This is a genomic window from Alcaligenes sp. WGS1538 (assembly GCF_043187505.1).
Lineage (GTDB): Bacteria > Pseudomonadota > Gammaproteobacteria > Burkholderiales > Burkholderiaceae_B > Alcaligenes.
Genome location: NZ_CP171109.1, coordinates 2,926,825 through 2,980,847, shown reverse-complemented (window position 1 = coordinate 2,980,847; position 54,023 = coordinate 2,926,825). Strand labels below are relative to the sequence as shown.

The following is a 54,023-nucleotide window of genomic DNA, read 5'->3' as shown; positions in this document are numbered from 1 at the left end:
GACGCCAAGCTGCGCGAGGAAACCCGCAAGGAGCTGCGCGAATTCCTGAGCAAGCTGGACATCACGGCGGTCTACGTCACCCACGACCGCGTCGAGGCGCTGGCCTTGTCCGACTCCATTGCCGTCATGCGCAGCGGCCACATCATCGAGATCGGTTCGCCGCAGAAAATCTATTTCAATGCCGACCACCGCTTCGTGGCCGATTTCATCGGCCGCGCCAACCAGATCAGCGCCACGGTGCTGGAGCAGGGCGGCGAAGCCACGGTCATCCAGTGCGAACTGGGCCGACTGCATTGCAAGAAGCGCGATCTGCCCGTGGGGGCGGACGTGACCCTGTGCATCCGTCCTGAATTCATACGCGTCAGCGGCCAGGCGCCCGCCGCCGGGCAGAACCTGTTCGAAGGGCGGGTGCGCGCCCTGGAATTCGTGGGCGAAGTCTACGAAGCGGAAGTCGAGGTGGGCAAGGAGCGCCTGCTGGTCTGCATCAATCCGGATGTACAGGTCAAGGAAGGCGACACCGTCCGCTTCAATCTGGATCCCGCCCACTGCATGCTGCTGTCGGCGTAAAGGATTGCCAGAAATGAATCAGACTCGAACTCCCCTGACCTGGTCGCTGATCGTCGTCGTCGGGTTTCTGACCCTGTGCCCCGTGCTGATGCTGCTGCTGGGCAGTTTTTCGCAGGGGCTGACGGCCTTCGGAAACTTCACGACGGCCAAGTACGTGGCCGCCTACACCGATCCCTTCCTGCTGGAAGTCACCGTCAACACGGTGATCTTCGTGCTGGGCTCATCGCTGTTCTCGACGGTCCTGGCCGTGTTCCTGGCCTATCTGAACACCCGCACGAACATGCCCATGAAAGGCCTGTTCACCGTGCTGTCCATCGTGCCGATGATGATCCCGCACCTGCTGTTCTCCGTCAGCTGGGCCTTGCTGCTGAATCCGTCCAACGGCCTGCTCAACATGATGCTGCAGAACACCTTCGGCCTGCAGGAGGCGCCGCTGGACATCTATTCGCTGTGGGGCATGATTCTCGTCGAGGGCTTGCTGAACATGCCCATCGCCTATCTGATCATCGCGCCCGCCATGGCGTCCTTCGACGTCTCGCTGGAAGAGTCGTCGCGCGTGTTCGGCGGCGGCGTCTGGCGCACCCTGGTGCGGGTGACCCTGCCGGTCCTGCGTCCGGCCATCCTCGCGGCCTTCATCCTGGCCATCGTGCGCAGTCTGGCTTCCTACGCGGTGCCTCGCGTGCTGGGCACGCCCGGCCGGGTCGACGTGCTGGCGACCTATCTGTTCGAGATGATCTCCACCGGCTTCGCCCCGGACTACGGCAAGGCCGCCGCCCTGGGCATGAGCGTGCTGTCCGCTTCCATCGGACTGATCGTGCTGTATCGCTACCTGACGGCCGAGAGCAGCAAGTACGTGACCATCTCCAGCCGGGGCTTCAAGCCTACCCTGATCGAATTGCGCCGCGCCAAGGCACCCTTGTTCATCGTGGTCGGCATCATCAGCATCCTGATGATCGTGCTGCCCGTGGCCGTGCTGCTGTACACGTCCATGATCCCTTATTCCATGGTCCCGAGCGCCAAGGCGTTCTCCATGATGAGCTGGGCCAACTGGATCGACGTGCTGCAGGATCCGCTGTCCAAGGTGGCCATGAAGAACAGCCTGTTCCTGGCCGTGGTGGGCGCTACCCTGGGCGTGCTGCTGTCCCTGTTCGTCGCCTACGTGGTCGTCAAGCTGCGCACGCGCGCCGCGGGCCTGCTGGACACCCTGAGCTTCCTGTCCTTCTCCTTCCCCGGGATCGTGATAGGCATAGGCTTCATGTGGTTCTTCGTCCAGACGCCGCTCTACGCGACCCTGACCGCCTTGCTGCTGGCCTACATCGCGGCCTACCTGCCTTACGGCATCCGACCGCTGTCGGCCGCCTTCGTGCAGGTCCACGCCCACCTGGAGGAATCCTCGCTGGTGTCGGGGGCCAGTTCGCTGACCACCATGCGCCGCATCATCGTCCCCTTGCTGATTCCGGGCGTGGTGTCGGCCTGGATCCTGATGGCGACCATGTACATCCGCGAACTGACGGTCTCCGTGGTCCTGTCCCGTCCGGGCACCGAAGTGCTGGCCGTGCAGATCCTGAGCTACGCCGAAGACGGCCTGTGGGGCAAGCTGTCCGCCCTGGGGATCATCATGATCCTGATCTCCACCGCGCTGGTGCTGCTGGCCATGTACATAGGCAATTTCTATAAGCGGCGGCAGGGGACGATCTAGCGTCCGTGTTCCGCCTGTATCTGCCCAGGCCTTCGTGCCTGGGCGGGCGCACCCGTGGTTTCGGGCAGCATGCTCTCGTGGGCTTGCGTCCGCAGCGATGACAGGGTTGGTCCTCTGAACGGCTCACAATTCGTTCGGGTTCGGAGAGGGACCAGGGAAAACCATGTAAGGTGAAGCCACAAAAATAAAGCCCCCGCATGTGCGGGGGCTTTTTGCTCCATTGCCGGAAAGACGCTGGATCAGTCCTCTTCCACGAAGGTCTCTTCGCGTTTCTTCTTCACGGCCGGCAGGGCCACGATCACCACCAGCAGGGCGGCCAGCACCAGCAGCGACAGCGACAGCGGACGCGTGACGAAGGTGGTGTAGTCGCCGCGGGACAGCAGCAGGGCGCGGCGGAAGTTCTCTTCCATCATCGGTCCCAGCACCAGGCCGAGCAGCAGGGGGGCGCCTTCGCAGCGCAGCTTGGACCAGATGTAGCCGATCAGACCGAAGGCGGCGGTCACCCAGATATCGAACACGTTGTAGTTCAGCGAATACACGCCGACCGTGCAGAACACCAGGATGGCGGGGAACAGCAGGCGGTAAGGCACTTTCAGCAGCTTCACCCACAGACCCACCAGCGGCAGGTTCAGGATCACCAGCATCAGGTTGCCGATCCACATGGAGGCGATCAGACCCCAGAACAGTTCGGGGTGGCTGGTCATCACCTGCGGACCAGGCTGGATGTTGTGGATGGTCATGGCGCCGATCATCAGGGCGGTCACGGCGTTGCCGGGAATGCCCAGGGTCAGCAGCGGAATGAAGGAGGTCTGGGCGGCCGCGTTGTTGGCGGACTCCGGACCGGCCAGGCCGGCGGGATGGCCCTTGCCGAAGCGTTCGGGGTTCTTGGAGATCTTCTTCTCCAGCGTATAGGACGCAAAGGAGGAGAGCACAGCGCCGCCGCCGGGCAGGATGCCCAGGCACGAGCCCATGGCGGTGCCACGCACCACGGCAGGCCAGGCTTCCTTGAACTCCTGCTTGTTGGGGTACAGCGAGCCGACCTTGTCGGTGATTTCCACGCGCTGATCGCGCAGCTCCAGGTTGTTCATGATCTCGGAGAAACCGAACACGCCCATGGCGACCACGGCGAAATCGATGCCGTCCTGCAGCTCGGGAATGCCGAAGTCGTAGCGGGCCACGCCGGAGTTCACGTCCGTGCCCACCATGCCCAGCAGCAGGCCCAGCAGGATCATGCAGATGGCCTTGGGCAGCGAGCCGGAGGCCAGCACCACGGCGCCCACCAGGCCCAGCACCATCAGGGAGAAGTATTCCGCGGGGCCGAACTTGAAGGCGACTTCGGCCAGCGGCGGCGCAAAGCCCGCCAGCAGCACGGTGGCGAAGCAGCCTGCGAAGAAGGAGCCCAGGGCCGCGATGGCCAGCGCCGCGCCGGCGCGCCCATTGCGCGCCATCTGGTGACCGTCCAGCACCGTCACCACCGCGGAGGTCTCGCCCGGCAAGGCCACCAGGATGGCGGTGGTCGATCCGCCGTACTGGGCGCCGTAGTAGATGCCCGCCAGCATGATCAGGCCGGCCACGGGCGGCAGCACGTAGGTGATGGGCAGCAGCATGGCGATGGTGGGTACCGGGCCGATGCCGGGCAGCACGCCGATCAGGGTGCCCAGCAGGCAGCCCAGCAGTGCATAGGCCAGGTTCTCGGGCGTGACCGCCACGGAGAAGCCCAGCATGAGATTGTCAAATAATTCCATGTCCGTTCACTCCGCGCTCATGCCAGAAAGGTCGGCCACAGAGGGAACACCAGTCCCAGGCCCTTGATGAATGCCAGCCAGACGAACAGCACCAGGAAGATGGCGGCGCCCAGCGCGACAGGCCAGCTGAATTCATGGCTGGCAAAGCTGCTCAGCACCACCAGCAGGAAGATGGAGATGTACACGCCCAGGTAGTTCAGGGCGGCGCCGCAGATCACGACGGCCCCGATGATCACGATGGCGATCTTCCAGTCGAATTTCTCGACTTCGGTTTCCTCGGCCTTGGGCGACATGGCGCCCAGCGCGACGATGGCCCCCAGCACGCTCAGGCATACGCCCAGCCAGAAGGGAAAGTAGCCTGGGCCCATGCGGGCGGCCGTTCCCATGGAATAACTGGTTGCCCCCAAGGCAAAGCCGGCGCCCAGCACCACGAACATGATGCCGGACCAGAAGTCCTGTTTATTTCTGAGTTGCATAGGGTGGATTCTCCTTGTCTGCTTTGAGCATGTTGTTCCTCATTTCCTGTGTCTGTCTCTTTATGTTGGAGCCCGGCTTCACCCCCCTGGCAATGCCGGTTCCATTCTGCAGGGGTGACGCATGGTAATGGAGGGCTCGGGGGCTGAAAACCCCAGCTAGCGCTTAGTTTTTAGGGGTTTTCCCGTAAAATTTTCAAATCTAGGGGTTTTCCGGAGCGCTGGACGCCGATAATCAGGCGCCTTGAAAGAAGTTTGAAAGGTAATGGAAAGAAGGGTGAAAGGTTATGATTGGTATGAAATTCCCTCTACCCACTAACGCCGCCTATGGTTTACGATAACGCCCATGTTGCAAGATCTCGATTTTCTCGCTGACCGCATCGGTCAACTGGTTGAGCAGTCGCGCCAGCTACAGGCTGAGCGCTCTGCCTTGTTGGCTCGCCTGAAGAATCAGGAGGCGGAGCTGGAAGCGCTGCGCCAGCAGAATCAGCGCCAGAAGGACGAATTCGAATCCCTGTCCAGCGGCGTGGCTTCGCATCAGCGTCAGCTGGATCTGGTGCAGCAGCAGGCGCAAGCCGAGCAGCGCGAACTCAAAAGCCTGCTGGAGCAGGAACAGGCCCGCGTGCAGGCGCTGCGCCGGGAGCTGGACAGCGCCCAGGCGGGACTGGGCGTCCTGCGCGAAGTGGCCGAGCAGGCCCGCAACCAGGTCGGCTCCATCCTCATGCGACTGCCCGGCGCCGTACAGGAGTAAGTCATGGAACGAGTCGATATCTCCATCCTGGGCCGGGATTATTCCCTGGCATGCCCGCCTTCGGAAAAAGCCAAGCTGCTCGATGCGGTCAAGCTGGTGGATCAGCGCATGCAATCCATCAAGGGATCCGGCCGCATTTCCGGCAACGAACGCATTGCCGTCATGGCCGCCATCCAGATCGCCAGCGAGCTTTTGTCCGCCAAGGCGCCTGATGGTCCGCTCGCCAATGTTGCTTTTGGCGATTTCAAGCGTAAAATTGAAGACATGCACGGCATGATAGACCAGTTGCTCGGTCCATCCGCTACGCCGCGCTAGCCCGAATTTGAAGGCGGCTTGCTCGCAGTTTCCGGCAAGCCGCTTTTCATACCAGTAAGTCCCTGCCGTGTTCGTGACACGACCATACATTCCTTGAACCAATGCTTATGGCACTCAGGTTGTTGGATTGGCCAGTAGGAGCGATCGTCCTCGTCGATGAACCCGAAGCTGGCCTGATGACAGCCGATCTTGGACCTCCGGTTCCAGGATGCCGGTCTAGACGGCAATGGCGGGGCACCTACCACGAAAAAGCCACCCCTGCGGGTGGCTTTTTCGTATCTTTCAGGACCTCTAGGTATGCTGGATCCGACGGCGCCCGGCCACTGCGAACAGGATCAGGCCCGCGACGATCATGGGTACCGACAGCCATTGTCCCATGGACAAGCCTGCGCTCAGCAGCCCCAGGAAGCCGTCGGGTTCGCGGGTGAATTCCACGCCGAAGCGGAACACGCCGTAGCCGATCAGGAACAGGGCGCTGGCCTGCCCGACCGGACGGGGCCGGCGCGAGAACCACCACAGCAGCAGAAACAGGACGATGCCTTCCAGCGCCATTTCGTAGAGCTGGGAGGGATGACGCGGCGTTGCATCCACCTGGGGGAACACCATGGCCCAGGGTACGTCGCTGGGACGACCCCACAATTCGCCATTGATGAAATTGCCCAGCCGGCCCACAGCCAGGCCCAGCGGGATCAGGGGGGCCAGGAAATCGCTGACTTCCAGGAAACGGCGCTGGCGCAAGCGCGCAAACAGGGCAATGGCCAGCAGCACGCCGATCAGTCCGCCGTGAAAGGACATGCCGCCGTTCCAGACATACAGGATCTCCAGCGGATGGGACAGATAATACGAAGGCTGATAGAACAGGGTATAGCCCAGCCGCCCGCCGGCCACCACGCCAAAGACGCAATAGAAGATCAGGTCTTCCAGGTCCTTGCGGCTGAGCGCGGTCTGGCCGGCGTGGATGCGAGCCGTTCCCACCAGCCACACCAGGCCGAAACCGATCAGGTACATCAGGCCATACCAATGGATCGCCACGGGGCCGATCTGTATGGCGATAGGATCAAACTGCGGGTGTATCAACATGCTTGCCCACTACAGAGGTGAATGTCAGATAATAGCTCGAATGCGGCCCACTGCCGGGCCTCGGTAAATTGTAAGGGAAGGATGATGACGCGCTCCGCTTCTTGGGCATCCTGTTTACCATTGGTAGTGCTTTGTTCACTGGCCGGCTTTAATCCTAGCGTAAAGGCTGATACGGTATCAGTTACAGCCCTGTTGCAGACGCAATGCCTGTCCTGTCACCAGGTGGACAGGAAACGGGTCGGACCCCCATTCCAGGAAATCGCCCAGCGCTATGCGCAGGGCGACCGGCAGGCCGCCGCGGCGTATCTGGAAAGACAGATCCGCCAGGGTAGCCGGGGCAACTGGGGAGCCATACCCATGCCTGCGCAGAACAGGGTCAGCGTCGAACAGGCGCGGGCCATCGCGGCCTGGTTGCTGGAACTGGCCGACACGTCAACGAAGGAGTCTCCATGAAAGAAACAGCCGTTTTAGGTGGTGGATGTTTTTGGTGCACGGAAGGGGTCTTTCAGGCGCTGCGAGGCGTCGAGTCCGTCGTTCCGGGGTACTGTGGCGGTCATGTGGACGAGCCCACGTACGAGCAGGTTTGCAGCAAGCAGACGGGGCATATCGAAGTGGTGCGCGTGGAGTTCGATCCCGAGGTCATTTCTTTCCGGGATTTGCTGAACGTCTTTTTCCTGACGCACGACCCCACCACGCCCGACCGTCAGGGCGCCGATGTCGGTCCGCAGTATGCTTCGGCCATATTCTGCCAGAACGAGGAGCAGCGTCGGCTGGCCTTCGAGGTCATCGAGGAACTGCAGGCCGAATTCGACCAGCCCATCGTCACGCATGTCCTGGACAGTTCCACATTCTGGCCGGCGGAAAGCTACCACCATAATTATTTCGCGCGCAATCCCAACCAGGGCTACTGCCAGATGGTCATCGCGCCCAAGCTGCACAAATTCCGCCAGCGCTTTCAGGCGCTGCTCGAATGAACGGCTCGACAGGAGCCGCCTGCGCTCAACTGCCGGCGCCGGCCAGGTAGCGCCGGTACAGGGGCGTGCCCGGCAGGGTCAGGCGCGCCATCAGGCCCACGACCAGCAGCGTCAGCACGATGCGGCCGGCCACGACGATCCAGATATTGGCGCCCAGCGCCATGATCAGCAGCGTGTCCTCGATCAGGGAGTGGCACAAGGACAACCATGACAGGGCCAGCAAGCGCGTGCGCGGGCTGTAGTTCTGCTGTCGCGATTCGTCGATGATCAGTGCGCCGCCGTAACTTAGACCCAGCAGTACGCCTACCGTGGTGGTGGGGGCGACGCGCTCCTCCAGTCCCGAGAAGCGCAGCAGCGGCAACAGCAGGCGGGTCAGCACCCGCGTGAAGCCGATCTTCTCCAGTACGGAGAGCGCGATCAACAGGCCTAGTATGATCAGCCAGGTCATCAGCAAGGAGCCGGCCGTGCCCAGCAGCCAATCTTTCCACCCTTCCCAGCCGCCCTGGCTGGCGCTGGCCTGGCCGTACAGCCAGCTCAGGGAAACGGGTTCCTGAAGCAGCCCGGCGGCGGGCAGAAGCCAGGCCAGCAGCGCGGCGTAGAGAACGGCGCACCCCAGGCGCAGGCCGGCGGTGAGCCAGAAGCTGGCGCCCGCCTTGCGTACGATGGCCTGTTCCATCGGCATGTTGTGAGCCAGCAGCATCATGCTGCCCAATATGCTGATCTGGGCGGCGTTCAGGCTCAGGCTGTCGCCCAGGGCGGCCAGAGAGCCTATGCCTGCGTAAATGCCAGCCAACGCCGTGGTCGCCCAGACGATGCCCGCCTCGGGCGGCAGGCCCACCAGGGCCATCAAGGGGCCGATGAATCGGCCGACCATGTCTACCAGCCCCAGTTGAGCGGCGACCCGCACGATTATCATGACGGGCAGCATGATGCGGGCGACCGTGTAGAACATGCGCATGCTGCGCAGCAGGGTGGTATGTAGGTAATTGAGCATGGAGGCGGACTGCAGAGGGGGCTTTTCGCAGATGCTAGCACAGAGCGCCGGGCCACCGTGCGCGCGCCGCGGACGGCCTTTCGGAATGTGTGGTTCTTGCAATGAAAAACCGCCCCGGGCGGGGCGGTGATCCTGTGTTCATCGACCGGAGCAATGGCCGCCGCTGGCGGCCTGGCCGCTGCCCAGGGCGATGGGCGGCGGTTCGGGGCGATAAGGGCGCGGCTGCAGGCTGTCCAGGGCGACCAGCAGGACGACGAGCAGCCAGAACACGCTGGTGATCAGGCGGAAGGAGGTTTTGCTCATGGGGTGCCTCTCAGGGATTGACGCGGCGTCGGATGCGCACGCCCAGGATGGAACCGGCGAAGGCCAGGGCGAACCAGACCCAGCCATGCAGGCTGGCCGAGGCGATGCCGCCCAGGAAGGCGCCGACGTTGCAGCCGAAAGCCATGCGCGCGCTGTAGCCCATGACCAGGCCGGCCGCGGCGCCAACCCACAGGGTGCGTGCGGCCGGAGCCTTGAATTCGGCTGGGTGGTTCCAGCGGGAGGCCGCCATGGCGCCCAGGATCAGACCGAAGTTGGTCACCGAGGTCACGTCGGCAAGTACGGGCTCGGCCAGGCGCTGGGCATGTGGGGCCACGCCCCAGAAGGCGTCGCCGGCCGGCGACCAGCCCAATGCGGAAAATACCTTGGCGCCCCATAGCCCGATGCCGTAGACGATGCCCCAGGGCTGCCCGGCGACCACCATGTGGATCAGGTAGAGCACGGCCAGCAGCAAGGCGCCCATCCACCAGCGCATGGCCCACTTGGCGGGCGTGACGCCATTTTTCTGCTGGTGGCGGCGTGCGCCGCGGCCGACCAGCCAAGCCACGGCGGCGCAGCCGGCCACCGTCAGCAGCAGGGCGGTGGGCCAGCCCAGGGTCTGGTTCAGGTCCACTGCGGGCAGCCCCCCCAGCGCGATCCAGGCGGGCTGGTGCGAAGCGCCGAAAAAGCTGCCTATGGCGAAGGCGGGCAGCACGGCAAAGGAAATGGGAGCCCCGGCGCCGGCTTTGTACAGTGTGCCCGAGCCGCAGCCGTCGGCCAGCTGCATGGCGGCGCCGAACAGGAAGGCGCCCAGCACCAGGCTCAAGGTCAGCGGCGCGACAGCGCCGACCAGCTCGCCGCCGCTGTCCGCGATCAATGGCAGCGTGAATGCCGCCGCCAGAACCAGCAGCAGCATCTGGGCCCAGATGCCTTGCGGGTCGCGCCGTTCTATATAGTTGCGCCACCCCGTGGTGAAGCCGAAGCGCGCGCCTTGGAGCACGGCGCCAAAACCGATGCCCAGCAGGGCCAGCAGTCCCTGGCGCAGCCCGCCGACCAGGGTCACGCCCAGGATCAATGCGAGGCCGGCCAGGACGAAGCCCGATCGTGTCAGAAAAAGCATGATGAAAATACGTAAAGAGTGCAGTGGGCCGGGATCAGTTGAAGGCGCGCTGGGCGTCCAGCTTCAGGACCTGGAAACGCGAGGGCTGATTGTCCATGGGCAGCTCTCTGCGGCTCCATTCGACTACGGATTCGGGATACAACTGCACGTTGGGATTGCCGGCCAGTTCGGACAACACGAACCAGTTGGTGGAGGCCCAATGTCCCGTGTTGCAGAACGAGACCGTGGGTTTGTCGTCCAGGCCCTGTTCCTTGACCAGCTTCAGGATTTCGCTCTTGTCCTTCAGGGTTGGCTTGTCGCTGTTGAAGAAGGTGTTGAAGTCCAGTTCGCGCGCGCCGGGCAGGGTGCCGTAGCGAGCGGCGGCATCGACGCGTTTTTCGCCTTTGAAGAAAGGCGTTGGACGGGCGTCCAGCAGGACGGGAGCCTGGCCGGACTTGATGTAGTCGGCGACTTCCTGCGTGCTGGCCACCATGTCCTGGTTATAGGTGTAGGTGAACTGGGTCGGCGCGACCTCGGGGGCTTCCGTGCTGAGAGCCTGCCCTTCGGATTGCCAGGCTTGCAGGCCGCCGTCCAGGATGGACAGCTGCGTCAGGCCGCCGGCCTTGAGCGTCCAGTAGACGCGCGCCGCGGCGCCAAAATCGGTGGGATTGGCGCCGGCGTAGGTGACGACGACATAACTATCCTTGCTGATGCCCGCCTTGCTGAACAAGGCGGACAGATCGGCCTCGGGCCGCAGCGCGCCGGCATTGTCGGCCGGCCCTCGGTAGGCGCCATAAGGAGTGTTGACGGCGCCGGGCACGTGGCCGGCCTGATACTCCTGCGGGGAGCGTATGTCCAGGATGCGCAGATCTGCTTTGTCCAGATGCGCGGCCAGGTCCTTGGCCGAGATCAAGGGTTGGCCCACCGTGCTGGGTGAGGCTTGCGAGGGGCTGGCCGCCTGGGCGGACACCGGCGCGACGGCCAATGGACTGAACGCCAGGGCCAGGGAGATGATGATGGGCTTGATCATTATTACTCTCGATAGTAAGCGGGGTGCTAAGCATGGTTTTAATTACATAAGACGATGGTAATAAAGACGGCCAGAGAGAATAACGATGTTTTCGGGATTAGCTTATTTCCTTAAGGATTAAACAAAGGCGGCCGCTGCATCTACTCGGCCGCCATCCCCGTTCGCGGTCCATTGTCGACTTAGCTCTTCTATATATAGAGCAGGCATGGGAGTAAGTTATGCATCTGTACCCGCCGGTCTTGTCGCACTCACTCTATATATAGAAGGTAGGTAGGTAGGTAGGTAGGTAGGTAGGTAGGTAGGTAGGTAGGTAGGTAGGTAGGTAGCGGATCAGTTGCCGCAAGGAAAGCGCCGTCTTAGTTACATATATTTATGTTCTTGAAGTTTCAATAGAATCAGCGGCTTGCGTTTGAATGGTCATGTCGAGGCCGGAAACTACGTGGAAAACGTGAACTAAGGCTTGCCATTCGAGAAAACACCGTGCTATAGTTTCTTTCTTGCTGCAGCGAACGGGGGTTTCCCTAAGCGAAGCGGCAAGCGGTTCAGTCTGTTTTCACCGCCTTGGCCCAGAGGCCCGCACCGAAAGCGTTCGAGCTGAAGCAGAAAAGAAAACTTGCACGGATTTAAATTCTTGTGTTATAGTTTGAAGTTCTGCAAACGAGACGGCAATGTTAAGTGCTCAGGATTGAGGATTTACCATTGCGGCTTGTGAAGCGGTTCAGGCAGTAGCGGGGCGGTTCGCTCCGGTCGGGCAGGAAGCGGTTTGAAGGAAATGGACTTCAAACGAACTTCAAAAAAATGCTTGACACGCTGCACGAAGCACTTCATAATCTCGTTTCTCTGCTGCTCCAACAGCAACGCTGATTCAGCGACGCCAAGGCAGCCGGGACGACAGGCAACTGTCACTGCTCTTTAACAATTAACAGCCGATAAGTGTGGGCGCTTGGCATGAGCGGGCCGAATCCCTTAATGGGAATCGCCACAAGTTTGTATCAAGTGCTCACAGACGAAAAATGAAGATTTACCTTGTGTAAACTCTGAATTTTTCTTTGAGACACAATCGGTCTCGTCGCAAGACGGGACAACCACAGAGATTAAACTGAAGAGTTTGATCCTGGCTCAGATTGAACGCTAGCGGGATGCTTTACACATGCAAGTCGAACGGCAGCGCGAGAGAGCTTGCTCTCTTGGCGGCGAGTGGCGGACGGGTGAGTAATGTATCGGAACGTGCCCAGTAGCGGGGGATAACTACTCGAAAGAGTAGCTAATACCGCATACGCCCTACGGGGGAAAGGGGGGGATCGCAAGACCTCTCACTATTGGAGCGGCCGATATCGGATTAGCTAGTTGGTGGGGTAAAGGCCTACCAAGGCGACGATCCGTAGCTGGTTTGAGAGGACGACCAGCCACACTGGGACTGAGACACGGCCCAGACTCCTACGGGAGGCAGCAGTGGGGAATTTTGGACAATGGGGGAAACCCTGATCCAGCCATCCCGCGTGTATGATGAAGGCCTTCGGGTTGTAAAGTACTTTTGGCAGAGAAGAAAAGGCGCCCTCTAATACAGGGCGCTGCTGACGGTATCTGCAGAATAAGCACCGGCTAACTACGTGCCAGCAGCCGCGGTAATACGTAGGGTGCAAGCGTTAATCGGAATTACTGGGCGTAAAGCGTGTGTAGGCGGTTCGGAAAGAAAGATGTGAAATCCCAGGGCTCAACCTTGGAACTGCATTTTTAACTGCCGAGCTAGAGTATGTCAGAGGGGGGTAGAATTCCACGTGTAGCAGTGAAATGCGTAGAGATGTGGAGGAATACCGATGGCGAAGGCAGCCCCCTGGGATAATACTGACGCTCAGACACGAAAGCGTGGGGAGCAAACAGGATTAGATACCCTGGTAGTCCACGCCCTAAACGATGTCAACTAGCTGTTGGGGCCGTTAGGCTTCAGTAGCGCAGCTAACGCGTGAAGTTGACCGCCTGGGGAGTACGGTCGCAAGATTAAAACTCAAAGGAATTGACGGGGACCCGCACAAGCGGTGGATGATGTGGATTAATTCGATGCAACGCGAAAAACCTTACCTACCCTTGACATGTCTGGAAAGCCGAAGAGATTTGGCCGTGCTCGCAAGAGAACCGGAACACAGGTGCTGCATGGCTGTCGTCAGCTCGTGTCGTGAGATGTTGGGTTAAGTCCCGCAACGAGCGCAACCCTTGTCATTAGTTGCTACGCAAGAGCACTCTAATGAGACTGCCGGTGACAAACCGGAGGAAGGTGGGGATGACGTCAAGTCCTCATGGCCCTTATGGGTAGGGCTTCACACGTCATACAATGGTCGGGACAGAGGGTCGCCAACCCGCGAGGGGGAGCTAATCTCAGAAACCCGATCGTAGTCCGGATCGCAGTCTGCAACTCGACTGCGTGAAGTCGGAATCGCTAGTAATCGCGGATCAGAATGTCGCGGTGAATACGTTCCCGGGTCTTGTACACACCGCCCGTCACACCATGGGAGTGGGTTTCACCAGAAGTAGGTAGCCTAACCGCAAGGAGGGCGCTTACCACGGTGGGATTCATGACTGGGGTGAAGTCGTAACAAGGTAGCCGTATCGGAAGGTGCGGCTGGATCACCTCCTTTCAGAGCGAAGGGCTCGCAAAGCGAAAGCGTCCACACTTATTGGCTGTTAGTTAGGTCATGACCATAGGGTATCGCCCACTGGTGACAGATGGGTCAGTAGCTCAGTCGGTTAGAGCACCGTCTTGATAAGGCGGGGGTCGTTGGTTCGATTCCAACTTGACCCACCACGATTACCTCGGGGGATTAGCTCAGCTGGGAGAGCACCTGCTTTGCAAGCAGGGGGTCGTCGGTTCGATCCCGTCATCCTCCACCACCGCCTGCTGCAGGCGGTGCGGCGACACAGTACTGGACGTCATGACATGAGCGGGGCAGGCCCGGATGTACTCCGGGCGCAGCGCGAGATTCAACGAAGAGCGTTCTTTTGCAAGAGCGCTGCTCGTTGGGTTAGCCAACCCACGATCTGCTCTTTAACAATCTGGAAGAAGCACAACGAAGGTGTGTTGTCTGATACGCATCGACTCTTTGGAGGCGGTGTAGACAATGCACGGGTTGTGATTGCAACACGAACAATTTATGTTCAACAAGTTCTCAAAAATATAGACGTTGTCCCTTCCTCGGATGGGATGACAGCTAAGGATTGATGAACGGCAACAACGTATACTCATCGGTTCTATAGCCGTAAGCGTTATAGGATCAAGCGAATAAGTGCATATGATGGATGCCTTGGCGATCACAGGCGATGAAGGACGCGGTAGCCTGCGAAAAGCTACGGGGAGCTGGCAAACAAGCTTTGAGCCGTAGATGTCCGAATGGGGAAACCCACCGCAGCAATGCGGTATCCCACACTGAATACATAGGTGTGTGGAGGCGAACCGAGTGAACTGAACCATCTCAGTAACTCGAGGAAAAGAAATCAACCGAGATTCCGGAAGTAGTGGCGAGCGAAACCGGAGCAGCCTGGACGTTTTAGCGTCTTGGATAGTCGAATGGAATGGAAAGTCCAGCCGTAGCAGGTGATAGCCCTGTAGACGAAATCCAGGACGTGGAACTCAGCGTCGAACAAGTAGGGCGGGACACGTGAAATCCTGTCTGAATATGGGGGGACCATCCTCCAAGGCTAAATACTCGTGATCGACCGATAGTGAACCAGTACCGTGAGGGAAAGGCGAAAAGAACCCCGGAAGGGGAGTGAAATAGATCCTGAAATCATATGCATACAAACAGTAGGAGCCCTTTCGGGGGTGACTGCGTACCTTTTGTATAATGGGTCAGCGACTTACATTCAGTGGCAAGCTTAACCGAATAGGGGAGGCGTAGCGAAAGCGAGTCCGAATAGGGCGATTCAGTCGCTGGGTGTAGACCCGAAACCAGGCGATCTATCCATGGCCAGGTTGAAGGCACGGTAACACGTGCTGGAGGACCGAACCCACTAATGTTGAAAAATTAGGGGATGAGCTGTGGATCGGAGTGAAAGGCTAAACAAGCCTGGAGATAGCTGGTTCTCTCCGAAAACTATTTAGGTAGTGCCTCACGTATTACTGTCGGGGGTAGAGCACTGTTATGGCTAGGGGGTCACAGCGACTTACCAAACCATGGCAAACTCCGAATACCGACAAGTACAGCGTGGGAGACAGAGCACCGGGTGCTAACGTCCGGACTCAAGAGGGAAACAACCCAGACCGCCAGCTAAGGTCCCTAACTATGGCTAAGTGGGAAACGAAGTGGGAAGGCATAGACAGTCAGGAGGTTGGCTTAGAAGCAGCCATCCTTTAAAGAAAGCGTAATAGCTCACTGATCGAGTCGTCCTGCGCGGAAGATGTAACGGGGCTAAGCCATAGACCGAAGCTGCGGATGTGTACTATGTACACATGGTAGGAGAGCGTTCCGTAAGCCTGTGAAGGTGTCCTGTGAGGGATGCTGGAGGTATCGGAAGTGAGAATGCTGACATGAGTAGCGATAAAGGGGGTGAAAAGCCCCCTCGCCGTAAGTCCAAGGTTTCCTGCGCAACGTTCATCGGCGCAGGGTGAGTCGGCCCCTAAGGCGAGGCAGAGATGCGTAGCTGATGGGAAGCGGGTTAATATTCCCGCACCGTCGTAGAGTGCGATGGGGGGACGGATTGCAGAAGGTCATCGGGGTGTTGGATGTCCCCGTTGGCGCATCGTAGAAGGCACTTAGGCAAATCCGGGTGCGTAATTCAAGGGTGTGACTGAATAGAGCTTCGGCTCTAAACTGACTGGAAGCAGTTCCAAGAAAAGCCTCTAAGCTTCAGCTCTACGAGACCGTACCGCAAACCGACACAGGTGGACGGGATGAATATTCCAAGGCGCTTGAGAGAACTCAGGAGAAGGAACTCGGCAAATTGATACCGTAACTTCGGGAGAAGGTATGCCTCTGTAGTGTGAAGTGCCTGCGCACGGAGCATGACGAGGCCGCAGTGAATCGGTGGCTGCGACTGTTTACTAAAAACACAGCACTCTGCAAACACGAAAGTGGACGTATAGGGTGTGACGCCTGCCCGGTGCCGGAAGGTTAAGTGATGGGGTGCAAGCTCTTGATCGAAGCCCCGGTAAACGGCGGCCGTAACTATAACGGTCCTAAGGTAGCGAAATTCCTTGTCGGGTAAGTTCCGACCTGCACGAATGGCGTAACGATGGCCACACTGTCTCCTCCTGAGACTCAGCGAAGTTGACATGGTTGTGATGATGCAATCTCCCCGCGGCTAGACGGAAAGACCCCATGAACCTTTACTGTAGCTTTGCATTGGACTGTGAACCGGCCTGTGTAGGATAGGTGGGAGACGTTGAAGCGTGGTCGCCAGATCGCGTGGAGTCATCCTTGAAATACCACCCTGGTCTGTTTGCGGTTCTAACCTAGGTCCCTTATCGGGATCGGGGACCGTGCATGGTGGGCAGTTTGACTGGGGCGGTCTCCTCCCAAAGTGTAACGGAGGAGTTCGAAGGTACGCTAGGAACGGTCGGAAATCGTTCTGATAGTGCAATGGCATAAGCGTGCTTGACTGTGAGACTGACAAGTCGAACAGGTACGAAAGTAGGACATAGTGATCCGGTGGTTCTGTATGGAAGGGCCATCGCTCAACGGATAAAAGGTACTCTGGGGATAACAGGCTGATACCGCCCAAGAGTTCATATCGACGGCGGTGTTTGGCACCTCGATGTCGGCTCATCTCATCCTGGGGCTGTAGCCGGTCCCAAGGGTATGGCTGTTCGCCATTTAAAGAGGTACGTGAGCTGGGTTTAAAACGTCGTGAGACAGTTTGGTCCCTATCTGCCGTGGGCGTTGGATACTTGACGGAGCCTGCTCCTAGTACGAGAGGACCGGAGTGGACGTACCACTGGTGTATCGGTTGTCATGCCAATGGCATTGCCGAGTAGCTACGTACGGAAGAGATAACCGCTGAAGGCATCTAAGCGGGAAACTCGTCTGAAGATTAGGTATCCCGGGGGCTTGACCCCCCTGTAGGGTCGTCCGAGACCAGGACGTTGATAGGCTGGGTGTGGAAGTGCAGTAATGCATGTAGCTAACCAGTACTAATTGCCCGTGTGGCTTGATCCTATAACCCTTGTGGTTGTAGCGAGTCCAAGTTGTTGACCACAGAACGTAAATATTGAATGTGCAGCGCAGCCCGCGCTCCAACCCTTCGAGACACGTGTTCGCGATCCGTACTGATCCCGAACGCGGTGCTTCTTCCATATTGGCCAGGCCGCCTCGCAAGGCGACCCGGCAACCAGTTACGCTTGACGACCATAGCAAGGTGGTCCCACGCCTTCCCATCCCGAACAGGACTGTGAAACGCCTTCGCGCCGATGATAGTGGACGGACGTCTGTGAAAGTAGGTCATCGTCAAGCTCTTATCCGCCAAAACCCCCGCAAGCTACCCTTGCGGGGGTTTTGCTTTTTACGCGCGCCCGCAACAAGGGCGGCGCATGCCCGCGGCCTGAACCCTAGCCGCGCCTGCCCCCCTGCAGGGCGGGCGACTGCGCCCGACACATCCGGCCTCCCGTCGCGCTCGCCCGGGCGCGGCTGGCAGCCGCCAGCGTCTCGGCGCGGCTCGGAACCCGCGCCGTACCCAATCCTCGTGCAGGCCGCTGCACCAGGCGCTCGGAGGCGGCCCGGCTTCCAGTCATTGAATGTCCCGAACCCGTCCCGTTGACCTGCATCAAGCAGGGCATGGTCCTGCCCGTCCAGGGAGGCTGAGCTTGCAGGTTGTTACAGACGATGCCAGCTCAGCAAGAACGGGTAAAATGGTTTGGTACTGTTGTCGTCAATGCTTGATTCAGGAGAACCGAATGAACCAGCCCGTCAACCCCGAACTCGAACCTGGCCTGCCGCTGCGCAAGATAGCGCATATCTGTTATGCCCTGTTTTCCCTGGCCATGATCAGTGCGGGCCTTTTCGGAGCGGCGGCGGTGGCCGCAGTCATCCTGGCTTACGTCAAGCGGGGTGACGCCTCCGGAACCATTTACGCCAGCCATCTGGATTGGATCATCAAGACCTTTTGGTGGGGGCTGCTCTGGGTGGTGCTCAGCGCCTTGCTCACGGCGGTTTTCATTGGCTGGGTGACAGGCTTGGTCGCCCTGGTGTGGATCATCCACCGCTTGATCAAGGGCTGGCTGGCCTTGGCGGGCGGCCAGGCATTGGGACAGGATTACTGATCGCACGCGCTGGCTCTCACAGGGCAGTCGTCCTGACAAAAAAAGGTGTTCGCTAGAACACCTTTTTTCTTGTCCGGAAGAGGCTGCCTGCCGTGTCCGGAGAGCTCAGTCGCAGAGCAACTGGATTTGCGAGACGTGCAGGTGGTGCAGGCATTCGCGCAGCAACAGAAGATAAGCGCCGAGCGATTTGTCGTCCAGCGGGGACGGCCCCGAAGCTGACCCAGCGGCTTTGGCCGTGGACGAGGCGCCCACGGTGGCGTCCGCATAGATGTTGAAAACGGTTTCCAGATTCTCGATGCTCAAGGCGTGGTTGTCATTGCCCGTCACGTCCTTGATCCATTGCATGAGCCGGCCGGCTTGCGGTCCGGAGGCGAATACCTGGAACTGGCGCAAGTCCAGCCGCGCCGGCATGAGGGCGTCTTCCACCACTTCGATGGCTTGTTCCAACTGGAGCGCCGTGGTGCCGGGACCGGCGAAGCAGGTGGCCAGGAGCTGCGTCAAGGTCAGTTCGGGGAATGGCTCGATGTGCACGGGAACCCCTTTGCGGGCCAGGCCGATGGCGGCTTCGTCATCCGTGAAGTGCAGCACGGCGATCTGGGCATGGGGTTGAGCAAGCTGCAGATGTTGAAGCAGGGCCAGGATAGTGTGGGGTGGGTTCAGGGTTGTCGCGTTGTCCGACATGATGATCCTCATTGACTGTCCGTATCTGTCTTGTCTTGCGGGGACGCTACCTGGAACAAGGCCAGGGCCAGGGGCCGCTGGACATCGTGATCCACGACAGGGAAGGGATAATCCCGGCCGAGCGCGAAATCAAGCGGCAGTTGCCTGGCCTGCCAGGGGGCATGAATGGCCTTGGCATCGAGCCGGGCCAGTTCAGGCACGTAGCGCCGGATAAAGTCTCCGTCGGGGTCGAACTTGCGGGACTGGGTGACGGGATTGAAGATGCGGAAATAGGGCTGCGCATCGCACCCCGTTGACGCCGCCCACTGCCAGCCGCCCACATTGGACGCCATGTCGTAATCGAGCAGCTTGCGCGAAAAGTATTGTTCGCCCCACCTCCAGTCTATCAGCAAATCCTTCACCAGAAAGGATGCGGTGATCATGCGCAGGCGGTTGTGCATATAGCCTGTCTGATTCAGCTGACGCATGGCGGCATCCACGATGGGATAGCCTGTGCGGCCCTCGCACCAGGTCTGGAACCAGTCTTCCCGGTTTGGATAGGGCAGGTCGCGGTAGGCAGGCTTGAAGCTTCGGGTGGCGCTGTCCGGATGATGCCAGAGAAACTGCTGATAGAACTCGCGCCAGATCAGTTCGCTCAGCCACGTCGCGGCGCCCTGGGAGTCGCTTGGCCAAGCCAGCGCCACGGCCTGGCGCACGGACAGCGTGCCGAAGCGCAGATGCGGCGACAGGTAGGATACGCCGCGCTTGGCGGGAAAGTCGCGCTGGCTGGCATAGGCGTGCAGCCGGGGCTCGAACTGCTTGAACATCTGCTGTGCGCCGGCCATGCCGGGCGGGTTGAGCAGTTTCTTTTCCAGTCCCGGCTCAAACCCCAGCTCGGCAAGGCTGGGCAGATCCTGCGCCGGCAGGCGCGCCCAGGCGCCCTGCTGCGTATCGTGGGGCTGCACGTCGTGTGCGCCCATACGCTCCAGCCAGGCCCGTTTGTAGGGCGTGAAGACGGTATAGGGGCCGCCCTGTCGGGTCAGAAGCTCGTCGCGTGCGAAGATGACCTGATCCTTGTACAGGTGCAGCGTCCGGCCTTGGGCGGCCAGCGCCTGGGCCACGGCGGCGTCTCGTTCCCGGGCAGCCGGTTCGTAATCTTCATTTGCGTAGACGGCCCGGGCCTGCAGGTCCTGTGCCAACTTGGGCAAGATGCGCCGGGGATCGCCCTGGGCCGTGACCAGGTCGCTGCCCAGGCGGCGCAGCTCCTGTTGTACCTGCAGCAGGCTCTCGCGTATGAAGGCGACCCGCAGATCATCGGCGGGCAGCGGTTCCAGGATGCTCGTGTCGAAGACGAACACACAGGCAACCGGACGGCCGCTGCGCAGGGCGTGGTGCAGGGCGGCATTGTCTTGCAGGCGCAGGTCGCGGCGCAGCCAGCAGATGGAAAGGGAATGGCTCATGGCATAGATGTGGGCCTGCTGGCCGCGCGGGCTCGAAGAACGGCGTGCGGGCGCGGGCAAGAAAAAAGGCCGCGGCTGGTCCCAGCGGCGCGGCCTGATACTGTGCGAGGTGCCGACGCACCCGCCGGCTCACTTGAGATGGGCGCTGACCAGCTTGGTCAGTTCGAACATGGACACCTGGTCCTTGCCGAACAGCGGACGCAGCTTGGCATCGGCATTGATGTTGCGGCGGTTCGCGGGATCCTGGAGATTGTGCTTTTTGATGTAGTCCCAGATCTTCTTGGTGACTTCGGTACGAGGCAGCGCGCCGGGACCGATCACGGCAGCCAGGGTGGGGCTAGGAGTGAGGGGCTTCATGAAGGCTGCATTGGGTTTGCGAGCAGCAGGCTTTTTTTCAGTGCTGGCCATGAACAGAACTCCTGAGGAATGAGTTGAAAGGACAGGATATGCGACTGGGCACGACTCCGCTGTCAGCATACCGTGATCCTTCCAGGAAATCCAAGCCATTTGTTTCCTAAGGCAACCGGGGCTGCGAGGGGATTTTCCCCGGCTGGACAGGCGCGGCGGATTTTGCTGGCGGCGCCGAGCGCCGGCCGGGCCTCGGCGTGAAGGGACAAGGCATGCGTATGGCGGATGCCTGTAGCATAATGATGGATTCGATACCCAAAAGGCGAGTCCCGGCGGTGCGCCAGCGCCGCCCGCCCTGTTTGGCGCTGCCGGCAGGACGGGATCGCCCGTTTTTGAGCCTAGTTATGAGCCCTACCGTGGATACCCTTGTAATTCGCCGTCCCGACGACTGGCATCTGCATCTGCGCGATGGCGCGGTGCTGGAATCCGTCGTAGGCCACACTGCCGCGCAGTTTGGCCGCGCCATCATCATGCCGAACCTGACCCCGCCGGTCACCACCACGGCGCTGGCCTTGGCCTATCGCGAACGTATCCTGGCCGCCTTGCAAAAGACGGGCGTGCATTCAGGGTTCGAGCCCCTGATGACGCTGTACCTGACCGACAACACCGACCCCGACGAGATGCGCCGCGCCCGCGACAGCGGCAAGGTGCACGGGGTCAAGCTGTATCCGGCCGGCGCCACCACCAATTCGGATGCCGGCGTGACCGACCTGCTGGGCAAGTGCAGCAAGGTCCTGGAAGTCATGCAGGAAGTGGGCATGCCCTTGCTGATGCACGGCGAGGTCACCGATCCCGCCGTGGACCTGTTCGATCGCGAAGCCGTGTTCATCGAGCGCGTCATGATCCCGATGCGCAAGGCCTTCCCCGAATTGAAAGTGGTGTTCGAGCATCTGACCACGGCCGATGGCGCAGCCTATGTCAGCCAGGCCGAAGGCCCGGTCGCCGCCACCATTACCGCGCACCACCTGCTGTACAACCGCAACGCCTTGTTCCAGGGCGGCCTGCAGCCGCATTGGTACTGCCTGCCCGTATTGAAGCGGGAAACCCATCGTCAGGCCTTGCTGAAAGCCGCGACCAGCGACAGCGGCCGCTTCTTCCTGGGTACGGACAGCGCCCCTCATGCACGCAGCCGCAAGGAACAGGCCTGTGGCTGCGCCGGCTGCTACACGGCCCTGCACGCCATGGAGCTGTACGCCACCGCCTTTGATCAGGTGGGCCGCCTGGACAAGCTGGAGGCGTTCTCCAGCCTGAATGGACCGGCTTTCTATGGCTTGCCTGTAAACGAAGGCAGCCTGACCCTCAAGCGCGGCCAGTTCGCCATTCCCGATTCCGTCGATATGGCCGGTGATCCGCTGGTGCCGCTGGCCGCCGGTCAATCGCTGGATTGGAGCGTGGTGGCCTGATCGTTTCCGTGCAGCGGAAATTGCAGGCGCGCGGCATGCCGCGCGCCTTCTTTTTCCGTATCACGGAGCGGTTTCTCCTACGGATACAGCATGCTGGATACCTTATTTGCGGATATTTCGTGGCCCGCGCTGCTCATCAGAATGACGGCCACGGCCTTGGTGGTGGTGATGGTGTCTTGGTCGGTGGGCGCCTTCGGCCCCTTGATCGGCGGAGCGCTGGCCGGCTTGCCCATGGTGCTGGGGCCCGGGTTCTATTTTCTGGCGGCGCAGTTTCCGGCGGCCTTCGTGCATCAGGCCGCATCCTATGCGCTGTATTCATTGTGCGCCACGCAACTATTCGTGCTGGCCTACATCCTGGCGGCGCGTACCTTGACGCCCTGGCGCACGCTGGCTTGCGCCGTGCTGGTCTGGCTGGCTTCGGCGGCGCTGCTGGCCTTCCTGCCTGCGCAACCCTGGCTGGGCCTGGCGGTGTTTGTGCTGGTTACGGCGGGCTGCGTGCGCCTGGGGCGCGGGGCCGCGTCGGCGGCCACCGCGGCCAAAGGCAAGGCGGGTTGGGGCTTGTTGCTGTTGCGCGGGGCACTGGCAGGCGTGCTGGTGGCGTTCGTAACCACAGCCAGCCAGTGGCTGGGCGCCAGCGGTTCGGGCCTGCTGCTGGCTTTTCCCATCGGTTATACCGTGGTGGCGGTGACGATACACCAGAAGATGGGAGCGGGCAGCGTGATCGCCACCTTGCGCTCGGCCCTGCTGGGCACGACCAGCCTGGCGGGTTTCTGCACCGTGCTGGCGCTGTCAGTGGAGCAGATGGCCTGGCCCCTGGCCTTGCTGCTGGCGGCGGGCGTGTCCATGTCGATCACCCTGGGCCTGGTATTTCGGCCCTGGGCTCGTCGTTGAAGGATCAGGCGGGGTCGAACAGATCCTGAGGGCCGCTGTTGCGCGGCGGCGTCAGGCCCAGGTGCCGCCAGGTGTTCAGCGTGGCGGTGCGGCCGCGCGGCGTGCGCTGCAGGAATCCGTGCTGGATCAGGTAGGGCTCGATGACGTCTTCGATGGTGTCGCGTTCTTCGCCGATGGCGGCCGCCAGGCTGTCCACGCCGACAGGGCCGCCGTCGAACTTGTGCACGATGGCCTCCAGCAGCTTGCGGTCCATCAGGTCCAGGCCTTGGGGATCGACTTCCAGCATGGCCAGCGCCGCCTGCGCGCATTCAGTGTGGATGACGCCGCCGGTCTTGACTTCGGCGTAGTCGCGCACGCGCCGCAGCAGGCGATTGGCGATGCGCGGCGTGCCGCGCGAGCGGCGGGCGATCTCGTAGGTGCCGTCGTCGGTGGTGGACACATTGAGCAGGCCGGCGCTGCGCGCCACGATGCGGGCCAGATCGTCCACGCCGTAGAATTCCAGTCGCGACACGATGCCGAAGCGGTCGCGCAAGGGATTGGTGAGCATGCCGGCGCGCGTGGTGGCGCCCACCAGGGTGAAAGGCTGCAGGTCCAGCTTGACGCTGCGCGCGGCCGGCCCTTCGCCGATCAGGATGTCGATCTGGAAATCCTCCAGCGCCGGGTAGAGGATTTCTTCCACCACGGGCGATAGCCGGTGGATTTCGTCGATGAACAGAACGTCGTTGGGTTCCAGGTTGGTGAGCAGGGCGGCGAGGTCGCCTGGACGCTCCAGCACGGGACCGGAGGTCTGGCGCAGGTTCACGCCCATTTCGTGGGCGATGATGTGCGCCAGCGTGGTCTTGCCCAGTCCGGGCGGGCCGAACAGCAGCACATGGTCCAGGGCCTCGCGGCGCTGGCGGGCGGCGGCGATGAAGATTTCCAGCTGCTCGCGTGCGCGGGCCTGGCCCACGTAGTCGTCCAGCATCTTGGGGCGCAGGGCGCGTTCGATGGATTCCTCGTTGGGCGACAGGGCCTTGGGCGTGATGATGCGCTGCTCGGACGGCAGACTGGAGAGCGAATCGGAGTGAATGGCCATGGTGTTCAGGCTGATTGAATATACAGTATGGTACACCATGCGGACCCTGGCCGGACATAGGCCGGGACGAATGAATGCCCGCGCGCTCCCGCCGCGGTTCCCTGGCCGGCAAGGCTAGGCGCGAGCCGTGCTGTTCCCGCATAATGAAGGGTCGATGTCCCCAGAAGAGATTTTACCCATGTCCTCTACCATGCCGACCTTTGACGATGTCCTGGCGGCGGCGCAGCGCCTCAAGCCCGTGGCCCACCGCACGCCGGTGCTGACGTCCTCCACCTTGAACCAGCGCCTGAACGGCGAAGTCTATTTCAAGTGCGAGAATTTCCAGCGCATCGGCGCCTTCAAGTTCCGCGGCGGCTATAACGCGCTGGCCAGTCTCTCGCCCGAGCAGCGCCGCGCCGGCGTGGTGGCCTTTTCTTCCGGAAACCATGCCCAGGCCGTGGCGCTGGCCGCTCGCTTGCTGGGCATGCCGGCCACCATCATCATGAATTCCGATGCGCCCGCCGCCAAGCTGGCGGCCACGCGCGGCTATGGCGCCAACGTGGTGGAGTACGACCGCCTGACGCAGGACCGGGCGCAGATCGCCCAGGAGCTGGTGGAGCGTGAGGGTTTGACGCTGATTCCGCCTTTCGGCCATGCCGACGTCATCGCCGGGCAGGGCACGGCGGCGCGCGAACTCCTGGAGGACGTGCCCGACCTGCAGGAACTGTACGTGCCGCTGGGCGGCGGCGGCCTGTTGTCGGGCTGCCTGCTGGCCGCGCATGCGATGGCTCCGGACTGCAAGGTGTATGGCGTCGAGCCCCAGGCCGGCAATGACGCCCAGCAGTCCTTGCGCCGCGGGGAGATCGTCAAGATCGCGCCGCCGTCCTCGATCGCGGACGGGGCCCTGACCCAGGCCCTGGCGCCCATCACGTTTGACATCATCCGCCGGCACGTGGCCGACATCGTCACCGCCACCGATCCGGAACTGGTGGACGCGTTGCGTTTCTTTGCCGAGCGCATGAAGATCGTGGCGGAGCCGACCGGCTGTCTGGGAGCGGCTGCCGTGATGCGGCAGGCCAATCTGCAGGGGCGGCGGGTAGGTGTGGTGATCAGCGGCGGCAACGTGGACGTGGGCGCACTGGGCCGCCTGCTGGCTTGAGCGCCCGGGCAGGAGAGCTGTTGCGGCCCGCCTGCGTCGGGCCGATTCGCTTCAGCCGCGCGAGAGCGATTTGAGCGCCTGCCTGATGCCTTCGGACACGTCGATGCCTTCGGGCAAAGCCTTGACCGCGACGGCGGCTTCCTTGCTGGAATAGCCCAGCGCTTCCAGGGCATGCTGCACATCGTCGCGGCTGCTGGGGGCGGCGCCGCTCACGGCGCTGCCGCCCAGGTCCGCGCCCAGCTTGCCGCGCAGCTCCAGCAGCAATCGTTCGGCGGTCTTCTTGCCTATGCCCGGAATCTTGACCAGGCGGCCGCTTTCCTGGCGGGTGACGGCGTCGGCCAGCTCGTCCGCGCTCATGCCCGAGAGCAGGGCCAGGGCCGTGCGCGCGCCGATGCCCGTGACCTTGATCAGGGCGCGGAAGGTGCTGCGTTCGGACAGGCTGGAAAAGCCGAACAGCACGTGGGCGTCCTCGCGGATGGCCAGGTGCGTGAACAGGCTGACCTGCGCGCCCAGCTCGGGCATCTGGTAGAGCGTGCTCATGGGCACGTCGATCTCGTAGCCCACGCCGCCCACATCCACGCAGATGGTGGGCGGTTGTTTTTCGATCAGGGTTCCGCGGATGCGTCCTATCATGGAAATACCTCTGGTTCAGGGGGTGACGGCGGGCCCTAGCCCAATACCCTGCCGGCGCGGATGCGGCGGCGCGGACCGGCGGCCAGCACGCCGCTCTTCTGCAGGCCCGCCAGCACGCTGGCATGGTGTGCATGGCTGATGGCGCAGGCCAGGGCGTCGGCCGAGTCCGGCGCCGGCAGGCCGTTGAGCTGCAGCAGACGCTGCACCATGAGCTGGATCTGCTCCTTGGCGGCATGGCCGTTGCCCGCCACGGTTTTCTTGATCTGCAGGGCCGTGTATTCGTGCACGTCCAGGCCGCCCACGGCCAGGGCGCACAAAGCCGCGCCGCGGGCCTGGCCCAGCAGCAGGGTGGAGGCGGGATTGCTGTTGACGAAGACTTTCTCGATGGCGGAGGTGTCCGGCCTGCTCTGTTCGATGACTTCCGCGATGTGGGTCAGGATGAGCTTGAGCCGCTGCGCCAGGGGGAGGTCGGCCGGGACCACGATGGTCCCGCTCGAGACGTAGTTCAACCTGGGCCCCTGGGCGTCGATCACGCCGAAACCGGTGCGTCGCAGGCCAGGGTCTATGCCCAGGATGCGCATGTCAGTGACGGAAGTGGCGCGTGCCGGTCAGGACCATGGCGATGCCGCGCTCGTTGGCGGCGGCGATGACTTCATCGTCGCGCACGCTGCCGCCGGGCTGGATCACGCAGGTCGCGCCGGCTTCGGCCACCACGTCCAGGCCGTCGCGGAACGGAAAGAAGGCGTCCGAGGCCACGGCGGAGCCCGTCAGGGACAGGCCGGCGTTCTCGGCCTTGATGGAGGCGATGCGGGCGGAATCCACGCGGCTCATCTGGCCGGCGCCCACGCCCAGCGTCATGCCCTGGCCGCAGAAAACGATGGCGTTGGACTTGACGTACTTGGCCACGTTCCAGGCGAACAGCAGGTCCTGCATCTGCTGGGCGGTGGGCTGCACCTGGGTCACGACCTTGAAGGCCTGGACATTGTCGCGGAAGGTGTCGGGCGTCTGGACCAGCCAGCCGCCGCCCACGCGCTTGACGTCGAAGGCGTTGTGGGCGTCGCCCGCGTCCACGGTCAGCACGCGCACGTTCTTCTTGGCGGCGAACACGTCCAGGGCGCCCTGGGTGTAGGAGGGCGCCAGCAGCACTTCCACGAACTGGCTGCTGATGGCCTGGGCCGCGGCTTCGTCCACTTCACGGTTGAAGGCGATGATGCCGCCGAAGGCGGAGGTGGGATCGGTCTGGAATGCCTTGCGGTAGGCCTGCTCGGCGGTTTCGCCCAGGGCCACGCCGCAGGGATTGGCGTGCTTGACGATCACGCAGGCGCCGGCATCGAAGCTGCGCACGCATTCCCAGGCGGCGTCCGCGTCGGCGATGTTGTTGTAGGACAGCTCCTTGCCCTGCAGCTGGCGGTAGCGGCCCAGCAGGCCGGCGCCGATCTGCGCATCCGCGTAGAAGGCGGCGGACTGGTGCGGGTTCTCGCCGTAGCGCAGGGTTTGCTGCTGCTGGACCTGGATGGTCAGCACGCGCGGCCATTCGGCGCGCTCGGGGGCGCTTTCCTGGGCGGGCTCGGCCTGCGCCAGGCTGGTGAGGTAGGCGGCGATGGCGCCGTCGTAGGAAGCCGTGTGGGCGTAGACTTTGGCGGCCAGCTCCAGGCGCAGGCCGTAGGAGGGGTGGCCGGCGGGGCCGTCGATGTCGGCCAGCACGCGCTCGTAGTCGGCCGGGTCTATGACCACGCACACGCCGCCTTCCGGCGTGCCGTGATTCTTGGCGGCGGCGCGCAGCATGGCGGGACCGCCGATGTCGATGTTCTCGACGGCGTCGGCAAAGGTGCAGCCGGGCTTGGCGATGGTCTCGCGGAACGGATAGAGGTTGACGACCAGCAGATCGATGCGATCGATGCCGTGCTCTTCAATGGTCTTCAGGTGTTCGGCGCTGTCGCGGCGGGCCAGCAGGCCGCCGTGGATCTTGGGATGCAGCGTCTTGACGCGGCCGTCCAGGATCTCGGGCGAGCCGGTGTGCTGGGCCACTTCGGTGACGTTCAGGCCGGCTTGCGCCAGCAGCTTGGCGGTGCCGCCGGTGGACAAGAGGCGCACGCCGCGCTGGGCCAGCGCCTGGGCGAATTCGACAATACCGGTTTTGTCGGAGACAGAAAGAAGAGCTGTCTGGATTTTCATGGAAGGTGAGGCTTGAGGGTTAGGAATCAGGGTTGCAGGTTGTGGGCGCTGAGCTTCTTGCGCAGCGTGCTGCGCGTGATGCCCAGCATTTCCGCGGCCTTGGACTGGTTGCCGGCGGATTTTTCCAGGGCAACCTGCAAAACGGGCCGTTCCACGCAGGAGATGACCATCGACAGCATGTCGCGTGGCTCGGAGTCGCCCAGGTCGGCGAAATAGCGTTCCAGGCGCTCACGTACGGACTGTTCGAGTGGGTTGGTCGTAGACATTTTTTTCTGAAGGTATACGTTGCTTAAATACAAAAGAGCTGCTTGCGACGCCCTATCCCTGGTAAGGCTGGTCGAGGTCGCATTCGTCGAACCATAGTTTTATGGTCTGCAGTTGTTCGGTGCAGCATTCAATGCGGTTGATGCGTCCCAGCCAGCGTTCGGCATCGGGCATGCCGGACAGATACCAGCCAATATGCTTGCGGGCAGTACGTACACCAGTGTGCTGCCCATAGAAGGCGTAATGATCTTCCAGGTGCTCGACCATGCAGTCGCGCAGTTCCCCGAACGTGGGGGCAGCGCGGTGCGTGCCGTGTTCGAGGTAATGCAGGATTTCCCGGAAGATCCAGGGTCGTCCCTGGGCCGCCCGACCTACCATGACGGCATCCGCTCCGGTGTACTCTAGTACGAATTTGGCCTTTTCGGGACTATCGATATCCCCATTGGCAATGACCGGAATAGAGATGCTGTTCTTGACTTCGCGTATGGTGTCGTATTCGGCCTGGCCCTGGTAGAAGTCGCAGCGAGTGCGGCCGTGCAGGGTGAGAGCGGCGATGCCGATGTCTTCGGCCAGCCGGGCGATACGCACAGCATTGCGCGATTGCGCGTCCCAGCCGGTGCGGGTCTTGAGTGTAACCGGAACCTGGTGGGGAGTACATGCCTTGACAACGTGTTCCAGGATGTCGACCACCCTGGCTTCGTCGCGCAGCAGGGCCGAGCCGGAGGCGACATTGCACACCTTCTTGGCGGGGCAGCCCATGTTGATGTCGATGATGCGGGCGCCCTTGCCTATGTTGAAGACGGCGGCCTCGGCCATCATTTCGGGGTCGGAGCCGGCGATCTGGACCGCCACAGGGTCGATTTCGCCGTCGTGGTTCAGGCGGCGCGAGGTCTTGACGCTGTCCCACAGGCGCTTGTTGCTGGCGGCCATTTCGGATACCGCGTAGCCCGCACCCAGAGCCTTGCACAGCCGACGGTAGGGTCGATCCGTGACGCCAGCCATGGGGGCGATGAAGATGGGATTGGGAAGGGTCCAGGAACCAATGCGCATTTAGGGGATTTTAACCTTCCCGCCCTGCTCTGTGGGAGAAGACTTTGCATGAGCTTGGTCAGCAGGCGGCGCTCCTGGCCCGGGCGCCTTCCCGCGGGGCGGGCTAGGCTCGCAGGCCCTGCAGGAGCTGGCGCGCGAAGGGTTTGCGCGCCAGGGGCAGGGTGTCCATGGCCAGCAGCCCCAGTCCGCAGGCGTGTTGGACCAGCGGATTGCGAGTGGCGAACAGGCGCGGCAGGGTATCGGTGATGGCGGCGGTCAGCCAGCGGTCGGGGCGCCGCAGCCGGGCGTAGCGGGCCAGAAAGGGATCGGGATTCTGGCGGCAGTCGGCCTGCCAGGCGGCCAGGCTTTGTGCCAATTGCGCCACATCGCGCAGCCCCAGGTTCAGGCCCTGGCCGGCCACCGGATGCAGGGTCTGGGCGGCGTTGCCCACTGCCAGCAGGCGTTCGGCCAGCCGGCTGGGGCCGGCATGGAAGGCCAGGGGGAACATATGGCGCGCCGAGACCGGTTCCAGCACGCCCAGGCGTTCTCCAAAGGCCTGCATCAGCGCGGACTGGAAATCGGCGGCCGGCAATTCGGCCAGCATCTGGCTGCGTTCGGGCGAATTGCACCAGACGATGCCGTACAGGTCGGGAGCGTCGGGATGGGGCAGGGCGGCCAGGGGGCCATTGGCGGTGAAGCGTTCGTAGGCCCAGCCTTCCTGCGGCCGGCCGGCGCGCACGGTGGTCAGCAGGGCGTGCTGGCCGTATTCCCGGCGTACGCCGGCGGGGCGGGCGCCGTCGCACTGGACGGCCAGCAGGGCGGAGGACTGGCCGGCGTCGTGCTGCACCAGCATGCGCCCGGGAGCCGGGCGCGCCTGGGCGGCCTGGGCCGGCACCAGCGTCACGCCGCTGTCGCGCAGGCGGGCGTGCAGGCTCCAGAGCAGATCGTCGTAGTGCACCACGGCGCCCAGGTCGGGCACCCCGAGCTCGTCGGCCTGGATCAGGCAGCGCCCCAGCCGGCCCTGCTGGGATACATGCACGGTGCGCATGAGGGCGGCCCGGCTGGGCCAGGCCCTGAGCTGGTTAAGGATGAGGCGGCGACTGCCGTGGTTCAGCGCCAGGGTGCGCGGGTCGCCCTGCGCATGGTCCGTGGCCGCGAGATTGAAGTTCTTGCCCAGGACGGCGATCCGGGAGGGATCGGAGTGCTGGCTGGCCAGCAGCAGCGCCAGGGCGGCTCCGACGGGGCCGGCGCCGCAGATGGCGATATCAAAGTCGGTGGCGTTCATGGGGACCTCGTGACGACGGTGGAGCAATTCGAGTATTGTACGGGAAGGCGACCGCCGCGACGGCCCGCAGGGAAAGGCCCCGCGGGACACGGCGGTCTTGCGCAACGGCCGCCCAGGCCCCGGCTCGGATTTTGCCCATGTCCCCACAGACACTGCGTCTCGAACAGGCTTCGCGTTTTCGCAACAAGACCCTGGCCGCCTTGCTGGCCCTGTTTTTCGGCTCCCTGGGAGCGCACGGGCTGTACCTGGGGCGGCGGCTGTGGTGGCTGCCGCTGGCCTACACGATGCTGATGGCGGCCGGAGTCCTGGTCGCCGATACCTGGTGGGACAATATCTTCGTGCATCTGCTCATCGTGCCGGTGACGGCCGGCATCCTGGAAGCGGTGATCCTGGCCTTGCGCGATCCGGCGCGCTTTGACGCCGTCTACAACCCGCAGGGCGGGGGGCGGAACAGCCATGGCTGGCCCAGCGTCCTCACCGCCATCGCCGGGGCCGTCGCCTTCGTCAACATCAGCCTGTATTGGCTGGCCATCATCGTCCTGGCCCTGTATCGCCACCTGGGCTGGCTGGACTCCTGGGTCTACTAGAATCTGTTCACGAAAAAAACGCGAATGGCGCCACCGGCAAGGCTGTTGTAAAACAAAGGCTTACAAACTTTCCGCCTGGGGTTTTCCCTTGTGGAGAAGTCTTGCCTACGCTACAATATGGGTTCTTTCATTTCATAGGAGCTGTGTGGTGAATTCCGACCCCGGCGACAGTCCCAGTCGAATGGTTTTCGACATGTTGACGTCCAGGCGCGTCCAGGCCCGCTGATTCATGCACAGCTTGCCGCGTCCTGGAAAATTCAGGGCGTGGCTTTTCTCCGGCGGCTTTTCTGCGCCGCCCGAAATCCCGCCATTCCGTCCTTAGGAGGCCTTCAGGCTTCCGCATCCTGATATGCCGCATGTCTCATGCGCAAGAGGAGGAATGCATGCGTATTTTTGATCTCTTTCTGCGTCGCGCCGGAATCCAGGCCTCCACGGCCCGTGCGCGCAACAACCTTTCCGTGTCCCGCCTGACGGTGGTCTGCCCGCGCGGCGACCTTGCCCAGGTGCGGCGCCGTATCTACTCCGACCTGAACACCGCCGGCATACGGGTGGCCAATCTGGAAGTCGATCATTCCGACACCCACGATACCGCCCAGGCCTGTGTCACCCTGACCTGCCCGCCTGAGCTGCGGGCCGAGCTGATGCAGCGCGCACGGCTCATCCGTGATTACCCGGGCGTGCTGAACGTCAGGTGGGCAGGCCGCGAGCGTATTGCTATAAACTAAGTCGCAACTGGTTTTCCGGATTGCGCATTCATGACCCTGATAGACTGGCTGACCCCCTGGGAGTTCTCTCCCGTACTGCTGGCGACCTTTCTGCTGGTCATCGTGCTGTACGTCAGGGGGCTGCGCGTGCACCGGCCCAACCGGCTGCGCCAATGTTTTTTCTGGGTCGGCCTGATCCTGCTGTACCTGTCCCTGCACACCCGGCTGGATTACTACGCCGAGCGCATGTTCTTCATCCATCGGGCCCAGCACCTGATCCTGCATCACCTGGGCCCGCTGTTCCTGATGGGAGCCTATCCGGGCCAGACCTTGCGCGCGGGCCTGCCCCTGGCCTGGCGCCGCCGCCTGGCGGACTGGCTGCGCCGTCCATCCGGTCGTCGGGTGCAGGCCGTGCTGACCAATCCCGTGCTGGTGGCCTTCCTGTTCGTGTTCCTGGTGCTGGTGTGGATGCTGCCCGTGGTGCAGTTCTATTCCATGCTGGACTGGCGCCTGTATCGGCTCATGAACTGGTCGGTGGTCATCAGCGGCATTCTGTACTGGAACCTCATCCTGGATCGCCGGCCTTCTCCGCCGGCCCGGCTGTCCGTGGGCGGGCGCATCCTGTCGCCCGTCATCACCATGGTGCCGCAAATGGTCGTGGGCGCCATCATCACCTTCACCGAATACGACCTTTACCCCATATTTGACCTCTGCGGCCGGGCCATCCCGGGCATGGACGCCGTGGCCGACCAGGTCATGGGCGGCCTGATCATGTGGGTGCTGGCGGGATTGGTCGAAGTCTTCGGCCTGCTCTATGCTCTGGGCACGCTGATGCGCCTGTCCGCACGCCACCGCCTGCCCGAACCTCGTCGCCGCGCCCCGACCGCGTCGGCGGCCGCCAGTTGACCCTGTTGGGAGTTCGAATGTTGTTCAAACCTGTTTTACCTCTGGCGCGCACGGGTCTGGCGCTGCTGCTGGCCGCCTGCCTGGCCGCGCCCGCGCAGTCCCAGCCCATGGGCATCCCCTCGATGGGGGCCGCTTCCGGCGCGGAACTGTCGCCCTCCCTGGAACGGACGCTGGGCAATGCCATCATGGAGCAGGGGCGCCGCTCGCCGGACTACGTGGCCGATTCCGACATCAACCAGTACCTGACGGACATGGGGCGCAAGCTGGCGCGCCATGGGCCGGCCATGGCGCAGCCGGTCACCGTCTTCGCCTTGCGCGACAGCAGCATCAACGCATTCGCCCTGCCGGGCGGCTACATCGGCATCCACAGCGGGCTGATCACCGCGTCGCAGTCCGAGTCGGAGCTGGCCTCCGTGCTGGCGCACGAAATCGCGCACGTCGCCCAGCGTCATGTGGCGCGCGGCATCACCCAGAGCGCCCAGAGCAATCACCTGATGATCGCCGCCCTGGCCGGCGCCTTGCTGGGCGCGCTGGCGGGCAGCGGGGACCTGGCCATGGGGGCGGCCGCCTTCGGGCAGGCCGCCGCCGTGGATCGGCAACTGGGGTTCTCGCGCCAGGCCGAGCAGGAAGCCGATCGGGTCGGTTTTGAGATGCTGACCAAGGCCGGCTACGAACCGCAGGGCATGGTGCGCATGTTCCAGCGCCTGGCCTCGGCCTCGCGCCTGAACGAGAGCGCCAGCGCGAACGAGTACGCCAGCACCCACCCACTGTCCCAGCAGCGCGAGTCCGACATCCAGAACCGGGTCCGCGGCGTGCCCGCCTCGGGGTATCAGGACTCGCCATCGTTCTGGTATGTGCGCGCCAAGCTGATGATCATGCAGGCCGGCGCGGGCCAGGCCCTGCGCGAGGTGGAGCAGAGCCTGCAGAGCAGCGCGCGGCAGGAGCAGGACAGCATCGAGCGGTCCGCCGCCCTGTATGGCCTGGCCTACATCGCCATGGGGCGGCAGGATTACGATCAGGCCCGGGCCTTGCTGGCCCAGGCAGGCGGGCAGGGGCGCTACCAGGCCCCGGAGCTGGACACCCTGGCGGTCAGCGTGGAGATCGCGGCGGGCGATCGCCAGGCCGCCCAGGCCCGGGCCCAGCAAGCATGGAAGCGCTGGCCGCAAAGCCAGGGTGCGGCCCTGGCCTATGTGCAGGTGTTGCAGCAGGCGGGCCAGAACGAGCAGGCGCAGCGTTTCCTGCTGCAGCTCATCGAGCAATGGCCCGACGTGCCGCGCCTGCACCAGCTGCTGGCGCAGACCTACGATCGCCTGGGCGACGGGGTCAAGGCGCGCCGCGCCATGGCGGAGTACTACCAGCTGGTGGGCGCGCTGCCTACCGCGGTGGAACAGTTGCAGCAGGCGCGCAACCTGACCACGGACTTCTACCAGCAATCGGAGCTGGATACGCAGATCCGGCAATTGCGTGAACGGGTCGAGAATGAAAGGGCGCTGCTGGAGCGTTTCCGCTCCTGATCGGACCTAGCCGCGCGTTTCGAAGAAACGGGCCAGCCGGGCGGGCAGCCAGCCCATATTGCCGGGAAAACGGCCCGTGGTGAAACCCACATGCCCGCCTTCGGCGGGCTGATGCAGCAGGATGGAGTCCGAGCAGTCCTGCACGCCGGGCAGGCAGGACTGCGGCACGAAAGGGTCATTGCGGGCGTTGAGCACCAGCGTGGGCACCCGGATGTCGGGCAGCAGCGGCTTGCTGGAAGCGCGGGTCCAGTAGTCCAGCGCATTGCGAAAGCCGTGCATGGGGGCGGTGTAGATGTCGTCGAATTCGCGCAGCGTGCGCGCCTGGGCCAGGCGCACGGTATCGATCAGGCCCGGAAAGCGGCGCGCCTTGTCCTGCAGCTTGGTGCGCATGGTCTTCAGGAAGTAGGGCGAATAGAACCAGCGCCCCATGCGCGATTCGGACAGGTAACGGCCGCAGGTCACCAGGTCCAGCGGCACGGAAATGGACGCGCAGGCCTGCAGCCAGCCCGCCTTGTCGCCCGCCTCTCCCAGGAACTTGAGCATGGCGTTGCCGCCCAGCGACGTGCCGGCCGCGTGCCAGCGCGCATTAGGCAGGTGGCTGCGCACCGAGTCCAGAATGAAGCTGACCTCCTCCGAGTCCCCCGAATAGTAGGCGCGAGCCATGCGATTGGGAAAACCCGAGCAGCCCCGGAAGTGGGCGACCACCACGACCCAGCCGCGCGCCCGGAAATACTGGGCGATGGCCTGGATGTAGTGGCTGCGGCTGCTGCCTTCCAGGCCGTGGAACAGGACGAGGGCGTGGGTATCCGCGCTGGAGGGCAGGCTGGCCCAGTCTTCGGGCTGCAGCCAGCGCCGCGCGGCGGTGCGCGACAGATGGGCGTCGGCATGGGCCGTGGCGCCGCTGGCCAGCTTGTCGGCGAACAGTCCGGGTCCGGTCCAGTCCAGGTCCAGGAAGTCGCCGTCCGGCGTATCCAGGCGCTGGCGCACGAAGGCGATATGGTGATGGCGGGCGAAGAACGCGCCGTGTATGGTCTGCAGATGTCCGCCCGGCAGCCAGGCGGGCAGGGGGCAGGTGCTGGTATCCAGGCGAGCGCTCATGTTCAGGCGCCGCCGCAGGTGCGCGCGCCCGACGACGGGCGCCTGGCCCGTGCCGTCAGGGGCGGAGTGAAGGAGGGGGCGGGGTCCAACGATGCAACCGGATGGATCAGTGGCCGTGGACTTTCTCGCCTTCTTTCAGGCGGTAGCGGGCGCCGCAGTAGGGGCAGGCGGCTTCGCCGGTCTTGCTGATATCGATGTACACGCGCGGATGCATGCTCCAAAGCGGTGCCTTGGGACCAGGGCAGTGCACGGGCAGGTCGGCGGCTCCGACCATGATCAGTTCGTGCTCTGCTTTTTTGGGTTCGATAGCGGCGCTCATAGGGTTCCTGAAAAACGATAGACCAACGGATAGACAAGGTAGGGGCACGGCGGACGGCAGGCGCGCCTGGCGCCGCCGTTTCCCGGGTGCACAATCTGAAGATTGTACCAAGACGGCGCGTGTTTTTCGTGAACACGTGCCAAAGGACGACACAGGCCGATGTGCAGCAGCCGTGGCCTGCGCCCGCCATGGAGCGGCCGGGGGACAATTTGGGGTCCCGGGCGCCGCCAGCGGCGGTTTTACTCCTAAAATAACGAACCATAAGCAAAATAGCCGCAGCGGCCCGGGCCGCGCGGACATCCCGCATCAGGAGGGGGCGTGCAGGCCTTCACGAAAATATCCCGCCTGTTGCCCGGTCCCCAGGACCGCGTCAACATGCGCGAAGGATTCATCGATTTCATTCCGGCCCTGATCGCCACGGTGGTCTGGGGCTTCGTGACCGGCGTGGCCATGGTCAAGTCGGGCCTGAGCGGCCTGGAAGCCACCTTGATGACCTTGCTGGTCTATGCTGGCTCCGCCCAGCTGACGGCCCTGCCGCTGATCGAGTCGCACGCGCCCCTGTGGCTGATCTTCGCGGCGGGCTTCATCGTCAACATCCGCTTCATCATCTTCGGCGCCGCGCTGCAGCCGTTTTTCCGCCACCTGGACTGGAAGCGGCGCCTGGGGCTGGGCTACATCACCAGCGACATGGTGTTCGTGCTGTTCATGTCGCGCTACGGCGACGCCAAGGAACGAGGTTCGCGCGAGCATCTGTGGTATTACCTGGGCATCATCCTGCCGGGGTGGGTGAGCTGGCAGCTCGCCTCGCTGGCGGGCATCGTGCTCAGCGCCTATGTGCCTACCTCGTGGTCGCTGGAGTTCGCGGCCATCCTGGCCCTTCTTGCGCTGCTGATCCCGCTGGTCAACAACCGGCCCATGTGGGCCTGCCTGCTGACGGCCGGAGCCATTGCCTGGGTCGGCCAGCTGCTGCCCCTGCGCCTGGGGCTGGTGGCCGCGGTGCTCGGCGGAGTGCTCGCGGGCGTGGCGGCAGAACAACTGCAACGGCACAGGGACGCACGGCGATGAGCGATTGGCAGTATGATTGGTACGTTTTGGGTGCGATCGCCCTGCTGGTGTTGTGCAGCCTGCTGACCCGTACCGGCTATTTCATGTTCGGCGACCTGCTGCCCCTGACCGAGCGTATGCGGCGCGCCTTGCGCTATGCTCCGGTGGCCGCCCTGGTGGCGATCATCGTGCCGGAGCTTCTGCCCTGGGCGCCCGGCGACACTCCCCGATTGGATATCAAAGCGCTGGCCAGCCTGGTCGCCGTGCTGGTGTTCATCCGTACCCGCAATGCCGTATGGGTCATCGTGGCCGGCATGCTGGCTTTCTGGCTGATTCGCGCCGTCGTGGCCTGACGCCACAAATCCGATGGTTCATGCCCGCTTTCCTCTGTTGGACCGGCGGGCATAAGCTAAAATAGGGCTGTTACAAATGCTTGCCAATCATGAGCAAGCCGAATTTTTGCGTACATGACAGATAAAACTTCTTCGACCTCCGATACCGTTACTTTTGCTGATTTCGGTCTGCACCCTGGAATCCTGAGCGCCGTGCTGGACGCGGGATACTCCAAGCCCACGCCGATCCAGGCGGAAGCCATTCCCGTGGTGTTGGCCGGACGTGATGTCATGGGCGCCGCCCAGACCGGCACCGGCAAGACCGCGGCATTCTCGCTGCCCATCCTGAACCGGCTGATGGCTCATGCCAACACCAGCGCCTCGCCGGCGCGCCACCCCGTGCGCGCCCTGGTGCTGACGCCGACCCGCGAACTGGCCGACCAGGTCGCCGAAAGCATTGCGCTCTACAGCAAGTCCGTGCCGCTGCGTTCCGCGGTGGTGTTCGGCGGCGTGGACATCGGTCCCCAGAAGGAAGCGCTGCGCCGGGGCGTGGAAATCGTGATCGCCACGCCGGGCCGCCTGCTCGACCACATCGAGCAGCGCACCGTCAACCTGAGCCAGGTGGGCATCCTGGTGCTGGACGAGGCCGACCGCATGCTGGACATGGGCTTTCTGCCCGACCTGGATCGCATCGTCAGCCTGCTGCCCAAGAATCGCCAGGGCCTGCTGTTCTCGGCCACGTTCAGCAAGGAAATCCGCAAGCTGGCGCGCTCCTTCCTGAACGAGCCCGTGGAGATCGAGGTGGCCGCCCGCAACGCGACCGCCTCCACGGTCACGCAACTGATCTACCCCATGCCCGCGGACGACAAGCGTCGCGCCGTGGTGCACCTGGTCAAGACCAAGAAGCTGACGCAGACCATCGTCTTTTCCAACACCAAGATCGGCGCCGGCCAGCTGGCCCGCTACCTGGAGCGCGAAGGCATACGCGCCGAATCCATCCACGGCAACAAGAGCCAGCTGGAGCGCATGAAGGTGCTGGACGCCTTCAAGGGCGGCAAGGTGGACGTGCTGGTGGCCACCGACGTGGCCGCCCGCGGCCTGGACGTGGCCGGCGTGCCCTGCGTGATCAATTTCGACCTGCCCTACAATGCGGAAGACTATGTGCACCGCATCGGCCGCACCGGCCGCGCCGGCGCCTCGGGCGAAGCCATCGCCCTGATGTCGCCCGACGAGGAGAACCTGCTGCAGGATATCGAGAAGCTGATCGGCTCGGCCGTGCCGCGCGGCCGCCTGGAACTGCCTTCGGCTTCGGCGGGCAGCCGCAATGGCCGCCACGAGCGCGGCGAGCGCCGTTCCTACCAGCCCAGCACGCCGCCGGTGGACGAGTTCTTCCTGAAGCCTTACGAACCTTCCACCGCCGCGCCGGCCAAGCCCGCCGCCGCCGTGCGCAGCAATGCACCGCGCAAGCGTTCGGTGGGCGTGCTGCTAGGTGGCGGCCGCTACTAGGGCGCGCAGATCGCCGGGGCCGCCCGGCACAGTGGCGCTTTGCGCCGACACGCTGCGCAGCAGCCGCTCCAGATGCTCGATGTGGGGCAGCATGGGACCGTAGAACACGGTCCCATTTTCATTCTGGACCTGCAGGGTGGGGAAGTCCTCGATGTCCTCATCGCCCAGCAGCTCGGGCTGTTCCTCGATGTCGATCCAGACCAGGCAGGCCTGGGGCCATTGCGCGGCCAGGGCCTCGAAGGCGGGCTGGTACTGCTTGCAGGTCTTGCACCAGTCGGCGCAGAAACAGGCGACCAGCAGGGCGTCGGGGTGCTCTTGCAAATGCCGGGCCAGCGCCGGCAGTTCGAGGTGGGCGTTGAACAGGGCCATAATTTCATACAGACAAAGCGAAGTGACTATGTCTATGATAACCGGGTAATCGGCTGCACGCCTTCGCGCCAGCCTCGCCGCTCGCGGCGGGGTCGAGCGGGCCTGCACCGATGCGGCGCCCTGAGCGCCCCCATATCGTGGCGAAGAAGCTCCGGCCGCAAGGCCGGCGTTCTTCATCTTGCCCAGCAGGAGCCTTATGTCCGATTCTTCTTCCTTTTCGACCGCGCCGGCCATTTCGGGAGGCTGGTTCAGCGTGTCCACCGCCTTCAAGCGAGCATTGGTATCGCAACTGCAGCCGCGCATGCTGCTGGCCCTGGTCATGCCGTTCGCCATCATGCTGCTGGGCCTGGTCCTGCTGACCTGGCTGCTCTGGACGCCTATACAGGGCTGGCTGACACAGGTCCTGAGCGATTGGAATGCCTTCGAAAGCGTGGACCAGTGGCTGATCGGCCTGGGCCTGTTCTCCATCAAGCTGTATCTGGTGCCGCTGCTGGCCATCGGCATTCTCCTGCCCCTGGCCGGCGCCGTCGGGCTGGTGATCGCGGCGGTGCTGGTCATGCCGCTGGTGCTGGGGCACCTGCAGCAGAAGGATTATCCGGACGTGCTCAAGCACGGCCACAACGCCACGGTCTACAGCGTCTGGAACAGCGTGTGGGTGGGCGTGCTGTTCGTGGTCGGCTGGCTGGTGACGCTGCCTTTGTGGATCTTTCCGCCCTTTGCCCTGATCCTGCCCGTGCTCTGGTGGGTGTTCGCCCTGACCCGCATCCTGAAGGTGGACTCGCTGGTCGAACACGCGGACGTGCGTGAACGCCGCCTGTTGTGGAGCGGCCTGAATCGGCAATACTGGCTGATCGGCCTGATCTTCGCCCTGCTGAATCTGCTGCCGCCCGCCTGGCTGGTGCTGCCGGTGTTCTCGGCGCTGGTATTCGCCCATTTTTCCCTGGAGAACCTGCGGCGCCTGCGCCGCCAGGCCGTGTCAACCGCTTCGCATCCCGTCATCGACCATGAGCAATAAAGGCCAACAGAAAATCCGCTTGATCATCATAGGCGACGAAATCCTGTCGGGTCGTCGCCAGGACAAGCATTTTTCCAAGCTGATCGAATTGCTGTCGCAGCGCGGCCTGCAACTGAACGGCGCCGAGATCGTTTCCGACGACCTGGACGATATTGCCGCCGTGCTCAAGCGCAGCTTCGCCACCCCGGACATCGTCTTTTGCTGCGGCGGCATAGGCGCCACTCCGGATGACCAGACCCGCCAGGCGGCGGCAAAGGCGCTGGGCGTGGAGTTGCGCTTGCATCCCGAGGCGGCGCTGCTGATCGCCGAGCGCTGCGCCGACAATGAGCGCAATGGGCAAGGCAGCGCCGACATGACGCTGCCCGAGAACCAGCAGCGCCTGCAAATGGGCGTGTTCCCCGTGGGCGCGGACATCGTCCCCAATCCGTACAACAAGATCCCGGGGTTTTTCATCAACAATCACACCTTCATGCCCGGTTTCCCGGTCATGGCCTGGCCCATGATGGAATGGACGCTGGACACGCGCTACCAGTCGCTGCACCACCAGGTACAGCGCGTGGAACACTCCTTTCTGGCCTTCAACCTGCCCGAGTCGCGCATCACGCCGGCCCTGGAGCATCTGGAGCTGCAATGGCCGGGCGTCAAGGCCTTCAGCCTGCCCAGCGTGGGCGAGACGGGCGGCCAGCCGTACATCGACCTGGGCGTCAAGGGCGATCCGGACCAGGCGACCCAGGCGCTGGACTACCTCAGGCAGCAGGTTCTGGATCTAGGCGGAAGTCTGACGCCCATGCAAAAATAGGGCTTGCCAAGTCGGACTCCGTTCCATATTATGGGAATTGTTGCGCTGCATCAAAGATCCCTACCAACAATGACAACAAGCTCTTCTACGACCCAAAGCGCTTCCGCCGCCAACGGAAACCAGATGTCCATCCAGGTGCTGGAGCGCGCCATGATTCTTCTGGACGAGCTGGCCAAGCAGTCCGAGCCCGTCGCACTGAAGAACCTGGCTGCGGCCACCGGCCTGCACACATCCACCACCCACCGCATCCTGAATGATCTGGTGGTGGGCCGCTACGTGGAACGCGTGGACAGCGGCCTGTACAGGCTGGGCATGCGCCTGCTGGAACTGGGCTCGCTGGTCAAGGGGCGGCTGAATGTGCGCGCGGCCTCGCTGGAACCCATGCGCGAACTTCACAAGCTGACCGGGCAGACCGTCAATCTGTCGCTGCAGCAGGGCGACGAGATCGTCTATGTGGAGCGATCCTGGAGCGAAAGCTCGGGCATGCAGGTGGTGCGCGCCATCGGCGGCCATGCGCCGCTGCATCTGACTTCAACCGGCAAACTGTTTCTGGCTTCCTGGGAGCCGCGGCAGGTGCGCGCCTACGTCATGCGCACCGGCCTGGCCGGCGCGACCCGCAACAGCATCACCCAGCTCGATACGCTGGAGCGCGAACTGGCGCAGGTGCGCCGTCACGGCTATGCGCGCGACAACGAAGAACTGGAGATGGGCGTGCGCTGCATCGCGGCCGGCGTCTACGACGACACCGGCAAGCTGCTGGCCGGCCTGTCCCTGTCCGCGCCGGCCGAGCGCATGCACGACGAATGGATCCCCATCCTGATGTCCACGGCGGCCAAGATCTCCGAGACGCTGGGGTACGACGGACAGCACTAGAATGGCGGCCGGTCCGGCTTAAGTGCTTGTTCTGTTGTCTTTTTCCTGTCATCTGGGCTGCGTATACTCAAATAAGAAAGCCCTTATGAGTATTATTACGTTGCGACGCAGCAATTTTCATTGACATTGATCTGAATTGGTTTTACATTGAAATTGTTGCGGTGCAACATGGAAGGTTTGCCTTGTGTAGCAGTGAATGGGCCGGGCCTTCTTAGACCGAAGTCTGCTATTTCCTGTCTCCAAACTTAGCGCCAGCCTGATCCACGGCGGCGCACCACCGAGGAAAACATCATGAGCGCAATTCCACAAAACGTACTGGAAACCCAAAAAGCAACCCTGGACAATCTGTTCGCCGTGCAAGGACAGCTGTTCCAAGGCTTTGAAAAGCTGATCGACCTGAACCTGAGCATACTGCGCTCTTCCCTGGAAGACGCCGCCAGCAAGTCCCAGCAGGCCATCAACGTGAAGGACGTGCAGGACGTGGTCGCCCTGACGCAAAGCGTGGTGCAGCCCAATGCCGAAAAAGCTCTGCAGTACGGCAAGAGCGTGTACGACATCTTCTCCAACGTCCAGCTGAACCTGTCCCGCATCGCCGAGTCCCAGATTGCCCAGGGCCAGCAGCACGTCACCGAAACCATCGATCAACTGGCCAAGAACGCGCCTACCGGCACGGAAAGCGCCGTGGCCCTGCTCAAGACCTCCTTCGCCACGGCATCCAATGCCGCCGAAACCGTGGTCAAGGCAGCCCGTCAGGCCGTCGACGCCGCCGACAACAACATCCAGGCCGCCACCAACGCCAGCCTGAAAGCGGCTGCCCAGGTCAGCGAAGCCGGCAGCAAGTCGGTTGAAGCCGCCGCTTCGGCTGCCGCCGCAGCCGCCCCTGCCGCCGGCAACCGCCGCGGCGCCAACGCCAACTAAGCCATGCCGTCCGGCCTTCGGGCCAGGATGGAAAAAGCCAGCTCATCGAGCTGGCTTTTTTTTGTCGCCGCGGGCGGGCGCACGCCGAAGGGCCCGCATGCGCATGAGGCTTTACAGGGCGCGCACGCACTCCGAAATGAGCGCCGGGCCTTTGTAGATCAGGCCGGTGTACAACTGCACGGCCTGGGCGCCGGCCTGTATTTTCTCCTGGGCCTGACGGCCTGATTCGATGCCGCCCACGCCGATGATGGGGAAATCGGGCCCCAGCCGTTCACGCAGGCGGGAAATGACCTTCAGGGACAGTTCGTGCACAGGAGGGCCCGATAGCCCGCCTTGTTCCTGCGCATGGGGCTGGCCCTGCACCGCCTCGCGGGACAGCGTGGTGTTGGTGGCGATGATGCCATCCAGCCCCTGGCCGGGAACCGTGTCGGCGACGGCATCGATCTGGTCCTGGTCCAGGTCGGGCGCGATCTTGACCACGATGGGCACATAGCGGCCGTGCTCGTCGGCCAGTTGCCTGCGCAAGTCCTGCAGCGCGCCCAGCAGGCGGGCCAGCTCGTCCTGGCCCTGCAGGGCGCGCAGATTCTTGGTGTTGGGCGAGGAAATGTTGACCGTCACGTAGTCGGCATGGGGATAGACGGCGCGCAGGCAGGTCAGGTAGTCGTCCTGGGCCTGCTCGATGGGGGTGGTGGCGTTCTTGCCGATATTCAGGCCCAGGATGCCGCCCTGGGAACGGTAGCGGCTGCTGCGCACGTTCTGGATGAAAGTGTCCAGGCCGTGGTTGTTGAAGCCGAAGCGGTTGATCAGGGCATTGGAGCCGGGCAGGCGGAACAGGCGCGGCTTGGGGTTGCCGGGCTGGGGCTTGGGCGTGACGGTGCCCACTTCCACGAAGCCGAAACCCAATGCGCCCAGCGCATCGATGTGCGCGCCGTTCTTGTCCAGGCCGGCCGCCAGGCCCACAGGGTTGCGCAAGGTCAGCCCCATCAGTGTCAGCGGCTTGGCGGGCAGGTCTTTCAGGAGCGAGCCCAGCAGCGGGGTGCTGTGGGCGCAATGCAGGGATTTGAGCGTCAGTTCGTGGGCGTGTTCGGCATCCAGGCTGAACAGCACCCGTCGAGCCAGAGGATAGAGGCTGAATAAGGCGGACATGCGGGCAGATGAGAAGGACGTTAGGCCGGCCATTCCCAGCGGCCGTTGACGAGCAGCTGGTAGGGGCGAAAGCGGGTTTTGTACGTCATTTTACGGCTTTCTTCGATCCAGTAGCCCAAATACAGCCAGGGCAGGGATTCCTGGCGGCAGTATTCCAGCTGCCAGAGGATGGCGTAGGTGCCCAGGCTGCCCGCATCGTCCGGATCGAAGAAGGTGTAGACGGCCGACAGCCCGTCCTGCAGCAGGTCGATGACGGAAACGATCTTCAGCACGCCGTCCGGATCGCGGAATTCGACCAGGCGGGAACTGACGTGGCTGGCCAGCAGGAACTGCGCGTATTGGGACTGGTTGTCTTCGTCCATGCCGGCGCCGGGGTGCCGGCTGGACTGATAGCGCCGGTACAGCCCGTAGTGATCGGCGTTCCAGTGCAGGGGCAGAACCCGGGCCTGCAGCGTGCCGTGCCGCTTGAGGGTGCGGCGCTGCGTGCGGTCCGGATGGAAATGCAGTGCGTCGCAGCGCAGGGGCTGGCAGGCCTGGCATTGGTCGCAATAAGGGCGATAGGTGAAGGTGCCGCTGCGCCGGAATCCCTGCTGGACCAGTTTGGAATACACCTTGTCGTTGATCAGGTGGGAGGGCGCGGCAACCAGCGAGCGGGCCTGGTGGTCAGGCAGATAGCTGCATCCGTAACTGGCGGTGGAGTAAAACTGCAGCGTCTGGGGACTGGGGGCTTTGGGGTGGCTCATGCGGATCTACCATGCGTGACAGATCCATTATGGGACGCCCGCGTTGAGCTAGCAAGCGGGCTCTTCCCGCAGGCGCATGCGACCCTGCGGCCAGGCGGGCGGCGTTTCGGGCAGCGCCCGGGCCAGGGCGTTCAGAAAATCGTCCCGGGGCACGGGACGGGCGCCCAGGCTGGCCAGGTGCCGGGTTTCCTGCTGGCAGTCGATATGGCGCACTCCGGCGCCCTGCAGGAAGTCCACCAGATGGGCCAGGGCGATCTTGCTGGCGTCCGTGCGCAGCGCGAACATGGATTCGCCAAAGAAGAAGCGGCCCAGGCTGACGCCGTACAGGCCGCCGGCCAGCTGGCCGTCCATCCAGGTCTCGATGCTGTGGGCGTGGCCGGCGCGGTGCAGGGCCCCGTAGACCTGCCGGATCTCGGCGCTGATCCAGGTGCCGGCCTTGGCTCGCAACGCGGCGCAATGAGCGATCACCTGGTCGAAGGCCTGGTTGCAAGTGACGGCGACGGGAGCGTCGGGTTCGTGCTGGCGGCGGCGGATCTGGCGCAGCTTCTTGGCCAGCGAGCGCGAGACGCGGAATTCCCGGACATCGAGGACCATGCGCGGGTCGGGACACCACCACAGCACGGGGTCGCCCGGGCTGTACCAGGGAAACATGCCCTGGCTGTAGGCTTCCAGAAGGCGGGGCACGCTCAGGTCCAGTCCGGCGGCGACCAGCCCTTCAGGCGTGGCCTGCGCGGGGCTGGGCAGGGCCTGGTCCGGGGCGACCCAGACGAGCGTCATGGCCGGTTGTGTTCGCGTTGCGCGATGTCGAATTCGTGGATCTGGAAGCGGCCCGCGCGACGATCCTGCACGTAACGCTGCAAGGTGGCCGAGACGGTGCGAAAGGCCAGATTGTCCCAGGGGATCTCGTCCAGGTGGAAGAAGCGCGCCTCCAGGGTCTCGGGACCGGGGTCCAGGACCTCGCTGGTGACCGTGGCCAGGAAATACACGTGCACCTGCTCGGCGTGCGGCACGCTGATGACCGTGAAAAGCGATCCAGGCTCGACCTGCGCGCCGGCTTCCTCGCCCATTTCGCGCAGGGCGCCCTGCGCCAGGGTTTCGCCCAGCTCCATGAATCCGGCGGGCAGGGTCCAGGTGTTGTAGCGCGGTTCGATGGCGCGGCGGCACAGCAGAACCTGATCCTCGCCCCACATGGGCACGATGCCGACCACGTTGCGCGGATTCTGGTAGTGCACGGCGCCGCAGTGTTCGCAGACATCGCGCATGCGGTTGTCATCGGGCGGGATGAGGCGGGACAGCTTGGCTCCGCATTGACTGCAGAAATTCTGGGCGCGCGGCGCGGGGAAATAAAAGGAGGCGGAAGGCTGGGTCATGCAAACAGTTCGGTGGACGGTTCAAATGGGATCTGTCTCTGGGAATGCAATATACGCCAATTCCCGCGCGGGGGACACGGCTGCGGACCAGATGACAAGGGGGCGGGGCGCTGGATAGGCGGACGTGCGCCAGCCCTCGCTGCGCTGCGGCCGGCCTGTGTCCAGGTCGCCCAGCCCCCGGCCCCGGCCGTCGTGCAATTGATCCGCCAGGGCAGGCAGGTCGCGGCCGGCCAGCAGGGCCGGGCCGCGCTGCGTCTGGAGATACAGCCAGCCTTGTGCGCTCAGGTACCACGCCAGCACCTGCTCGACCAGCTGCCCGGCCTGATCCTGGAGATGCACGCCGTCGGGCGCCAGATGCAGGACGAGGGGGGCGCCGTCCAGGCGCACGAATACTTTCTGGGGGCCGTTCTGGACGTACCAGCGTCCCTGTTCGTCGGCCTGATAGTTGCGGTTCAGGAAGTCGAGCAGTCCGGCGTGCGTGATCAGTTCGCCCGAGGTCGGCGGATGCTGCAACGCATCGCCGCGAGGGTGGTGGCGCCAGCGTCCCGCATGATCCAGGGACAGCCAGCCGCTGACTGCCGGCACGTCCGGCCATTTCCGCATGGCCCGGATGACTGCTTCATCCATGGCCGGCTCAGTGGACCAGCTTGCGCTGGGCACGCTGCAAGACGCGCAAGGCGGCGCGGGCGTGCTCGGGCACGGTTTCCTGGGCCCAGCTCTGGCAGAGCGCGCGCACCCATTCAGGCTGGGATTTGGCGGCGTCGTTGAGCCAGTTGGCCACGGAGTCCTGGACATAGATGGAGCTGTCGTTGCGCAGGGCTTCCAGGATGGGCAGCGCCGCCGCCGGATTGATCTTGAAGTCGGCGATGTGCGGGCACCAGACGCCGCGCGGCCTGAGGATTTCACAGCTGAAGCGCCGCAGCCGTTCGGACGGAGACAGGCTCCAGTCGCGCAACTGCTCCACCGCCAGGGATGGCGCGGCAACGACGTAGGGGCGCAAGGCCAGCCAGGACCATTCCCGCACGCCGAAATGTTCGTCGTTGGCCAGCGGGGCTATTTTGTCCAGTCTTTCGCGCAGCGAGAGCGCCGGCAGCTCGGCGATGATGAAGCATGCCCAGCCGCGCACGGTATCGGACACGTGGGTCTGCAGATAGGCGGTGATGCCTTGCCCGTATTGCGCCAGCAGCACGTTCGCCATCTGCTTCATGCGCTGCAGTATGCCTAGCTCCTGGGCCTTGAGCGCGGCGGTCAGCGAATGGGGCGAAAGGTCGGGCAAGGCATGCCGGGCCAGTACGGCGTGATCGATGGCGAGCGCCTCGACAAGGGTCGCGCTGGGAACCTGGCCTGCATTGAGGGTTTGCAGCAGGGACGGGGAAATATCCCTAAGCCGGGTAGCTCCTTTGCGCGCTGGTGTGTGGGTCATGGATGAATGGTTTGACAGATTTGTCCTCGAGGACGTTGCCCTGTAGAGCCTCGGACAGCAGACTGGACAGGCGTTGGCGCAGCTCTTCTGGTAAGTAGGCAAAGACGCCGGAAAGCCATTCCGTATAGTAAGGCAGTAAATGATCGCACAATTCCTGTCCCGCTTCAGTCAATTTGACGGTCAGCACGCGACGATCGGCGCTGTTGTTCTGACGAATCAGCAATTGTTGTTGTTCCAGGCCGTCGAGCAGCCCGGTGATGGTGGCCCGGGTCACGCCGGCCTGCTCGGCCAGCAGCGCCGGACTCAGCCCGTCGGGATGGCGGCTGAGCAGGAACAGCAGGATCAGGCGGCCTTCGGACAGGCCGAAGTCATTCAGCAAGGCGCTGGAGGCCCGGTTGATGCTCGAGGCCAATGAAAGTATGCGCAGGCAAAGCTCCACATCCTGAGTCTTGGGATGCGCCTGACGTTGGGTTTCAGCCAGGATGGTCTGGTATTTCAGTTCAAGTAGGTTCATAGTGCCGTGCCAATTCAGTAGGTCGCGGTTGAATCAGTAAACGTCCTGGAAAAGAACAACAAAACCGGGCGACGCGCGGATTGTTTTCGTTTATTCCTGTGCGGCTGCTTTTGTTGTGGATTTTTTGTCTTGTTTTTGAATTTCATTTTTTCTGATTTAAACATCTTTTATTGATTTAAAATTTTCATTTAGTAAAATAAAACCTGTTTTTTTAAGCGCCGACGGTTTAGGTTTTGTATCGGAATGGATAAGGGAATTTCGTAAGCGGCTGTAGGGAGGCGCAAGCGCCGCGCCGCCGCTTTGGCGCAGGTGCCGCGGGCCTTGCGCCAGCCAGGTTTTCGCTTGCAGGCGCGTTTGTCCAGGTGCGCGGGCCTGAAGAGTGATGCAATCACGCAACGCCGGACGGGGCTGCGCGGGATGAGGGACAGGCGGCGGGACGCCCATGCACAGGGGCGCGGCCGGATGCGCCGCCGTCAGGCAGGCGCGTGCAAGCCCCTCTTTGTGCAAGAAAAACGGCAAACGGCCTGGCGGTCCTGCGTCCGGCGTTTACAATGGTTACAGCGCTTCCCGAGCTCGACGATGCCTTCAAACAAGGCGGTTGGACCATTCATTCCGCGCAGCAGATTGCAAAGTGGCCCGTTTTTGACGGGCCTTTGCTTTCAGGAACCGGATATAAGCATTTTCCGAAGGTTCCTTGCGGTATTTGCCAGCATGTCCCCGAGCCCCTGCCAAGTTCGCAAGAAATGGCAGGGCTTTGGTTCGCTTGAACGCCGGGCCCGGACATGAAGCGTGTCAGAAAAACTTTGCTATCGTTATTAAGGAAACGAAGGAATTATGAGTCAGTTCCGTATCGAACATGATTTACTGGGTGACCGTGAAGTCCCCGACGAAGTCTATTATGGTGTTCACACCTTGCGCGCCAAGGAGAATTTCCACATTACCGGTACGCCGATTTCTACCTACCCGGAACTGATTAAAGCCCTGGCCATGGTCAAGCAGGCCGCCGCCCAGGCCAACTTCAAACTGGGGCTGCTCAGCGAAGAGAAGCACAACGCCATCGTGACCGCCTGCCGGGCCGTGGCCGACGGCGCCTTGCACGAGCATTTCGTGGTCGACATGATCCAGGGCGGCGCGGGCACTTCCACCAACATGAATGCCAACGAGGTGATCTGCAACCTCGCGCTGGAGAGCATGGGCCACAAGCGCGGCGAATATCAGTACCTGCATCCGAACGAAGACGTGAACATGGCGCAAAGCACCAACGACGTCTACCCCACGGCCCTGCACGTCGCGGCCTACCGCTCGCTGGACCCTCTCTTCGCAGCCATGGAGCGCCTGCGCGACGCCTTCCTGGCCAAGTCCGAGGAATTTTCCTCCTACATGAAGATCGGCCGCACGCAGCTGCAGGACGCCGTGCCCATGACCCTGGGCCAGGAGTTCAAGGCGTTCGCCACCATGGTCAATGAAGACATCGTGCGCCTGAAAGAGTCGCGCAAGCTGATGTGTGACGTGAACCTGGGCGGCACGGCCATCGGCACCGGCATCACGGCGCACCCCGACTACGCTGCGCTGGCCGTCTCCTACCTGTCCGATATTTCTGGCGTGGAGCTGCGGGTGGCAGGCGACCTGATCGAGGCGACCCAGGATTGCGGCGGCTTCCTGCACCTGTCCGGCGTGCTCAAGCGCACGGCCGTCAAACTGTCCAAGCTGTGCAACGACCTGCGCCTGCTCTCGAGCGGCCCGCGCGCCGGCATGGGCGAAATCCACCTGCCCGCCGTACAGGCCGGCTCCTCCATCATGCCCGGCAAGGTCAATCCCGTGATTCCGGAAGTGGTGAACCAGGTGGCCTTCGAAGTGATTGGCGCCGACATGACGGTGACCATGGCGGCCGAAGCCGGCCAGCTGCAGCTCAATGCCTTCGAGCCCGTGATCGCGCACTCCCTGTTCCGCAGCATGTCCTTGCTGACCAATGCCTGCGATACGCTGACCAAGTTCTGCGTGGTCGGCATCACTGCCAACCGCGAATGCCTGGAAGTCAACATCGAGCGTTCGATCTCCCTGGTGACGGCCCTGAATCCGTTCATCGGCTACAAGGCGGCGACCTCCGTGGCGGCCGAGGCCTTCAACACCGGCACCAATATCCGCGACGTCGTGCTCAAGCGCGGCCTGATGGGCGCCGAGGAACTGAACGAAGCGCTGCGCGCCGAGTTGCTGATCCAGCCGCGAGACCTGCGCGCTGCTGATCCAGTCTGAAACAGGCCTTGACGCGGACAAGCCCGGATCTTTTCCGTGTCGGCCTGAAAATGCCTCCTGACGGGAGGCTTTTTTTATGCCTGGCGCAAACGTGCGGGCATGGTAAGGTTTGGCATTGCTGGCGATGGGGGAGCGGCACAGATGGAGTCCTTTTATGGTGTGGTGGCGGTCGGTGCCGTGCTGGCCGGGTTCGTGCAGGGCCTGTCGGGCTTTGCCTTCGGCCTGGTGGCCATGTCGTTCTGGGCGTGGTTCCTGGAGCCGCAGCTGGCCGCGGCCCTGGCGGTCTGCGGCGCCTGGACGGGCCAGATGCTGGCCGCGCTGACCCGCCGCCGGGCTTCGTACTGGGGAACGCTGATGCCGTTCCTGGCGGGCGGGGTGCTGGGCGTGCCCCTGGGGACGTGGCTGCTGCCCATGCTCGACGCCCAGCTCTTCAAGGTGTTCCTGGGCGCGCTGATGGTGATCTGGTGCCCCATCATGCTGGTCTCGGGCCGCCTGGGGCAGGTCTCGGTGCGCAGCCGCGCGGTCGACGGCCTGGCGGGCCTGGCCGGCGGGGTGATGGGCGGCCTGGGTGGCTTCACGGGTGTGATCCCGACGCTGTGGACCACCATGACGGGGCTGCCCAAGGACGAGCAGCGCGCCGTGATCCAGAACTTCAACCTGGCAACCCTGTCGGTGACCCTGCTGGCCTACCTGGCCACGTCTTCCATACAGCCCGGCATGCTGCCGGCCATCGCCGTGGTCGTGCTGGCCGTGGTGCTGCCGGTGCTGGCCGGCGCGCGCCTGTACGTGGGGATCAGCCAGCAGGCATTTCGCATCATCGTCCTGAGCCTGCTGACGCTCTCGGGCGTGGCCATGCTGGCGTCCGCCTTGCCGCCGGTGCTGGCCAGGCTGGGCTAGGCGCTTCTGCGCTAGGGTAATGCTCTATGGCGCCGGACGTGGTTTGGCCGTCATAATGAGAATCGGCATCGGGAGCGCATTTCGCCCTCCTGCCATCTGGAGCAGAGCCCATGAGAGTTCTGGGGTTTCAATTGTTGTTCGGCGATCACCTGGCGCGCAGTGTGCGGGGAGTGTCCTGCGCGCCTCCCGAAAAAGCCTGACCCAAGCGTCCGCGTTTTTTCACATAGCCCAAGCAGTTGGAGTCTCACATGACTGATCTGTTCGACAACCCCATGGGTCTGATGGGGTTTGAATTCATTGAATTCGCCGCCCCCACGCCCGGCGTCCTGGAACCCGTATTCGCGATGATGGGGTTCACCAAAGTAGCGGTGCACCGCTCCAAGAAAGTCTCGCTGTACCGCCAGGGCGAGATCAACCTGATACTGAACGAAGAGCCCAAGAGCCACGCCGCTTATTTTGCCGCCGAGCACGGTCCTTCGGCCTGCGGCATGGCCTTTCGCGTGCGCGACGCCCACAAGGCCTACGAGCGCGCCCTGGAGCTGGGCGCCCAGCCCGTGGACATTCCCACCGGCCCCATGGAACTGCGCCTGCCCGCCATCAAGGGCATAGGCGGCGCGCCCCTGTACCTGATCGACCGCTATGGCGAAGGCAGCTCCATCTACGACATCGATTTCGTCTACCTGGACGGCGTGGACCGCCACCCCGAGGGCGCGGGCCTGAAGTACATCGACCATCTGACGCACAATGTCTACCGCGGCCGCATGGCCTATTGGGCCCAGTTCTACGAACGCCTGTTCAATTTCCGCGAGATCCGCTACTTCGACATCAAAGGCGAGTACACGGGCCTGACCTCCAAGGCCATGACCGCGCCCGACGGCAAGATCCGCATTCCGCTGAACGAGGAATCCTCCAAGGGCGCGGGCCAAATCGAAGAGTTCCTGATGCAGTTCAACGGCGAAGGCATCCAGCACGTGGCCTTCCTGACGGACGATCTGATCGGCACCTGGGACAGGCTCAAGGCGTTGGGCATGCGCTTCATGACGGCGCCGCCCGCGACCTACTATGAAATGCTGGAAGGCCGCCTGCCCGGCCATGGCGAGCCGACCGCCGAGCTGCAAAGCCGCGGCATCCTGCTGGACGGCACCTCCGAAGGCGGCCAGCGCCGCCTGCTGCTGCAGATCTTCTCCGAGACCCTGCTCGGGCCGGTGTTCTTCGAATTCATCCAGCGCAAGGGCGACGACGGCTTTGGCGAAGGCAACTTCAAGGCGCTGTTCGAATCCATCGAACGCGACCAGTTGCGCCGCGGCGTCCTAAAAACGGAATAGCCCATCGGCAAGCCCATGAAAAACCGCCCTTCGGGGCGGTTTTTTTTGGGGCTGTGCAAAATGTCAACGCACCGGCGGCTGCAGGATGCGGTACAGGTCCAGCATCAGGTCGGACTGGGTGATCATGCCCGCCAGGCGGCGCTCGTCGTCCACGATGGGCATGTGGCGGTGGCGGCCCTGGCTGAACAGGGGGATGAGGTCGGCCACCGACATGTTCTGGTTCGCCGTGGCGACCGGCGTGGTCATGACGTCGGCCACGGTGGGGGTCGGGCGCTGTCGAGGAGCCAGGAAGTGGCGCAGCCGCTGGCGCAGGGTGTCGGGCTTGTCCAGTCCGGCGCGCCTCAGGAAGTCCGACAGGGTCAGGATGCCGATGACGTGTCCGTCCTGGTCCAGCACGGGCAGGGCCTTGATGTTGCGTTCGCGCATCAGGTCCCAGGCCTGCTGCAGCGGCATGTCGGCCTGGGAGGTGACGGGCGAGGCGTTCATCAGCGTGGCGCAGCGCCGGGTGCCCAGGTTGCGGCGAAAGGCGGACTGGTGCACGAAGCCGACCAGTTTTTCCAGGTCGTCGTGGCTGATGTTCAGGGTCTGGTTGTAGTGGCTCAGGGCGGCGTCGTAGTCCTGGTCGATGAAGCGCGGCGTCGTGTGGGAGGGCGGCGCATGGATCTTCAGCGAAGGCGGGTAGGGCACGCCGGTCAGGCGGTTGTAGATCATGCCCAGCAGCACCAGCACGCAGGAATCGAAAAGCACCGGGAAGACGGCGAAATGGTAGTCCTGGATGCCGTTCAGCGCCGGGAACACGGCCATGGCGATGCTGGGCGGATGTACGGAGCGCAGCGCCAGCATCAGCAGCATGGCCACGCACACGGCCACGGAGATGGAGGCGATGGGATGAGGCAGCAGGATGGCGCAGGTGATGCCGGTCAGCGCGCCGACCAGGTTGCCGGCCAGAATGTTCCAGGGCTGGGCCAGAGGGCTGGTGGGCACCAGGAAGATCAGCAGGGCGCTGGCGCCCAGCGAGGCCACCAGCCAGTGGTGAGCCTCCGCATAATTGGCGAAGGACAGGCTGAGCCAGGAAGTGATGAGCACGCCCAGCGTGGCGCCCAGGGTGGCGCGCAGCATTTCGGTGCGGGGAATGGCCAGCGATCTGGGGCGCAGGCAGGAAAGCCAGTGGCGGAGTGAAGCGGTCATGCCGGAGGGGATGAAGGACGGAACCAGTCGGCAATGATACTCCGATCAGGCGGCGCTCAGGGCCGCGGCAGGCGCCGGATGCCGTCGCCGGCCGGCGGCGCGCGCCGTTCGGTCGCCACGGACTGTGGAACACCGTCCACGGTGACGGTGATGTGATCGCGCTGCAGGGAATGCAGCACCACGCCCGGCGCCAGCTCCTGCCCCTGGCGATAGGCGCGGACCGGCTGCTGGTTGATGCCGAGCAAGGCGGCGCCGCTGCCGGCGCTGGTGATCATGCCATGCAGGCGCAGCTCCGGCAGCGCCGTGGCGCCGCCGAACCACGAGGCGAGCGCCTGCGTACCCTGGCGCTCGGCGGGCGTATCGTTGAGCAGGGGGGATGGGCGGGCCGGCCGGCAGCCAGAGATCGAGGGCGAGTGCGCCCAGGGCCAGCGCGATGCCGGCCTGGCACAGGCGCACCCACAGATATGACGGAAATATGGCGGAAAT

The 54,023-nt window shown here is 63.3% G+C and carries 54 protein-coding genes, 2 tRNA genes, 3 rRNA genes and 1 other RNA gene (1 of these 60 running past the window's edge); 30 read left to right on the top strand and 30 right to left on the bottom strand.

The annotated features are described in order from the left end of the window. On the top strand, positions 1–567 hold the 3' portion of the coding sequence (locus tag ACF3ND_RS13875) for an ABC transporter ATP-binding protein (protein ID WP_394061385.1). Its footprint begins 456 nt before the window's first position; only the last 567 of its 1,023 coding nucleotides appear in the window; its start codon lies off the left edge, out of view; the stop codon is at positions 565–567. Positions 568–580: 13 nt separating this feature from the next. Further along, positions 581–2,266, top strand: coding sequence for an ABC transporter permease (locus ACF3ND_RS13870; RefSeq protein WP_394061383.1), 1,686 nt, complete (start codon positions 581–583; stop codon positions 2,264–2,266). A gap of 239 nt (positions 2,267–2,505) precedes the next feature. Here the strand turns inward: ACF3ND_RS13870 and ACF3ND_RS13865 are convergent, their stop codons facing one another. Both ACF3ND_RS13865 and ACF3ND_RS13860 read right to left on the bottom strand, forming a co-directional pair. Continuing rightward, positions 2,506–4,011: a tripartite tricarboxylate transporter permease gene (locus ACF3ND_RS13865; protein ID WP_394061381.1), complete on the bottom strand. Its 1,506-nt coding sequence runs from the start codon at positions 4,009–4,011 to the stop codon at positions 2,506–2,508. A 17-nt stretch (positions 4,012–4,028) separates the two neighbouring features. Beyond that, the gene (locus ACF3ND_RS13860; RefSeq protein ID WP_394061379.1) at positions 4,029–4,487 is read right to left on the bottom strand and encodes a tripartite tricarboxylate transporter TctB family protein; all 459 of its coding nucleotides are present in this window, start codon (positions 4,485–4,487) and stop codon (positions 4,029–4,031) included. Positions 4,488–4,830: 343 nt separating this feature from the next. Here ACF3ND_RS13860 and ACF3ND_RS13855 point away from each other — a divergent pair, with 343 nt between their 5' ends. The 3 genes from ACF3ND_RS13855 to ssrS all read left to right on the top strand — a co-directional run bounded on the left by ACF3ND_RS13855 (position 4,831) and on the right by ssrS (position 5,790). Then, entirely contained in the window at positions 4,831–5,235 is a 405-nt protein-coding gene (locus tag ACF3ND_RS13855) for a hypothetical protein (RefSeq protein ID WP_394061377.1), read from the top strand. 3 nt (positions 5,236–5,238) lie between these two features. Continuing rightward, on the top strand, positions 5,239–5,550 hold the full coding sequence (locus ACF3ND_RS13850) for a cell division protein ZapA (protein ID WP_394061375.1): 312 nt from the start codon (positions 5,239–5,241) through the stop codon (positions 5,548–5,550). 56 nt (positions 5,551–5,606) lie between these two features. Then, positions 5,607–5,790: non-coding RNA, 6S RNA (ssrS, locus tag ACF3ND_RS13845), on the top strand. Between the two features lie 51 nt (positions 5,791–5,841). Here ssrS and lgt read toward each other — a convergent pair. After that, entirely contained in the window at positions 5,842–6,630 is a 789-nt protein-coding gene (gene lgt, locus ACF3ND_RS13840) for a prolipoprotein diacylglyceryl transferase (RefSeq protein WP_394061373.1), read from the bottom strand. An 81-nt stretch (positions 6,631–6,711) separates the two neighbouring features. Here lgt and ACF3ND_RS13835 point away from each other — a divergent pair, with 81 nt between their 5' ends. After that, a complete protein-coding gene (locus ACF3ND_RS13835) occupies positions 6,712–7,083 on the top strand; it encodes a c-type cytochrome (protein WP_394061371.1) in 372 nt (123 codons plus the stop codon). After that, positions 7,080–7,604: a peptide-methionine (S)-S-oxide reductase MsrA gene (gene msrA, locus ACF3ND_RS13830; protein ID WP_394061369.1), complete on the top strand. Its 525-nt coding sequence runs from the start codon at positions 7,080–7,082 to the stop codon at positions 7,602–7,604. The genes ACF3ND_RS13835 and msrA overlap by 4 nt, the downstream gene beginning before the upstream one ends. A gap of 25 nt (positions 7,605–7,629) precedes the next feature. Here the strand turns inward: msrA and ACF3ND_RS13825 are convergent, their stop codons facing one another. The 4 genes from ACF3ND_RS13825 to ACF3ND_RS13810 all read right to left on the bottom strand — a co-directional run bounded on the left by ACF3ND_RS13825 (position 7,630) and on the right by ACF3ND_RS13810 (position 11,027). After that, complete coding sequence (locus ACF3ND_RS13825; RefSeq protein WP_394061367.1) at positions 7,630–8,598, bottom strand: nucleoside recognition domain-containing protein; 969 nt, start codon at positions 8,596–8,598, stop codon at positions 7,630–7,632. A 138-nt stretch (positions 8,599–8,736) separates the two neighbouring features. Then, positions 8,737–8,901: a hypothetical protein gene (locus ACF3ND_RS13820; protein WP_394061365.1), complete on the bottom strand. Its 165-nt coding sequence runs from the start codon at positions 8,899–8,901 to the stop codon at positions 8,737–8,739. Between the two features lie 10 nt (positions 8,902–8,911). Beyond that, the gene (locus ACF3ND_RS13815) at positions 8,912–10,018 is read right to left on the bottom strand and encodes a YeeE/YedE family protein (protein ID WP_394061363.1); all 1,107 of its coding nucleotides are present in this window, start codon (positions 10,016–10,018) and stop codon (positions 8,912–8,914) included. A gap of 34 nt (positions 10,019–10,052) precedes the next feature. Next, positions 10,053–11,027, bottom strand: a complete 975-nt coding sequence (locus tag ACF3ND_RS13810) for a sulfurtransferase (protein ID WP_394061361.1) — start codon at positions 11,025–11,027, stop codon at positions 10,053–10,055. A 1,096-nt stretch (positions 11,028–12,123) separates the two neighbouring features. Between ACF3ND_RS13810 and ACF3ND_RS13805 the strand changes: the two genes are divergently transcribed. From ACF3ND_RS13805 to ACF3ND_RS13780, 6 genes are all read left to right on the top strand, one after another. After that, a 16S ribosomal RNA gene (locus ACF3ND_RS13805) occupies positions 12,124–13,660 on the top strand. Positions 13,661–13,750: 90 nt separating this feature from the next. Continuing rightward, a tRNA-Ile gene (locus tag ACF3ND_RS13800) sits at positions 13,751–13,827 on the top strand. Between the two features lie 10 nt (positions 13,828–13,837). Beyond that, a tRNA-Ala gene (locus tag ACF3ND_RS13795) sits at positions 13,838–13,913 on the top strand. A 378-nt stretch (positions 13,914–14,291) separates the two neighbouring features. Further along, positions 14,292–17,173 (top strand): 23S ribosomal RNA (locus ACF3ND_RS13790). Between the two features lie 181 nt (positions 17,174–17,354). After that, a 5S ribosomal RNA gene (gene rrf, locus ACF3ND_RS13785) occupies positions 17,355–17,467 on the top strand. Together the 16S, 23S and 5S rRNA genes with 2 tRNA genes alongside form the textbook arrangement of a ribosomal RNA operon. A 440-nt stretch (positions 17,468–17,907) precedes the next feature. After that, positions 17,908–18,273, top strand: a complete 366-nt coding sequence (locus ACF3ND_RS13780) for a DUF4870 family protein (RefSeq protein ID WP_394061359.1) — start codon at positions 17,908–17,910, stop codon at positions 18,271–18,273. Between the two features lie 105 nt (positions 18,274–18,378). Here the strand turns inward: ACF3ND_RS13780 and ACF3ND_RS13775 are convergent, their stop codons facing one another. From ACF3ND_RS13775 to ACF3ND_RS13765, 3 genes are all read right to left on the bottom strand, one after another. Next, positions 18,379–18,966 (bottom strand): hypothetical protein, encoded by a 588-nt coding sequence (locus ACF3ND_RS13775; protein ID WP_394061357.1) that lies wholly within the window; start codon positions 18,964–18,966, stop codon positions 18,379–18,381. Beyond that, positions 18,963–20,393: a cryptochrome/photolyase family protein gene (locus ACF3ND_RS13770; protein WP_394061355.1), complete on the bottom strand. Its 1,431-nt coding sequence runs from the start codon at positions 20,391–20,393 to the stop codon at positions 18,963–18,965. The genes ACF3ND_RS13775 and ACF3ND_RS13770 overlap by 4 nt, the downstream gene beginning before the upstream one ends. Before the next feature lie 129 nt (positions 20,394–20,522). Continuing rightward, the gene (locus tag ACF3ND_RS13765) at positions 20,523–20,801 is read right to left on the bottom strand and encodes an SWIB/MDM2 domain-containing protein (protein WP_394061353.1); all 279 of its coding nucleotides are present in this window, start codon (positions 20,799–20,801) and stop codon (positions 20,523–20,525) included. Between the two features lie 344 nt (positions 20,802–21,145). On the opposite strand from ACF3ND_RS13765, the gene pyrC reads away from it, so the two are divergent. Together pyrC and ACF3ND_RS13755 are read left to right on the top strand one after the other, a co-directional pair. Further along, positions 21,146–22,204 carry a dihydroorotase gene (gene pyrC / locus ACF3ND_RS13760; protein WP_394061351.1) on the top strand — a complete coding sequence of 353 codons (1,059 nt, stop codon included), beginning with the start codon at positions 21,146–21,148 and terminating at the stop codon, positions 22,202–22,204. Between the two features lie 90 nt (positions 22,205–22,294). Continuing rightward, positions 22,295–23,095, top strand: a complete 801-nt coding sequence (locus ACF3ND_RS13755; RefSeq protein ID WP_394061349.1) for a hypothetical protein — start codon at positions 22,295–22,297, stop codon at positions 23,093–23,095. Between the two features lie 4 nt (positions 23,096–23,099). Here the strand turns inward: ACF3ND_RS13755 and ruvB are convergent, their stop codons facing one another. Then, positions 23,100–24,170 (bottom strand): Holliday junction branch migration DNA helicase RuvB, encoded by a 1,071-nt coding sequence (gene ruvB, locus ACF3ND_RS13750; protein ID WP_394061347.1) that lies wholly within the window; start codon positions 24,168–24,170, stop codon positions 23,100–23,102. Positions 24,171–24,348: 178 nt separating this feature from the next. Between ruvB and ACF3ND_RS13745 the strand changes: the two genes are divergently transcribed. Continuing rightward, positions 24,349–25,308: a threo-3-hydroxy-L-aspartate ammonia-lyase gene (locus ACF3ND_RS13745; protein WP_394061345.1), complete on the top strand. Its 960-nt coding sequence runs from the start codon at positions 24,349–24,351 to the stop codon at positions 25,306–25,308. A 51-nt stretch (positions 25,309–25,359) separates the two neighbouring features. Here ACF3ND_RS13745 and ruvA read toward each other — a convergent pair whose 3' ends face one another. The 6 genes from ruvA to ACF3ND_RS13715 all read right to left on the bottom strand — a co-directional run bounded on the left by ruvA (position 25,360) and on the right by ACF3ND_RS13715 (position 30,694). Beyond that, the gene (ruvA, locus tag ACF3ND_RS13740) at positions 25,360–25,941 is read right to left on the bottom strand and encodes a Holliday junction branch migration protein RuvA (protein WP_394061343.1); all 582 of its coding nucleotides are present in this window, start codon (positions 25,939–25,941) and stop codon (positions 25,360–25,362) included. Positions 25,942–25,976: 35 nt separating this feature from the next. Further along, on the bottom strand, positions 25,977–26,522 hold the full coding sequence (gene ruvC, locus ACF3ND_RS13735) for a crossover junction endodeoxyribonuclease RuvC (protein ID WP_394061341.1): 546 nt from the start codon (positions 26,520–26,522) through the stop codon (positions 25,977–25,979). A gap of 1 nt (position 26,523) precedes the next feature. After that, positions 26,524–28,116: a bifunctional phosphoribosylaminoimidazolecarboxamide formyltransferase/IMP cyclohydrolase gene (gene purH, locus ACF3ND_RS13730; RefSeq protein ID WP_394061339.1), complete on the bottom strand. Its 1,593-nt coding sequence runs from the start codon at positions 28,114–28,116 to the stop codon at positions 26,524–26,526. Positions 28,117–28,142: 26 nt separating this feature from the next. Then, positions 28,143–28,382, bottom strand: coding sequence for a helix-turn-helix domain-containing protein (locus ACF3ND_RS13725; protein WP_394061337.1), 240 nt, complete (start codon positions 28,380–28,382; stop codon positions 28,143–28,145). A 52-nt stretch (positions 28,383–28,434) separates the two neighbouring features. After that, positions 28,435–29,430 carry a tRNA dihydrouridine synthase DusB gene (gene dusB, locus ACF3ND_RS13720; RefSeq protein WP_394061335.1) on the bottom strand — a complete coding sequence of 332 codons (996 nt, stop codon included), beginning with the start codon at positions 29,428–29,430 and terminating at the stop codon, positions 28,435–28,437. A gap of 103 nt (positions 29,431–29,533) precedes the next feature. Continuing rightward, positions 29,534–30,694, bottom strand: coding sequence for an FAD-dependent monooxygenase (locus tag ACF3ND_RS13715; protein ID WP_394061333.1), 1,161 nt, complete (start codon positions 30,692–30,694; stop codon positions 29,534–29,536). A 137-nt stretch (positions 30,695–30,831) separates the two neighbouring features. On the opposite strand from ACF3ND_RS13715, the gene ACF3ND_RS13710 reads away from it, so the two are divergent. The 4 genes from ACF3ND_RS13710 to ACF3ND_RS13695 all read left to right on the top strand — a co-directional run bounded on the left by ACF3ND_RS13710 (position 30,832) and on the right by ACF3ND_RS13695 (position 34,405). Continuing rightward, complete coding sequence (locus ACF3ND_RS13710; protein WP_394061331.1) at positions 30,832–31,281, top strand: hypothetical protein; 450 nt, start codon at positions 30,832–30,834, stop codon at positions 31,279–31,281. Between the two features lie 383 nt (positions 31,282–31,664). After that, positions 31,665–32,006 (top strand): hypothetical protein, encoded by a 342-nt coding sequence (locus ACF3ND_RS13705; RefSeq protein WP_394061329.1) that lies wholly within the window; start codon positions 31,665–31,667, stop codon positions 32,004–32,006. A 30-nt stretch (positions 32,007–32,036) separates the two neighbouring features. Beyond that, complete coding sequence (locus ACF3ND_RS13700; RefSeq protein WP_394061327.1) at positions 32,037–32,891, top strand: cytochrome c oxidase assembly protein; 855 nt, start codon at positions 32,037–32,039, stop codon at positions 32,889–32,891. Positions 32,892–32,908: 17 nt separating this feature from the next. Then, positions 32,909–34,405, top strand: coding sequence for a M48 family metalloprotease (locus tag ACF3ND_RS13695; RefSeq protein WP_394061325.1), 1,497 nt, complete (start codon positions 32,909–32,911; stop codon positions 34,403–34,405). 6 nt (positions 34,406–34,411) lie between these two features. On the opposite strand, the gene ACF3ND_RS13690 is transcribed toward ACF3ND_RS13695, so the two are convergent. Together ACF3ND_RS13690 and ACF3ND_RS13685 are read right to left on the bottom strand one after the other, a co-directional pair. After that, positions 34,412–35,503 carry a YheT family hydrolase gene (locus tag ACF3ND_RS13690; protein WP_394061323.1) on the bottom strand — a complete coding sequence of 364 codons (1,092 nt, stop codon included), beginning with the start codon at positions 35,501–35,503 and terminating at the stop codon, positions 34,412–34,414. Positions 35,504–35,609: 106 nt separating this feature from the next. After that, entirely contained in the window at positions 35,610–35,822 is a 213-nt protein-coding gene (locus tag ACF3ND_RS13685) for a zinc-finger domain-containing protein (RefSeq protein WP_394061321.1), read from the bottom strand. Positions 35,823–36,197: 375 nt separating this feature from the next. Here ACF3ND_RS13685 and ACF3ND_RS13680 point away from each other — a divergent pair, with 375 nt between their 5' ends. The 3 genes from ACF3ND_RS13680 (at position 36,198) to ACF3ND_RS13670 (ending at position 38,704) form a co-directional block, all read left to right on the top strand. After that, positions 36,198–36,887, top strand: coding sequence for an AzlC family ABC transporter permease (locus ACF3ND_RS13680; RefSeq protein ID WP_394065845.1), 690 nt, complete (start codon positions 36,198–36,200; stop codon positions 36,885–36,887). Beyond that, positions 36,884–37,219 (top strand): AzlD domain-containing protein, encoded by a 336-nt coding sequence (locus ACF3ND_RS13675; protein WP_394061319.1) that lies wholly within the window; start codon positions 36,884–36,886, stop codon positions 37,217–37,219. Before ACF3ND_RS13680 ends, ACF3ND_RS13675 begins: the two co-directional genes overlap by 4 nt. A 114-nt stretch (positions 37,220–37,333) precedes the next feature. Continuing rightward, a complete protein-coding gene (locus ACF3ND_RS13670; protein ID WP_394061317.1) occupies positions 37,334–38,704 on the top strand; it encodes a DEAD/DEAH box helicase in 1,371 nt (456 codons plus the stop codon). On the opposite strand, the gene ACF3ND_RS13665 is transcribed toward ACF3ND_RS13670, so the two are convergent. After that, positions 38,684–39,073 carry a thioredoxin family protein gene (locus ACF3ND_RS13665; protein ID WP_394061315.1) on the bottom strand — a complete coding sequence of 130 codons (390 nt, stop codon included), beginning with the start codon at positions 39,071–39,073 and terminating at the stop codon, positions 38,684–38,686. The genes ACF3ND_RS13670 and ACF3ND_RS13665 overlap by 21 nt on opposite strands. 196 nt (positions 39,074–39,269) lie before the next feature. On the opposite strand from ACF3ND_RS13665, the gene ACF3ND_RS13660 reads away from it, so the two are divergent. The 4 genes from ACF3ND_RS13660 to ACF3ND_RS13645 all read left to right on the top strand — a co-directional run bounded on the left by ACF3ND_RS13660 (position 39,270) and on the right by ACF3ND_RS13645 (position 42,678). After that, the gene (locus ACF3ND_RS13660) at positions 39,270–40,088 is read left to right on the top strand and encodes an EI24 domain-containing protein (protein ID WP_394061313.1); all 819 of its coding nucleotides are present in this window, start codon (positions 39,270–39,272) and stop codon (positions 40,086–40,088) included. Continuing rightward, positions 40,078–40,887: a competence/damage-inducible protein A gene (locus ACF3ND_RS13655; protein WP_394061311.1), complete on the top strand. Its 810-nt coding sequence runs from the start codon at positions 40,078–40,080 to the stop codon at positions 40,885–40,887. Before ACF3ND_RS13660 ends, ACF3ND_RS13655 begins: the two co-directional genes overlap by 11 nt. A gap of 123 nt (positions 40,888–41,010) precedes the next feature. Beyond that, positions 41,011–41,760 (top strand): IclR family transcriptional regulator, encoded by a 750-nt coding sequence (locus ACF3ND_RS13650; RefSeq protein ID WP_394061309.1) that lies wholly within the window; start codon positions 41,011–41,013, stop codon positions 41,758–41,760. A gap of 291 nt (positions 41,761–42,051) precedes the next feature. Beyond that, complete coding sequence (locus ACF3ND_RS13645) at positions 42,052–42,678, top strand: phasin family protein (protein WP_394061307.1); 627 nt, start codon at positions 42,052–42,054, stop codon at positions 42,676–42,678. 111 nt (positions 42,679–42,789) lie between these two features. Here ACF3ND_RS13645 and ACF3ND_RS13640 read toward each other — a convergent pair whose 3' ends face one another. The 8 genes from ACF3ND_RS13640 to ACF3ND_RS13605 form a co-directional block, all read right to left on the bottom strand. After that, complete coding sequence (locus tag ACF3ND_RS13640; RefSeq protein WP_394061305.1) at positions 42,790–43,824, bottom strand: quinone-dependent dihydroorotate dehydrogenase; 1,035 nt, start codon at positions 43,822–43,824, stop codon at positions 42,790–42,792. 20 nt (positions 43,825–43,844) lie between these two features. Beyond that, entirely contained in the window at positions 43,845–44,567 is a 723-nt protein-coding gene (locus ACF3ND_RS13635; RefSeq protein ID WP_394061303.1) for an arginyltransferase, read from the bottom strand. A 48-nt stretch (positions 44,568–44,615) separates the two neighbouring features. Beyond that, complete coding sequence (aat, locus tag ACF3ND_RS13630; protein ID WP_394061301.1) at positions 44,616–45,344, bottom strand: leucyl/phenylalanyl-tRNA--protein transferase; 729 nt, start codon at positions 45,342–45,344, stop codon at positions 44,616–44,618. Then, positions 45,341–45,937 (bottom strand): NUDIX hydrolase, encoded by a 597-nt coding sequence (locus tag ACF3ND_RS13625; RefSeq protein ID WP_394061299.1) that lies wholly within the window; start codon positions 45,935–45,937, stop codon positions 45,341–45,343. The genes aat and ACF3ND_RS13625 overlap by 4 nt, the downstream gene beginning before the upstream one ends. A 21-nt stretch (positions 45,938–45,958) precedes the next feature. Further along, on the bottom strand, positions 45,959–46,564 hold the full coding sequence (locus ACF3ND_RS13620) for a DUF2946 family protein (RefSeq protein ID WP_394061297.1): 606 nt from the start codon (positions 46,562–46,564) through the stop codon (positions 45,959–45,961). A 7-nt stretch (positions 46,565–46,571) separates the two neighbouring features. Continuing rightward, positions 46,572–47,360, bottom strand: a complete 789-nt coding sequence (locus ACF3ND_RS13615; protein WP_394061295.1) for a DNA alkylation repair protein — start codon at positions 47,358–47,360, stop codon at positions 46,572–46,574. After that, entirely contained in the window at positions 47,320–47,874 is a 555-nt protein-coding gene (locus ACF3ND_RS13610) for a MarR family winged helix-turn-helix transcriptional regulator (RefSeq protein WP_394061293.1), read from the bottom strand. Before ACF3ND_RS13610 ends, ACF3ND_RS13615 begins: the two co-directional genes overlap by 41 nt. A gap of 156 nt (positions 47,875–48,030) precedes the next feature. After that, the gene (locus ACF3ND_RS13605; RefSeq protein WP_394061292.1) at positions 48,031–48,393 is read right to left on the bottom strand and encodes a hypothetical protein; all 363 of its coding nucleotides are present in this window, start codon (positions 48,391–48,393) and stop codon (positions 48,031–48,033) included. A 315-nt stretch (positions 48,394–48,708) separates the two neighbouring features. Here ACF3ND_RS13605 and aspA point away from each other — a divergent pair, with 315 nt between their 5' ends. From aspA to hppD, 3 genes are all read left to right on the top strand, one after another. Next, positions 48,709–50,127 (top strand): aspartate ammonia-lyase, encoded by a 1,419-nt coding sequence (aspA, locus tag ACF3ND_RS13600; RefSeq protein WP_394061290.1) that lies wholly within the window; start codon positions 48,709–48,711, stop codon positions 50,125–50,127. A gap of 141 nt (positions 50,128–50,268) precedes the next feature. Further along, a complete protein-coding gene (locus tag ACF3ND_RS13595; protein ID WP_394061288.1) occupies positions 50,269–51,024 on the top strand; it encodes a sulfite exporter TauE/SafE family protein in 756 nt (251 codons plus the stop codon). A 248-nt stretch (positions 51,025–51,272) separates the two neighbouring features. Then, complete coding sequence (hppD, locus tag ACF3ND_RS13590) at positions 51,273–52,349, top strand: 4-hydroxyphenylpyruvate dioxygenase (RefSeq protein ID WP_394061286.1); 1,077 nt, start codon at positions 51,273–51,275, stop codon at positions 52,347–52,349. A 63-nt stretch (positions 52,350–52,412) separates the two neighbouring features. Here hppD and ACF3ND_RS13585 read toward each other — a convergent pair whose 3' ends face one another. Both ACF3ND_RS13585 and ACF3ND_RS13580 read right to left on the bottom strand, forming a co-directional pair. Further along, entirely contained in the window at positions 52,413–53,537 is a 1,125-nt protein-coding gene (locus ACF3ND_RS13585) for an HPP family protein (RefSeq protein WP_394061284.1), read from the bottom strand. A 56-nt stretch (positions 53,538–53,593) separates the two neighbouring features. Then, positions 53,594–53,812 (bottom strand): hypothetical protein, encoded by a 219-nt coding sequence (locus tag ACF3ND_RS13580; RefSeq protein WP_394061282.1) that lies wholly within the window; start codon positions 53,810–53,812, stop codon positions 53,594–53,596. Between the last annotated feature and the right edge of the window lie 211 nt (positions 53,813–54,023).

Excerpts from the sequence above, each read along its gene's own strand:
- ACF3ND_RS13870 (WP_394061383.1), top strand. The coding sequence starts at position 581 with ATGAATCAGACTCGAACTCCCCTGACCTGGTCGCTGATCGTCGTCGTC.
- ACF3ND_RS13865 (WP_394061381.1), bottom strand. The coding sequence starts at position 4,011 with ATGGAATTATTTGACAATCTCATGCTGGGCTTCTCCGTGGCGGTCACG.
- ACF3ND_RS13860 (WP_394061379.1), bottom strand. The coding sequence starts at position 4,487 with ATGCAACTCAGAAATAAACAGGACTTCTGGTCCGGCATCATGTTCGTG.
- ACF3ND_RS13855 (WP_394061377.1), top strand. The coding sequence starts at position 4,831 with ATGTTGCAAGATCTCGATTTTCTCGCTGACCGCATCGGTCAACTGGTT.
- ACF3ND_RS13850 (WP_394061375.1), top strand. The coding sequence starts at position 5,239 with ATGGAACGAGTCGATATCTCCATCCTGGGCCGGGATTATTCCCTGGCA.
- lgt (WP_394061373.1), bottom strand. The coding sequence starts at position 6,630 with ATGTTGATACACCCGCAGTTTGATCCTATCGCCATACAGATCGGCCCC.
- ACF3ND_RS13835 (WP_394061371.1), top strand. The coding sequence starts at position 6,712 with ATGATGACGCGCTCCGCTTCTTGGGCATCCTGTTTACCATTGGTAGTG.
- msrA (WP_394061369.1), top strand. The coding sequence starts at position 7,080 with ATGAAAGAAACAGCCGTTTTAGGTGGTGGATGTTTTTGGTGCACGGAA.
- ACF3ND_RS13825 (WP_394061367.1), bottom strand. The coding sequence starts at position 8,598 with ATGCTCAATTACCTACATACCACCCTGCTGCGCAGCATGCGCATGTTC.
- ACF3ND_RS13820 (WP_394061365.1), bottom strand. The coding sequence starts at position 8,901 with ATGAGCAAAACCTCCTTCCGCCTGATCACCAGCGTGTTCTGGCTGCTC.
- ACF3ND_RS13815 (WP_394061363.1), bottom strand. The coding sequence starts at position 10,018 with ATGCTTTTTCTGACACGATCGGGCTTCGTCCTGGCCGGCCTCGCATTG.
- ACF3ND_RS13810 (WP_394061361.1), bottom strand. The coding sequence starts at position 11,027 with ATGATCAAGCCCATCATCATCTCCCTGGCCCTGGCGTTCAGTCCATTG.
- ACF3ND_RS13780 (WP_394061359.1), top strand. The coding sequence starts at position 17,908 with ATGAACCAGCCCGTCAACCCCGAACTCGAACCTGGCCTGCCGCTGCGC.
- ACF3ND_RS13775 (WP_394061357.1), bottom strand. The coding sequence starts at position 18,966 with ATGAGGATCATCATGTCGGACAACGCGACAACCCTGAACCCACCCCAC.
- ACF3ND_RS13770 (WP_394061355.1), bottom strand. The coding sequence starts at position 20,393 with ATGAGCCATTCCCTTTCCATCTGCTGGCTGCGCCGCGACCTGCGCCTG.
- ACF3ND_RS13765 (WP_394061353.1), bottom strand. The coding sequence starts at position 20,801 with ATGGCCAGCACTGAAAAAAAGCCTGCTGCTCGCAAACCCAATGCAGCC.
- pyrC (WP_394061351.1), top strand. The coding sequence starts at position 21,146 with ATGAGCCCTACCGTGGATACCCTTGTAATTCGCCGTCCCGACGACTGG.
- ACF3ND_RS13755 (WP_394061349.1), top strand. The coding sequence starts at position 22,295 with ATGCTGGATACCTTATTTGCGGATATTTCGTGGCCCGCGCTGCTCATC.
- ruvB (WP_394061347.1), bottom strand. The coding sequence starts at position 24,170 with ATGGCCATTCACTCCGATTCGCTCTCCAGTCTGCCGTCCGAGCAGCGC.
- ACF3ND_RS13745 (WP_394061345.1), top strand. The coding sequence starts at position 24,349 with ATGTCCTCTACCATGCCGACCTTTGACGATGTCCTGGCGGCGGCGCAG.
- ruvA (WP_394061343.1), bottom strand. The coding sequence starts at position 25,941 with ATGATAGGACGCATCCGCGGAACCCTGATCGAAAAACAACCGCCCACC.
- ruvC (WP_394061341.1), bottom strand. The coding sequence starts at position 26,522 with ATGCGCATCCTGGGCATAGACCCTGGCCTGCGACGCACCGGTTTCGGC.
- purH (WP_394061339.1), bottom strand. The coding sequence starts at position 28,116 with ATGAAAATCCAGACAGCTCTTCTTTCTGTCTCCGACAAAACCGGTATT.
- ACF3ND_RS13725 (WP_394061337.1), bottom strand. The coding sequence starts at position 28,382 with ATGTCTACGACCAACCCACTCGAACAGTCCGTACGTGAGCGCCTGGAA.
- dusB (WP_394061335.1), bottom strand. The coding sequence starts at position 29,430 with ATGCGCATTGGTTCCTGGACCCTTCCCAATCCCATCTTCATCGCCCCC.
- ACF3ND_RS13715 (WP_394061333.1), bottom strand. The coding sequence starts at position 30,694 with ATGAACGCCACCGACTTTGATATCGCCATCTGCGGCGCCGGCCCCGTC.
- ACF3ND_RS13710 (WP_394061331.1), top strand. The coding sequence starts at position 30,832 with ATGTCCCCACAGACACTGCGTCTCGAACAGGCTTCGCGTTTTCGCAAC.
- ACF3ND_RS13705 (WP_394061329.1), top strand. The coding sequence starts at position 31,665 with ATGCGTATTTTTGATCTCTTTCTGCGTCGCGCCGGAATCCAGGCCTCC.
- ACF3ND_RS13700 (WP_394061327.1), top strand. The coding sequence starts at position 32,037 with ATGACCCTGATAGACTGGCTGACCCCCTGGGAGTTCTCTCCCGTACTG.
- ACF3ND_RS13695 (WP_394061325.1), top strand. The coding sequence starts at position 32,909 with ATGTTGTTCAAACCTGTTTTACCTCTGGCGCGCACGGGTCTGGCGCTG.
- ACF3ND_RS13690 (WP_394061323.1), bottom strand. The coding sequence starts at position 35,503 with ATGAGCGCTCGCCTGGATACCAGCACCTGCCCCCTGCCCGCCTGGCTG.
- ACF3ND_RS13685 (WP_394061321.1), bottom strand. The coding sequence starts at position 35,822 with ATGAGCGCCGCTATCGAACCCAAAAAAGCAGAGCACGAACTGATCATG.
- ACF3ND_RS13680 (WP_394065845.1), top strand. The coding sequence starts at position 36,198 with ATGCGCGAAGGATTCATCGATTTCATTCCGGCCCTGATCGCCACGGTG.
- ACF3ND_RS13675 (WP_394061319.1), top strand. The coding sequence starts at position 36,884 with ATGAGCGATTGGCAGTATGATTGGTACGTTTTGGGTGCGATCGCCCTG.
- ACF3ND_RS13670 (WP_394061317.1), top strand. The coding sequence starts at position 37,334 with ATGACAGATAAAACTTCTTCGACCTCCGATACCGTTACTTTTGCTGAT.
- ACF3ND_RS13665 (WP_394061315.1), bottom strand. The coding sequence starts at position 39,073 with ATGGCCCTGTTCAACGCCCACCTCGAACTGCCGGCGCTGGCCCGGCAT.
- ACF3ND_RS13660 (WP_394061313.1), top strand. The coding sequence starts at position 39,270 with ATGTCCGATTCTTCTTCCTTTTCGACCGCGCCGGCCATTTCGGGAGGC.
- ACF3ND_RS13655 (WP_394061311.1), top strand. The coding sequence starts at position 40,078 with ATGAGCAATAAAGGCCAACAGAAAATCCGCTTGATCATCATAGGCGAC.
- ACF3ND_RS13650 (WP_394061309.1), top strand. The coding sequence starts at position 41,011 with ATGTCCATCCAGGTGCTGGAGCGCGCCATGATTCTTCTGGACGAGCTG.
- ACF3ND_RS13645 (WP_394061307.1), top strand. The coding sequence starts at position 42,052 with ATGAGCGCAATTCCACAAAACGTACTGGAAACCCAAAAAGCAACCCTG.
- ACF3ND_RS13640 (WP_394061305.1), bottom strand. The coding sequence starts at position 43,824 with ATGTCCGCCTTATTCAGCCTCTATCCTCTGGCTCGACGGGTGCTGTTC.
- ACF3ND_RS13635 (WP_394061303.1), bottom strand. The coding sequence starts at position 44,567 with ATGAGCCACCCCAAAGCCCCCAGTCCCCAGACGCTGCAGTTTTACTCC.
- aat (WP_394061301.1), bottom strand. The coding sequence starts at position 45,344 with ATGACGCTCGTCTGGGTCGCCCCGGACCAGGCCCTGCCCAGCCCCGCG.
- ACF3ND_RS13625 (WP_394061299.1), bottom strand. The coding sequence starts at position 45,937 with ATGACCCAGCCTTCCGCCTCCTTTTATTTCCCCGCGCCGCGCGCCCAG.
- ACF3ND_RS13620 (WP_394061297.1), bottom strand. The coding sequence starts at position 46,564 with ATGGATGAAGCAGTCATCCGGGCCATGCGGAAATGGCCGGACGTGCCG.
- ACF3ND_RS13615 (WP_394061295.1), bottom strand. The coding sequence starts at position 47,360 with ATGACCCACACACCAGCGCGCAAAGGAGCTACCCGGCTTAGGGATATT.
- ACF3ND_RS13610 (WP_394061293.1), bottom strand. The coding sequence starts at position 47,874 with ATGAACCTACTTGAACTGAAATACCAGACCATCCTGGCTGAAACCCAA.
- aspA (WP_394061290.1), top strand. The coding sequence starts at position 48,709 with ATGAGTCAGTTCCGTATCGAACATGATTTACTGGGTGACCGTGAAGTC.
- ACF3ND_RS13595 (WP_394061288.1), top strand. The coding sequence starts at position 50,269 with ATGGAGTCCTTTTATGGTGTGGTGGCGGTCGGTGCCGTGCTGGCCGGG.
- hppD (WP_394061286.1), top strand. The coding sequence starts at position 51,273 with ATGACTGATCTGTTCGACAACCCCATGGGTCTGATGGGGTTTGAATTC.
- ACF3ND_RS13585 (WP_394061284.1), bottom strand. The coding sequence starts at position 53,537 with ATGACCGCTTCACTCCGCCACTGGCTTTCCTGCCTGCGCCCCAGATCG.
- ACF3ND_RS13580 (WP_394061282.1), bottom strand. The coding sequence starts at position 53,812 with ATGATCACCAGCGCCGGCAGCGGCGCCGCCTTGCTCGGCATCAACCAG.